General features: G+C 55.9%; 55 protein-coding genes, 1 tRNA gene and 1 pseudogene (1 of these 57 cut by a window edge). 48 read left to right on the top strand and 9 right to left on the bottom strand.

The features are described 5' to 3' along the window. Positions 1–197 precede the first annotated feature (197 nt). From A7Q03_RS04885 to A7Q03_RS04955, 15 genes are all read left to right on the top strand, one after another. Positions 198–2,399, top strand: a complete 2,202-nt coding sequence (locus A7Q03_RS04885; RefSeq protein ID WP_067447869.1) for a UvrD-helicase domain-containing protein — start codon at positions 198–200, stop codon at positions 2,397–2,399. Positions 2,400–2,506: 107 nt separating this feature from the next. Next, entirely contained in the window at positions 2,507–2,968 is a 462-nt protein-coding gene (locus A7Q03_RS04890; protein ID WP_067448200.1) for an HIT family protein, read from the top strand. A 421-nt stretch (positions 2,969–3,389) separates the two neighbouring features. Continuing rightward, the gene (locus tag A7Q03_RS04895; RefSeq protein WP_067447871.1) at positions 3,390–3,995 is read left to right on the top strand and encodes a sigma-70 family RNA polymerase sigma factor; all 606 of its coding nucleotides are present in this window, start codon (positions 3,390–3,392) and stop codon (positions 3,993–3,995) included. A gap of 11 nt (positions 3,996–4,006) precedes the next feature. Continuing rightward, positions 4,007–4,198, top strand: a complete 192-nt coding sequence (locus tag A7Q03_RS04900; RefSeq protein WP_067447873.1) for a zf-HC2 domain-containing protein — start codon at positions 4,007–4,009, stop codon at positions 4,196–4,198. A 114-nt stretch (positions 4,199–4,312) separates the two neighbouring features. Then, positions 4,313–4,388 (top strand) — tRNA-Phe (locus A7Q03_RS04905). A 199-nt stretch (positions 4,389–4,587) separates the two neighbouring features. Further along, on the top strand, positions 4,588–5,781 hold the full coding sequence (locus tag A7Q03_RS04910) for an integrase arm-type DNA-binding domain-containing protein (RefSeq protein WP_067447875.1): 1,194 nt from the start codon (positions 4,588–4,590) through the stop codon (positions 5,779–5,781). Positions 5,782–5,898: 117 nt separating this feature from the next. Next, positions 5,899–6,747, top strand: a complete 849-nt coding sequence (locus A7Q03_RS04915; protein ID WP_156502934.1) for a hypothetical protein — start codon at positions 5,899–5,901, stop codon at positions 6,745–6,747. Between the two features lie 203 nt (positions 6,748–6,950). Further along, the gene (locus A7Q03_RS04920; protein WP_167738627.1) at positions 6,951–7,220 is read left to right on the top strand and encodes an AlpA family transcriptional regulator; all 270 of its coding nucleotides are present in this window, start codon (positions 6,951–6,953) and stop codon (positions 7,218–7,220) included. Next, a complete protein-coding gene (locus tag A7Q03_RS04925; RefSeq protein WP_067447881.1) occupies positions 7,217–7,741 on the top strand; it encodes a hypothetical protein in 525 nt (174 codons plus the stop codon). Before A7Q03_RS04920 ends, A7Q03_RS04925 begins: the two co-directional genes overlap by 4 nt. Positions 7,742–8,066: 325 nt before the next feature. Continuing rightward, positions 8,067–8,261: a hypothetical protein gene (locus A7Q03_RS04930; protein ID WP_067447883.1), complete on the top strand. Its 195-nt coding sequence runs from the start codon at positions 8,067–8,069 to the stop codon at positions 8,259–8,261. Further along, positions 8,258–8,665, top strand: a complete 408-nt coding sequence (locus A7Q03_RS04935) for a hypothetical protein (RefSeq protein WP_067447885.1) — start codon at positions 8,258–8,260, stop codon at positions 8,663–8,665. The genes A7Q03_RS04930 and A7Q03_RS04935 overlap by 4 nt, the downstream gene beginning before the upstream one ends. Further along, positions 8,662–9,057 carry a hypothetical protein gene (locus tag A7Q03_RS04940; protein WP_067447887.1) on the top strand — a complete coding sequence of 132 codons (396 nt, stop codon included), beginning with the start codon at positions 8,662–8,664 and terminating at the stop codon, positions 9,055–9,057. The genes A7Q03_RS04935 and A7Q03_RS04940 overlap by 4 nt, the downstream gene beginning before the upstream one ends. Before the next feature lie 161 nt (positions 9,058–9,218). Beyond that, positions 9,219–10,292, top strand: coding sequence for a toprim domain-containing protein (locus A7Q03_RS04945; protein WP_067448202.1), 1,074 nt, complete (start codon positions 9,219–9,221; stop codon positions 10,290–10,292). 13 nt (positions 10,293–10,305) lie between these two features. Next, positions 10,306–12,270, top strand: a complete 1,965-nt coding sequence (locus tag A7Q03_RS04950; protein ID WP_067447889.1) for a DUF927 domain-containing protein — start codon at positions 10,306–10,308, stop codon at positions 12,268–12,270. A gap of 492 nt (positions 12,271–12,762) precedes the next feature. Continuing rightward, entirely contained in the window at positions 12,763–13,071 is a 309-nt protein-coding gene (locus tag A7Q03_RS04955) for a hypothetical protein (protein ID WP_153705571.1), read from the top strand. Positions 13,072–14,446: 1,375 nt separating this feature from the next. On the opposite strand, the gene rpsI is transcribed toward A7Q03_RS04955, so the two are convergent. The 3 genes and pseudogenes from rpsI to A7Q03_RS04970 form a co-directional block, all read right to left on the bottom strand. Then, the gene (gene rpsI / locus A7Q03_RS04960) at positions 14,447–14,839 is read right to left on the bottom strand and encodes a 30S ribosomal protein S9 (protein ID WP_003822527.1); all 393 of its coding nucleotides are present in this window, start codon (positions 14,837–14,839) and stop codon (positions 14,447–14,449) included. A gap of 12 nt (positions 14,840–14,851) precedes the next feature. Next, positions 14,852–15,280 carry a 50S ribosomal protein L13 gene (gene rplM / locus A7Q03_RS04965; RefSeq protein WP_023887079.1) on the bottom strand — a complete coding sequence of 143 codons (429 nt, stop codon included), beginning with the start codon at positions 15,278–15,280 and terminating at the stop codon, positions 14,852–14,854. A 321-nt stretch (positions 15,281–15,601) separates the two neighbouring features. Continuing rightward, positions 15,602–16,132 (bottom strand): annotated as a pseudogene (locus tag A7Q03_RS04970) (alpha/beta hydrolase). A 274-nt stretch (positions 16,133–16,406) separates the two neighbouring features. Here A7Q03_RS04970 and pseB point away from each other — a divergent pair. From pseB to A7Q03_RS05055, 18 genes are all read left to right on the top strand, one after another. Continuing rightward, complete coding sequence (gene pseB, locus A7Q03_RS04975; protein WP_067441155.1) at positions 16,407–17,405, top strand: UDP-N-acetylglucosamine 4,6-dehydratase (inverting); 999 nt, start codon at positions 16,407–16,409, stop codon at positions 17,403–17,405. Positions 17,406–17,435: 30 nt separating this feature from the next. After that, positions 17,436–17,732, top strand: coding sequence for a hypothetical protein (locus A7Q03_RS04980; protein ID WP_067447893.1), 297 nt, complete (start codon positions 17,436–17,438; stop codon positions 17,730–17,732). Between the two features lie 38 nt (positions 17,733–17,770). Further along, positions 17,771–18,073, top strand: coding sequence for a hypothetical protein (locus A7Q03_RS10120; protein WP_153705570.1), 303 nt, complete (start codon positions 17,771–17,773; stop codon positions 18,071–18,073). Between the two features lie 118 nt (positions 18,074–18,191). Then, a complete protein-coding gene (gene pseC / locus A7Q03_RS04985; protein ID WP_067447895.1) occupies positions 18,192–19,349 on the top strand; it encodes a UDP-4-amino-4,6-dideoxy-N-acetyl-beta-L-altrosamine transaminase in 1,158 nt (385 codons plus the stop codon). A gap of 95 nt (positions 19,350–19,444) precedes the next feature. Next, a complete protein-coding gene (locus A7Q03_RS04990) occupies positions 19,445–19,840 on the top strand; it encodes a hypothetical protein (protein WP_067447897.1) in 396 nt (131 codons plus the stop codon). Positions 19,841–20,005: 165 nt separating this feature from the next. After that, positions 20,006–20,488 (top strand): histidine phosphatase family protein, encoded by a 483-nt coding sequence (locus A7Q03_RS04995; RefSeq protein ID WP_231863744.1) that lies wholly within the window; start codon positions 20,006–20,008, stop codon positions 20,486–20,488. Positions 20,489–20,592: 104 nt separating this feature from the next. After that, a complete protein-coding gene (locus tag A7Q03_RS05000; RefSeq protein WP_067447899.1) occupies positions 20,593–21,318 on the top strand; it encodes a nitroreductase family protein in 726 nt (241 codons plus the stop codon). A 234-nt stretch (positions 21,319–21,552) separates the two neighbouring features. Continuing rightward, positions 21,553–22,320, top strand: a complete 768-nt coding sequence (locus A7Q03_RS05005; protein WP_067447902.1) for a pseudaminic acid cytidylyltransferase — start codon at positions 21,553–21,555, stop codon at positions 22,318–22,320. A 57-nt stretch (positions 22,321–22,377) separates the two neighbouring features. Next, on the top strand, positions 22,378–22,884 hold the full coding sequence (locus A7Q03_RS05010) for a hypothetical protein (protein WP_067528676.1): 507 nt from the start codon (positions 22,378–22,380) through the stop codon (positions 22,882–22,884). 31 nt (positions 22,885–22,915) lie between these two features. Continuing rightward, complete coding sequence (pseG, locus tag A7Q03_RS05015; protein ID WP_067447906.1) at positions 22,916–24,526, top strand: UDP-2,4-diacetamido-2,4,6-trideoxy-beta-L-altropyranose hydrolase; 1,611 nt, start codon at positions 22,916–22,918, stop codon at positions 24,524–24,526. Positions 24,527–24,578: 52 nt separating this feature from the next. Continuing rightward, positions 24,579–25,631 (top strand): pseudaminic acid synthase, encoded by a 1,053-nt coding sequence (pseI, locus tag A7Q03_RS05020; RefSeq protein WP_067447908.1) that lies wholly within the window; start codon positions 24,579–24,581, stop codon positions 25,629–25,631. A gap of 384 nt (positions 25,632–26,015) precedes the next feature. Then, a complete protein-coding gene (locus tag A7Q03_RS05025) occupies positions 26,016–27,215 on the top strand; it encodes an oligosaccharide flippase family protein (RefSeq protein WP_067447910.1) in 1,200 nt (399 codons plus the stop codon). Further along, a complete protein-coding gene (locus A7Q03_RS10375; protein ID WP_067447912.1) occupies positions 27,208–28,293 on the top strand; it encodes a glycosyltransferase family 52 in 1,086 nt (361 codons plus the stop codon). Before A7Q03_RS05025 ends, A7Q03_RS10375 begins: the two co-directional genes overlap by 8 nt. Before the next feature lie 24 nt (positions 28,294–28,317). Next, positions 28,318–29,142 (top strand): beta-1,6-N-acetylglucosaminyltransferase, encoded by an 825-nt coding sequence (locus A7Q03_RS05035; RefSeq protein WP_067447914.1) that lies wholly within the window; start codon positions 28,318–28,320, stop codon positions 29,140–29,142. Further along, positions 29,139–30,002, top strand: coding sequence for a glycosyltransferase (locus A7Q03_RS05040; protein ID WP_067447916.1), 864 nt, complete (start codon positions 29,139–29,141; stop codon positions 30,000–30,002). Before A7Q03_RS05035 ends, A7Q03_RS05040 begins: the two co-directional genes overlap by 4 nt. Before the next feature lie 252 nt (positions 30,003–30,254). Continuing rightward, the gene (locus A7Q03_RS05045) at positions 30,255–31,490 is read left to right on the top strand and encodes a sugar transferase (protein ID WP_082880686.1); all 1,236 of its coding nucleotides are present in this window, start codon (positions 30,255–30,257) and stop codon (positions 31,488–31,490) included. Between the two features lie 97 nt (positions 31,491–31,587). Further along, entirely contained in the window at positions 31,588–32,607 is a 1,020-nt protein-coding gene (galE, locus tag A7Q03_RS05050; protein WP_067447918.1) for a UDP-glucose 4-epimerase GalE, read from the top strand. Between the two features lie 269 nt (positions 32,608–32,876). After that, positions 32,877–33,680, top strand: coding sequence for an outer membrane beta-barrel protein (locus tag A7Q03_RS05055; protein WP_067447920.1), 804 nt, complete (start codon positions 32,877–32,879; stop codon positions 33,678–33,680). 117 nt (positions 33,681–33,797) lie between these two features. Here A7Q03_RS05055 and pta read toward each other — a convergent pair whose 3' ends face one another. The 5 genes from pta to mutS form a co-directional block, all read right to left on the bottom strand. Beyond that, complete coding sequence (gene pta / locus A7Q03_RS05060; RefSeq protein WP_067447922.1) at positions 33,798–35,876, bottom strand: phosphate acetyltransferase; 2,079 nt, start codon at positions 35,874–35,876, stop codon at positions 33,798–33,800. A 208-nt stretch (positions 35,877–36,084) separates the two neighbouring features. Next, positions 36,085–36,645, bottom strand: a complete 561-nt coding sequence (locus tag A7Q03_RS05065; RefSeq protein ID WP_067447924.1) for a hypoxanthine-guanine phosphoribosyltransferase — start codon at positions 36,643–36,645, stop codon at positions 36,085–36,087. A 438-nt stretch (positions 36,646–37,083) separates the two neighbouring features. Next, the gene (locus A7Q03_RS10125) at positions 37,084–37,230 is read right to left on the bottom strand and encodes a hypothetical protein (RefSeq protein ID WP_156502935.1); all 147 of its coding nucleotides are present in this window, start codon (positions 37,228–37,230) and stop codon (positions 37,084–37,086) included. Positions 37,231–37,272: 42 nt separating this feature from the next. After that, positions 37,273–37,563, bottom strand: coding sequence for a hypothetical protein (locus tag A7Q03_RS05070; protein ID WP_067447926.1), 291 nt, complete (start codon positions 37,561–37,563; stop codon positions 37,273–37,275). Between the two features lie 165 nt (positions 37,564–37,728). After that, positions 37,729–40,323 (bottom strand): DNA mismatch repair protein MutS, encoded by a 2,595-nt coding sequence (mutS, locus tag A7Q03_RS05075; RefSeq protein ID WP_067447928.1) that lies wholly within the window; start codon positions 40,321–40,323, stop codon positions 37,729–37,731. A gap of 264 nt (positions 40,324–40,587) precedes the next feature. On the opposite strand from mutS, the gene A7Q03_RS05080 reads away from it, so the two are divergent. The 9 genes from A7Q03_RS05080 to aroA all read left to right on the top strand — a co-directional run bounded on the left by A7Q03_RS05080 (position 40,588) and on the right by aroA (position 51,061). Further along, entirely contained in the window at positions 40,588–41,895 is a 1,308-nt protein-coding gene (locus tag A7Q03_RS05080) for a murein transglycosylase A (RefSeq protein WP_067447930.1), read from the top strand. Between the two features lie 219 nt (positions 41,896–42,114). Further along, the gene (locus A7Q03_RS05085; protein ID WP_067447932.1) at positions 42,115–43,611 is read left to right on the top strand and encodes a hypothetical protein; all 1,497 of its coding nucleotides are present in this window, start codon (positions 42,115–42,117) and stop codon (positions 43,609–43,611) included. 3 nt (positions 43,612–43,614) lie between these two features. After that, positions 43,615–44,742, top strand: coding sequence for a hypothetical protein (locus A7Q03_RS05090; protein WP_067447934.1), 1,128 nt, complete (start codon positions 43,615–43,617; stop codon positions 44,740–44,742). Positions 44,743–44,753: 11 nt separating this feature from the next. Continuing rightward, a complete protein-coding gene (locus tag A7Q03_RS05095; RefSeq protein ID WP_064089950.1) occupies positions 44,754–45,290 on the top strand; it encodes an ATP/GTP-binding protein in 537 nt (178 codons plus the stop codon). 2 nt (positions 45,291–45,292) lie between these two features. Continuing rightward, a complete protein-coding gene (locus A7Q03_RS05100) occupies positions 45,293–45,952 on the top strand; it encodes a roadblock/LC7 domain-containing protein (RefSeq protein ID WP_067441086.1) in 660 nt (219 codons plus the stop codon). A 23-nt stretch (positions 45,953–45,975) separates the two neighbouring features. Continuing rightward, positions 45,976–46,344, top strand: coding sequence for a roadblock/LC7 domain-containing protein (locus tag A7Q03_RS05105; protein ID WP_067441083.1), 369 nt, complete (start codon positions 45,976–45,978; stop codon positions 46,342–46,344). Between the two features lie 127 nt (positions 46,345–46,471). After that, positions 46,472–47,827, top strand: a complete 1,356-nt coding sequence (gene ftsY / locus A7Q03_RS05110) for a signal recognition particle-docking protein FtsY (protein WP_082880687.1) — start codon at positions 46,472–46,474, stop codon at positions 47,825–47,827. A 109-nt stretch (positions 47,828–47,936) separates the two neighbouring features. Continuing rightward, positions 47,937–49,601 (top strand): DNA repair protein RecN, encoded by a 1,665-nt coding sequence (gene recN, locus A7Q03_RS05115; protein WP_067447936.1) that lies wholly within the window; start codon positions 47,937–47,939, stop codon positions 49,599–49,601. Positions 49,602–49,768: 167 nt separating this feature from the next. Next, positions 49,769–51,061 carry a 3-phosphoshikimate 1-carboxyvinyltransferase gene (gene aroA / locus A7Q03_RS05120; protein ID WP_067447938.1) on the top strand — a complete coding sequence of 431 codons (1,293 nt, stop codon included), beginning with the start codon at positions 49,769–49,771 and terminating at the stop codon, positions 51,059–51,061. A gap of 214 nt (positions 51,062–51,275) precedes the next feature. Here aroA and A7Q03_RS05125 read toward each other — a convergent pair whose 3' ends face one another. Then, positions 51,276–52,166, bottom strand: coding sequence for a zinc-binding dehydrogenase (locus A7Q03_RS05125; RefSeq protein ID WP_275689128.1), 891 nt, complete (start codon positions 52,164–52,166; stop codon positions 51,276–51,278). Between the two features lie 263 nt (positions 52,167–52,429). Between A7Q03_RS05125 and A7Q03_RS05130 the strand changes: the two genes are divergently transcribed. From A7Q03_RS05130 to A7Q03_RS10595, 6 genes are all read left to right on the top strand, one after another. Continuing rightward, positions 52,430–53,323: an ABC transporter ATP-binding protein gene (locus A7Q03_RS05130; RefSeq protein WP_067447940.1), complete on the top strand. Its 894-nt coding sequence runs from the start codon at positions 52,430–52,432 to the stop codon at positions 53,321–53,323. A 60-nt stretch (positions 53,324–53,383) separates the two neighbouring features. Further along, positions 53,384–54,631, top strand: coding sequence for an ABC transporter permease (locus tag A7Q03_RS05135; protein WP_067447942.1), 1,248 nt, complete (start codon positions 53,384–53,386; stop codon positions 54,629–54,631). Position 54,632: 1 nt separating this feature from the next. Continuing rightward, complete coding sequence (locus tag A7Q03_RS05140; RefSeq protein WP_067447944.1) at positions 54,633–54,920, top strand: acyl carrier protein; 288 nt, start codon at positions 54,633–54,635, stop codon at positions 54,918–54,920. Positions 54,921–54,985: 65 nt separating this feature from the next. Continuing rightward, complete coding sequence (locus tag A7Q03_RS05145) at positions 54,986–55,462, top strand: hypothetical protein (protein WP_067447946.1); 477 nt, start codon at positions 54,986–54,988, stop codon at positions 55,460–55,462. Between the two features lie 3 nt (positions 55,463–55,465). Next, entirely contained in the window at positions 55,466–56,581 is a 1,116-nt protein-coding gene (locus tag A7Q03_RS05150; RefSeq protein ID WP_082880688.1) for a beta-ketoacyl synthase N-terminal-like domain-containing protein, read from the top strand. Positions 56,582–56,603: 22 nt separating this feature from the next. Beyond that, on the top strand, positions 56,604–57,001 hold the 5' portion of the coding sequence (locus tag A7Q03_RS10595; protein ID WP_153705564.1) for a hypothetical protein. The gene runs 334 nt beyond the window's last position; the window shows 398 of its 732 coding nt (coding positions 1–398); it begins with the start codon at positions 56,604–56,606; its stop codon lies off the right edge, out of view.

Here is a 57,001-nt window from a genome sequence, read left to right on the forward strand (position 1 = left end):
AAACGAACCAGCGCCGATGATAGTGCGGATACCCGTGCGAAAGTAGGACACTGCCAAACACCTATTTACGACACCTGCCTGATGGCGGGTGTTGTGCTTTGTGGGAGTATGATGAAAGGAATGGAAAGAATACTCAGATTAATTAAGAATTTTAACTATATAATCCATCTTTTCTAGTTAGCCCAATACTCCATATCGTGTTCACGCCTATTCCGAAAAACTCCCTACTTTCCGGCTTAAACAATGAGCAACTTTCTGCGGTAACCTGGCCGGCGCAATCTGCTTTGGTGCTGGCTGGTGCCGGCAGTGGTAAAACGAAAGTGCTTACTACCCGCATCGCTTGGCTCTTGCATAGCGCCCAAGCTAGCCTACATTCGGTGATGGCGGTTACTTTCACTAATAAGGCTGCGAAAGAAATGCGTGCCCGGCTCGAAGCCATGTTGCCGCTTAATATTCGCGCTATGTGGCTGGGTACGTTCCATGGCCTGTGCCACCGATTTCTGCGTTTGCATCACAAAGAAGCTGGTTTGCCTGCTGCCTTCCAGATTTTAGATAGCAGTGACCAGCTCGCTCTAGTCAAACGCCTGCTCAAAGCTCTCAACATTTCCGAAGAAATCATCGCCCCGCGTGTCTTACAAGGCTTTATCAACGCGCAAAAAGAAGCAGGTTTGCGTGCTGCTGTGCTACATGCCAACAATCCGTTTGAGCAGCACCTGATTGAATGCTATGCCGAATACGATCGTCTGTGTCGGCAGGAAGGGGTAGCAGATTTTGCTGAACTCATGTTGCGTAGCTATGAAGTGTTGCAAAGTAACGAGATCCTACGTACTCACTACCAAAACCGCTTCAACCACATCTTGGTGGACGAATTCCAAGACACCAACAAACTGCAATACGATTGGCTCAAACTTCTGGCTGGGCAACATGCTGCTGTATTTGCTGTGGGTGACGACGATCAGAGCATCTACCGTTTCCGTGGCGCGCGCGTGGGCAATATGGCCGATTTCATGCGTGAATTTCAGGTAGCCTCTCCTATCAAGCTGGAGCAGAACTACCGTTCGGTGGGCAATATCCTTGCTGCGGCCAATGCCGTGATTGCCCATAACGACGGCCGCTTGGGCAAGAACCTGCGCACTGAAGCCGAGCATGGCGAAAAAATCCGCTTCCTTTCCGCCTTTACCGACGGTGAAGAAGCCGAGTTCGTGGTAGAAGAAATCAAAGCCCTGCACCGGGACGGCATGGATTTGGCACAAACTGCCGTGCTCTACCGCAGCAATGCCCAGTCGCGAATTCTCGAGCAAGCTCTGTTTCGTGCAGGACTGCCCTATAAAATCTACGGCGGCCTGCGCTTTTATGAGCGGCAGGAGATCAAACATGCACTTGCTTATTTGCGGCTGGCGGTTAATCCTGACGACGATAACGCTTTGTTGCGCGTCATCAACGTGCCCGCACGCGGCATTGGCAGCCGTACGGTGGAAAACATTCAAGCCGCTGCTGCGCAGGAAGGCATGCCGCTGTGGCAGGCAGCCTGCCGCGTGGCCGTGAAAAACGGCAAAGTGGCAGCCTTTGTGCGCCTGATTGAAAGCCTGCGTGGCTGCATTGGCCAAGTGGGGCTACCTGAGATTGTGGCCGAGGCCGTGCGCAGCAGCGGTCTGTATGAGTATTACCAAAACCAAAAAGCCGACTATCAAGACCGCTTAAACAACTTGGACGAACTCATTCGTGCGGCCGAAGAATTCCGCCCTGAAGACAGCACGTTTGAAACCTTGCTCGCCGATGCCGCAGAGAGCCCGGCATTCCCCGTGCTTGCCTTTTTGAGCAATGCTGCGCTTGAATCTGGTGAGAACCAGGCCGCCGCCGATGAATCTGCCGTACAGCTGATGACCGTGCACGCCGCCAAAGGGCTGGAATTCGACGCCGTATTCCTCACCGGCATGGAAGAAGGCCGTTTTCCCAGCGAATTAAGCCTGGCCGAACACGGCGGGCTGGAGGAAGAGCGGCGGCTGATGTATGTGGCCATCACCCGCGCCCGGCGGCGGCTCTACATCAGCATGGCGCAACAGCGGATGTTGCACGGCCAAACCCATTTCGGCACCGTATCACGCTTTGTGGAAGAAATTCCGCCCGATTTACTGCGTTTACTCACCCCCGTGCTGAAACCACGCTTCCCCGTGCCCGAAGGCCGGCCTCAACAGAGCAGGGCAGAATGGGCTGCGCCGGTGGCGAAGCAGGATTACGACGGCTTCAGCATCGGCCAAAATGTGCGGCACGCCAAATTCGGCACCGGCGTAATCATCGAAGGTGAGCACAAAGCAGGCAGCGCCCGCCTCACCGTAAACTTCGGCAAGCAGGGCATCAAAGTGCTGGACACCAAGTTTGCCAAACTGGAAGCCGTGTGAGTTTTCAGGTAGCCTTAGGGCTTGAAGCAATTTGCTTAGCAGGCTACCTGAAAAACATCAGCCGCAACGTAGCTGAAAAATTCTTATTGACTATCAAGGAGAACGCCATGTCCGCATACGACAGCAATAATATTTTCGCCAAAATCCTGCGCGGTGAAATTCCCAACCATACGGTGTACGAAGACGAAAAAGTCCTCGCCTTTCTCGACGTGATGCCACAGGCGCGTGGCCATGTGTTGATTGTGCCGAAAACACAGGCTGTGGAGCTGACCGACCTGCCGACGGAATACGCCCAAGCCGTGTTTGCTGCTGCCCAAAAAATCATTACTGCCCAGCGCAAAGTTCTGCAGCGGCACGGCATCGTGCAAATGCAGCTTAACGGCCAAGAAGCAGGCCAGAGCGTGTTCCACTACCATATGCACCTGATTCCCGGGCATTTGTACGAGCTGGCGCAACACGAAGATAAAATGGCCGATCATGCAGAACTGGCCGTGCTGGCCGCCCAACTGCGTGAGGCCGTGGCAAAGTTGTGCTCCTATTCGGCAGCATATCGAAGCGGCGGCAATTAAATCGACTACATGCACAGCAGCATTCACGGCAAACCTGAAAAGTTTCAGGTAACCTTTTGGAAGAATCCAATTGAGTTGCTGAAGTTAGCGGTATAAGACCTTTTAAGAGTTGCCGAATATGGGCGCAGTTCAAGGCGTTTCACCAAACACCTTCTTCTCCTCCCCTTACGGCGTTAGCTCACCTTGTTGTACTACTGTGCTTTCTGCAGCTCGCTGCTTTGCGGGGAGAAAGAATTTGTTTGGCTGTCGCAGCACAGGCATATCATTAGAGGTAGGTAAGCGATTGAGTAGCACATAATGCCCTAAGTGCCCGTGGGAGGTAGTTTTTCAAAGGTCTTAGCATGTCAGAATGGCAGTAGCTAAATCGTCTAATCACAAAGAATGGGCTACTTGAAAGTTTCAGGTAGCCTTCCAAAGCAAAATGAAACCTAACCAAGCAGACCCTAATCACCACCTGGAACAGGTTTGGCAGCAGGCCGATGTTGCCGAACTGCGGCGCAAACTTCTACGTTTTGCCACCCTGCAACTACACGATGCCCAATGGGCGGAAGACGTGGTGCAAGACACCCTGCTGAAAGCTTTTGCTCGCCGGCAGCAGTTTCAAGCTGCCGCACAATGGCAAACGTGGGTGTTTGCTATTTTGCGTAACACCTTATTAGACAGCCTGCGTAGCCGACAAAACCGACTGCAATGGCAAGTGAGCAGCGAAGACGAGCAGTTTCTCGATGCCGTCCGCCGGCAGCAGTTTGACGAGAGCGGCCATTGGATGGACAGCGCCAACCCACAAACATGGGCTTCTCCGGAAGACATCATCCGGCAGCAGGAATTTATGCATACTATGGAATACTGCCTCGAACAATTACCGGACAATACCGCGCGAGTATTTATGCTACGGGAGTTGATGGGGTTGGAAGTGGCTGAAATTTGTCAGCAAACCGGTATTAGCGCTGATAACTGCTACACCATTCTTTACCGCGCCCGTAATGGCCTACGTCGCTGTCTGCAAAGTAATTGGTTAAACGGATAAGGAGGATGCATATGCTGAAATGCCAACAAGCCGCAGAACTGATTTCGCTACAACACGACCGTCCGCTGAGCCTCCTGGAACACTGGCAACTGCGATTGCATCTCCTCGTTTGTTCACCTTGCAAACACTACCGTAAACAGCTGTACACTATTGAGTTGGCAATGGAACATTTGCGGCAGGATCAGGGTAGAGACAAGAGATGAAAGGTACCTGAAAAATATTTGAGAAAATAATATATTCGCTAATTAACAAAAATATTTTCCCGGAAAAGCTTGACTCAGATTGGAATAACTGGTGTAATAATAAGCTGCGAAAGCGGCCAGATAGCTCAGTTGGTAGAGCAACGGATTGAAAATCCGTGTGTCGGCAGTTCGATCCTGCCTCTGGCCACCACTAACCGCATTTTAGCGGTTATTTTTTTGTCTAACGCCTTCTATCTAAATCTACAAGACCCAAGCCCAGCAAGGTTTCTAGCTATGTTTAGGGCTTGTTTGGTATCTACCGCCGTCTATCCGAATTGCATTGAAGCAACAGAATTTTTACGGTATCTTTTACGGTATTTTGAAAATACCGCCGAAAAAATACCGTAAAAATGCCGCTAACCGACCGCCAAATAAAGAATGCCAAGCCTGCCGACAAAGCTTACAAGCTGACTGACGGTAGCGGGCTGTATCTGCAAGTTACCCCTGCGGGCGGCAAATTATGGCGGCTTGATTACGCGATAGCTAATAAGCGAAAAACACTATCAATCGGGAAATATCCCCTTATCTCCCTGCTCGAAGCGCGGGAAGCCGCCGAAAGCGCGCGCCGGCTGCTGGCTGCCGGGCAAGACCCGGGCGAAGCCAAGAAGCAGGCCAAACAAGAGCGCATTGCCGCCCTACAAAACACCTTCCGCAATTTGGCCGCCGAATGGTACGAACACCAGCGCGCCGGCTGGACGGCAGGCCATGCCGCTAAAGTGTGGCGCAGCTTCGAGGTGGATATTTTGCCTGCGCTTGGCAGCCTGCCGATAGCGGAAATCCGTATTAAAGACGTGAAGGCAACCGTTGATGCGGTGGCCGCACGTGGTGCATTGGATACGGCGGCCAGCATATTACAGCGCATCAAAGCCGTATTTAACTACGCTATCCGAACAGAGCGAGCCGAAAACAACCCCGCCGCCGTGCTAACCGGCACAATCAAACTGCCCAAACAAAAACACCAGCCCGCCTTGCCGCAAGCCGAGCTGGTGGAGTTTTACCGCCGTTTGCTGGCCGAAAAAATCCGGCAGCCAACCCGGATAGCCATGCTGCTGATTATGCTGCTGTTTGTGCGGGCAGGGGAATTGAGGCGGGCGGAATGGGAGGAAATCGACTTTGAGGCGGCAGAGTGGCGCATTCCCGCCGAGAAAATGAAGATGAAAGCCCCGCATATCGTGCCGCTGGCCAATTGGTCGCTGGAACTGCTGGCCGAACTGCGGGCGATAACCGGCTACAGCCGCTATTTATTTCCCTCCGTGAGCCATGCCGATAGGTGCATGAGCGAAAACACCCTGTCTTATCTGACAGGTAGGATGGGCTACAGCGGCATAGCCACACCGCACGGCTTCCGCAGCTTGGCTACCGATATTCTGAACGAAAACGGCTGGCCGCCGGACGTTATCGAGCGGCAGTTAGCCCATGTGGAGCAAAACAAAGTGCGCGCCGCTTACCACCGCACGGAATACCTGCCGCAGCGCAAGGAAATGATGCAATGGTATTCGGATTTTTTACGGGAGCGGTACGAGCAAGCCAAACAGGCTACCTGAAAAGTTTACGGCCATACCTAGCCCGCGATTAGCTACCAAGGGCGAAAAGCAGGATGCAGCCCCAAGCCTGCCGGTGTGGCCTCCCTATGCTGTGGGGCAGAAATATGGGGCGTTTTGATGAGCGATACGGTTTCAAATGAACACGGCAGCCAACACCCGCTATTACAGCGTGGCCGCGAGGTAGCATTGCATTTAAGCCCATGCCTGCTGCTGACTAAGCTGGAATGTAAAAGCTGGCTGGAAATGATGACAGTGGCAGAAATCGACAAGATATTAGCCGATATAGATAAAATCATTGCTGCTTTTGATGCAGAGATAGGGAAAGGACGATACAACAAAACGCGGGATGAATACACCGTCCCAGTTTTGCCGGCTGCCCTGTATGGCTGTTACAAAGACAAAAGCCAGCTCCCCAAGGCAGCGGATATTCCGCTGTCAGTCAAAATATGCGGTATGCAGCGCCGGATAATCGGATTAACCCGGCAACATTTGCTGGCTGCCGCCTATCGACGGATAGTGGATGACTACCATCAATGGGAAACGATTACAGATGTGCTGGAAACCGCTTATGAACAAGTGGACGAAAACGGCTACCATGTTTCTGTTTTCTATAATCCGGTAGCCGTATTTGAGCTGATGGCAGACGTATCCGCACTATTGGCCTTGGCTTCCCATGCGGATATAGCAGCAAATGGTGTGATTAATTTCGCTGAATTAGGTGCTAGGGCTTTGGCGAATAAAAGCCGTAAACAGGCGGCTAAGTCCGCTAAGGTGAGGGGAGCAAATAGACAGAAGTTTCAACAGGCTTTTGTGGAGGCTAAACAAGAAAAGCCCAAGTTGTCGGCAAGGCAGTTTGCTATGAGAAATTATGTTGCGTATGGGTATAAAACCCTTGAGGGGGCAATAAAAGCCATAACTGGACAGGAGTTTGAAAAATTCAAGGACAGTATAAATTTGACAAAGTAAGGAAGTAGAGTTAAGGAGTGCAGAAAAATATAGCCGATACCGTACAGGATATATCCTGAGCGGTATCGGCTATATCCTGTACGGTATCGGCTATTCCATAAAAACGGCTGTCTGATTACATTGCCGTGTATTCCATTGTTGCTATCCTAAATGACAATGAATACACGGTTTTTGTTGGAGTTTTTATTTATATGGAGGATTTTATGGCTGATAGTTCTATTTCCATCCGAATGTTGCGCCTGCCCGATGTGATGGCGATTACCGGCTTGAGCCGGGCGGCGATTTATGCCAAGTGCAACCCGAAAGACAAGACGCGGTACGACCCGGATTTCCCGCAGCGGGTGCAGCTGTCCGCCAATGCGGTAGCTTGGCCTTCCGACCGACTGCAAGCGTGGCTGGATAAGCGTATTGCGGCGAGCCATGCCACCCATAACACCAGCGCCGCCGATAAGGGTGGGAAGGGGGCGAGATGAGCAGCCAAGCCGTATTGTTGTGCGACCGGAGCAATCTGACTTTCGCCCTTACGGATAGGGCGGGGCTGCTGGCCGCGTTGGAAGCAGGGCAATGGCCGGCAGATGTGCAAATCCACAGTTACAGCCGCCGCAATGCGCTATATAGCTTGGGTTTGGAAACAGAGAAACGCGCGAAACAGGCGGGAGCGGTGTACCTTGTCCGCTATTTTGACGATGTACCGGCAATGGAAAGCCTGCAAGCAGCCTTGCTGGTGTATGACGTGATAAGCAGCGGGCAGATACCGCCGGATGATGAAATCAGGCGTATTCGAGAGCAATGCGAGCAAGGGCGTATTTTGCCGGTGTGGCTGGAAGGATTGCCGTTTGCAGCGGCCTATCAGGCGATTTCGCCATATACTAACCCGCCGCCGATGGTGGAGCAGGCCGAACGGGCGGCCTTGCGCGGCGAAGATGCCCGGCGCGGCAATCCGCCGCCGCTGTTCGCGGTGGTGCATCTGGGCGAAGCGGAAAAGGCTACCTGAAAACCCCACCGCCCCTTGACAGCACAATTCCACCGGGCAATAATGGCCGCGCCGTTTTCAATCAAACGGCCAGCCGTGAGAAGCTGATACAACCAGGCAAGCAGCCGCCCACCGCGCAAGGTGTTTCCGACACCAGCACGCCAAGCGGTATTTTCATGCTTGCATTCCCCTTGCTTTACCTTTCAGAGGCAGGCGGGGGCAAAGTAAGGCGTAAGCCTTGCCGATACTGGTTGTCGGTTTCTCACCCTTTGCCCTTTGCCCTGCCGCCCCACCGCGTGAGAACGGAAAGGCGGCGTAGAGCCTAACCAGAAAGAGGTAAGCAATCATGACCAAAATCCGACAGGGCTATTCACGCCCGCTTGTTTCTCATCCTATCCGCACGTTTCCCAGCCTGATACAAGCTGCTGCCTTTATCGACCGCCTGACGGCCGCGCGTGCCGACCATTACCGCTTCAATATCCAGCAATCCGCCGCCGACAAATGGACGGTGTGCCGTGTGGTATCGGGAGGTGTGGCATGAATACCGGCAAACTCGACACCAGCCGCATCAATATGGCGCTATATGGCGGCTTGGCCGGCTTGTTGGCCAACCGTGAGTATCTTGCAGCGGAGTATGTGGTTGATTTATCCGATACCGAGCTGGACAACCTGCTCGAGCTGTCGGAAGTGGCCTCCCGGCGCTTGGGCTTTATCTTGGAAACGGTAGGCCGACTGCTGGAACACCATGCCACCCTGCCGGCTTCCCAGCAAGAGCTTGGCGCGGCGGAAAGCGCCCGCCTGTCTAATGCGCTGATGGCGGAATTGGGCGCGGCTTTGCTCTATCTGCACGAGCTGTCCGGTGTGCTGACGGAGCAATACGGCTTCCGCCAAGGATTCCAACAAGCTTTGAACGGCACGCAAAAGCAGGAAGGGGGCAAACGATGAACCCTTTAGCCATTAAGCCGTTGTTTGCCTTTGCCAGCCTTGCCGAAACGGCGGAGGCGATAGCCGCATTGGGTGGCAACCGGCCGGAGGGTGCGCGTATTGGCGTGTTGCGGCAGGGTGAGCGCTGGTGTGTGTATCTGTGGGGCGTATCTGCCGGCACGGTGGCGCTGGACAGGTGCAATCCTGCGGCGCTGGCGGGGCTGCTGGAGTGCGGCAGCTTTACTGAAGCGGCGGAATATGCGGCGGCGCATGAGGCCGGCAATCCCATGATTTTGCAGCTGGCAGGCGGGGCTTGGCTGGTGTCGGGCAATCCGCTGGCCTACCGGCGCAGCCAAACGCCAGCCCGGCAGCCTGCCGCCGCAAGCAACCGGCATAAACACCGCAAGCGATAAATGCGCGGTAAACGGCTTAAATTTGCGTTTATAGCGCGTTTAGGCCGTGCGGCAGTATTGCCCTATCTTTCCATTCTATCCCCTTAATTTCGCAAATCAGGCCGCCTAGCGCACGTTTTGGCACTAGGCAGGGCGGTTTGCAGCCTGAAGAAAGCCAAATCATGAGTTATCCAGACGAAAAACGGCCGCGCTTTTCCCTAGCCGAAGTGAAGGCGGTGGCACGCGGGCGCTGGCCGGCCATCTTGGCGGCCTTGGGCGTGGATGCCCGCTATACCGATACGCGCAAACACCAGCCATGCCCTGCCTGCGGCGGCAAAGACCGCTACCGCTTTACCGACCATAAGCAGGGTGGCGGTTTTATCTGCAACCATTGTGCCCCGGATGGCGGTAGCGGCTTTGATTTGCTGATGCTGGTGTCGGGTTATGACTTCAAGGAAGCGGTGCGGGCGGTGGCCGGGGTGTTGGGCATGGGCGGCGGGCAGCCTGCGCCGGTGTTGGCCAAAGCCGCGCCGCCTGTGCAAGAAGCGGTAAGGGATGAGGCCAAGCGGCAGCGGCTGGCGGCTTTATGGGGCGAATGCGAGCCGTGGAACGGCAGCCGGCTGATTGCGGATTATCTGCATGGGCGCGGTATTCCCTACCCGGAACAGTTGCCGATAAGCGGCGATTTGCGCCTGCATCCGCGTTTGGCCTATTGGCACGTGGGGCGTGTTATCGGGCGTTTCCCCGCTATGGTGGCGGTTTACCGCGATACGGCGGGCAAGCCGTGCGGGTTGCATCAAACCTATCTCACGGTGGCCGCCGGCGGCGAAGTGGCCAAGGCGGCGCTATATGAGCCGCGCAGCCGGCAACGGCTGCCGGCCAAGAAAATGCAGGCGGTGGGCGCGGGCAGCCTGACCGGTGCGGCCATGCGCCTATTCCGCCCGCAAAACGGCCTATTGGGTGTGTGCGAGGGTATCGAGACGGCGATAGCGGCGCGGTATATATCGGGCGTGCCGATGTGGGCTTGCGGTTCGGCGCACGGGCTGAAATCGCTGGTGTTGCCCGATAGCGTGCGGGAGCTGGTCATTATTGCCGATAACGACCCGAATAAAACCGGCATTCAGGCCGCGCGGGCATTGCAGCGTCGATATAGCGGCAAATTGGACAGCATTAGGATTTGGCAGCCGGACGGTATCGGCACGGATGCGCTGGACGTGCTGGCGGCCAATACGGCTAAAGGCTACCTGAAACAATAGAGGCTACCTGAAAATGAGCGACAACAGAGACGACAGAAACGAAACAGGCGAAAACAACGCGGCAAACGGCCGCCAAGGCGCAGCCAAGGGCAATCAGGGCGGCGGCAAGGGTAACGGCCGCTTGAAGCTGGTTAAGGGCGAACGCAGCGATTTGGAGGCATTGGCCGCCATTCGGGACAGCGAGCCGCAGCCGATAGCGCCCTATTACGAAGTGATTTGGCACAATGCCACCTTGTCGGCGGGGGTGTGGTATCACGGCGTGAGTACGGATAAGGACGGCGTGGAACACTTCAAGAAACCGCAAAAGCTGGCAGACCCGTTCGAGATTGTCGGGCGCGGGCAGGATTTCGAGGGCAACGAATACAGAGTAATCGAGTTCAAACGCAACGGCCGTACGGAGCGGCGCGCGCTGCCTATGGATATAGTGGGGCGGCCGGACGGGTGGGGTTTCCTGCGCGGTTTGGGTATCGGCGTGAAGCAAGGCAGTATGTTGATGGGGCTGCTGGCCGACTATATCCAATGGGAAGGCAACGCCGAGGTGTGGCAGGTAGTGAGGCGCGGCGGCTGGTGTGATAAGCATTTCAGCGCCTATGTATTGCCCAGCGGCGAGGTGTTGGGCAGCCCGGAAGGCAAAGTTATCTATATCGGCGACACCAGCAAGCAGGAAGCGTTTCAGTCTGCCGGCAGCGTGGCGCAATGGCAGGCGGAAATCGGGCGTTATTTGGCCGGCAACAGCCGCCCATTGCTGGCTTTGGACATGGTTTTTGCCGCACCCCTGTTGCGGCTGGTTAAGCAGGAAAGCGGCGGTTTCCATTTTTTCGGTAGTTCGTCTATCGGCAAGAGCATATCGGGGCTGATTGCGGTGTCCGCACTTGGCGACCCTTCCCGCCTGAAAGTGCAATGGAAAGGCACTTCGCTAGGTTTTGACAATGAAGCCGCCTCCAATAATGACGGCCTGTTGTTTCTCGATGAAATCAGCGAGGCCGACCCGAAAACCGCCAAAGAGGTAGCTTATTCGGTATTCAATGGGCAATCCAAGCTGCAAGGGGCGGCCAAGGGCGGCAATAGAGGCCGCTTGAGTTGGACGGTGGCGGCCATTTCCACCGGCGAATACGATTTAGAAAATTATTTGCGCGCTGCCGGCTTCGAGCTGAACGCGGGGCAGGCAGTAAGGCTGCCGTCTATCCCGGCGGATGCGGGCAAGGGCTACGGCGCATTTGACGAATTGCACGGCTTCGCTGACGGCAAGAGCTTGGCGGTACATTTGGAGGAAGCGGCCAAAAGCCTGTATGGAACGGTATTTCGCGCTTATGTAGCGGAGCTGGTGCAACGGTTGCACACCGAACCGGAAGCGCTTAAGGGGCGGCTGAAAGCCTTGCAGGGCGAGTTTGAAGCGCAATTACCGCCGGATTTGGCCAGCCAGCCTGCCCGTGCTGCGCGGCGTTTCGTGTTGGCGGCGGCAGCCTTGGAATTGGCAACGGAGTGGGGCATAACCGGGCTTGAAAGGGGGGCGGGCTTTGCTGGTGTTTTATCCTGTTTCGGTGCTTGGTATGAGCGGGACGGCGGCGGCAACCGTGAAGACAGGATAATCCGCAAGAGCGCGCGCGATTTCCTACAGGCTTACGGGCAGAGCAGCAAGTATTTTGTCAATTTGGCGGATGTGGGTATTGGCGGCAATTACCAACCCGATTATGCGGAGTTTTGGGGCTTCGTTGTGCCGGCAAACTATGAAGACGGCAGTACGGGCAAACCGCGTTATTTCCTCACGGATAAGGTGTTTGAAGAATATATCTGCAAGGGCTTTGACCCGCGCAAGGTATGCCAAGTTTTAACGGCGGATGGCTGGATGCGCAAAGACGGCAAGCATAACCGTATCAAGCTGCCGCGTAAGGCGGTGGAACTAAACCTGCTTTGTGTGAAGCGGATGTATTGCTTTGTCGGGGACGTGCCGCCGGATGAGGCGGCAGAGCAAATTTGACGGTGCGCGTCGGGCGGATATGAGCTGGCGAGGCAAGCGTGGGGTGTGTGCATTTTTAACACCAGCTATCACACGCGCGAGAAGAATAAGTGGGGAAGGTGGGGACAGGTTTAATATATGTTAGTTAATCAACATATAAATCAATATGATATATTGAAATGTGCCGCTTAATAAAAAGTGGGGAAGGGGTGGGGACACGGTGGGGAAGGTGGGGAAGCGTTTCAGGTAGCCTGCCCTTTCTGCCGGCTGGTGTCCCCAGCCCCTTCCCCACGTCTGTCCCCACCCCTTCCCCACCCCTTCCCCACCTAAGCGCCTTTGTAATATATTGATTATGTTTGGTTTCCCCACTTTCCCCACTTTCCCCACTTTCCCCACTTTCCCCACCATGTTTTGTATATATAGAAAAAATAAAATCAGGGTGTGTTTTATAAATTCAGGAAAAACAATATGATAGACGGTATCGTTAGCGGTAGGCTGCAATTAAAGCCGAAAATGCTGAAAACCAAACGGGGAACGGACTACCTAATCGCGAAGCTGACGGTGTACGGCTACCGCAGCGGCAACCTGCCGGCTATCGAGCTGAACGCCGACCTAATCGCCTTCGATAGGCGGCTGTGTAGCAGACTGATGGAATGCAATGCCGGGCAGATAGTGAGCATAGCCGGCATTATCCGGCCGGCGGAGCAGGTAGAAATGGGCGGGCGGGAAATCGTGCTGAAGATTACGGCTAAGGCAATGGTGGACGGTTATTTGTATCGGCAGAGCCGGGGTAAGGGAAGGCTGTTTGATTTGATTGGTTGAAACGGTAAAAGGTACTCCGCCACCTGCCAAGAACGCGGGTAATACGGCGCGCAATTTTTGACAAGCGGGGCGGTGTGATGACTTCCTTCCTTGGTTTGGCCTGCAGATAGGCAGGGGGGCATGAAAAGTTTGGAGCGATGCACTTCCTAGACCGCCCGCATTCTCATTCATATTTTTTATCCTGTTTTCAGGCGGGTTTGTTAAAGGGTTTCCGTTAAAATACAGGGATAAATCATTGTTTATTGTTTTAAAAGGGGTTTATTCTGCATAAGCGCCGATTGGGAAATCAGCGTGAACATTGCGGGAAAAGGATTAACCCCTGCTGCCCATTCCTGCCGGCTACCGAACCAACAAAGCAGGCTACCTGCAAAAAATGCGACCCTTACCTGGAAGCGGCCGATGCGCCCGGGCTAACGGCGGCGGGGCTTGTCGGCTACCCCTTGCTACACCCTGCCATATCCCCTACATTAGATAACCACTAAAGCCGATAAAGGATAGCCGTAACCATACAGACCGCCCAACCTGATACCAGCGAATGCGGCCAAGCCATGCGCCTGCCGGCAGACTGGCAGGGTTTCAATGCTGCTGCCTGCGAATTGGTAGATGGGGCATAGAGCGCACCCAAGACAGCCAAGGGCACGATGTATTCGCCGATTGGCAGGAATAGCCGCTATGCGGCGCTGTGCAGCGGTTTGGCTAGAATGGGCGTTGGCTGATAGCCTTAATGTAGGCAGTTGTGTTGTGTTACTGGTTAGGCAGCGTATTTGGTAGAATGGGCAGGATAGCTGCTGAAAATCAAGCTACCTGAAAACCCATGTCTAAAAATGTCTAAAAGTCCAAAAAAAGCCTAGACATTGCAAATCTACGGTATTTTTTACGGTATTTTCGGATTTTTGAAAATTTGTGTCTTTATATTTCAATAAGTTATCTATCCATTTCGATAGAGCCTCTGGCATTTTAGCGGTTATTTTTTTGTCTAACGCCTTTACGGCAATCTCCCAAATCCAAGACCAGCAAGGCTTTCAGTCATGTTTGGAGTTTGTTCAGTATCTATCGCGGATTATCCGGGTGTCATTGAAACGACAGAATTTTTGGGGGTATATTTGGGATATTCTAGAAATACTTTCGAAAAATGCCCCTTATAATGAACCGACAACTAAGTTGATCGTACCAAGTTTAGTTATAACACGGTGGTGAGTATAGGCATACAAATAGGTAAGCGATAAGTGAGCCGGCAGCAAACAAAGAAAGTAGGCATGTGTCACAAACAACGTTTTTCAAGTATCTAAGGCTACCGAGAATTTTCAGGTAGCATTAGATACTTGCATATAAATAAAGAGCCGGGGAAACCGGCTCTTCTGCAATATAAAACGAATTAACGTTTGGAGAACTGTTTGGCGCGCCGTGCTTTGCGCAGACCGAATTTTTTACGCTCCACTTCACGGGCATCGCGAGTAACGAAGCCAGCTTGAGACAGAGCAGATTTCAAACCTGCATCATAGTCGATCAGAGCACGGGTGATGCCGTGACGGATAGCGCCGGATTGGCCGGTTTCACCGCCACCACACACGTTTACCATAATATCGAATGCTTCAGCATTTTCGGTCAGAACCAAAGGCTGGCGCACCACCATGCGGCTGGTTTCACGGGCGAAAAATTCGTCAACGGGGCGACCGTTTACCACAATCTGACCAGAACCTTTTTGCAGGAACACACGGGCTACAGAACTTTTGCGACGGCCAGTGCCGTAGTAGTATTTACCGTTCATAAAATGGTGTCCTTAAATTTCCAATACTTTGGGTTGTTGGGCGGCATGCTGATGTTCGCTGCCAGCGTACACTTTCAGCTTGCGGATCATGGCGTAGCCCAAGGGGCCTTTAGGCAACATGCCTTTAACAGCTTGTTCTAGAGCGCGGCCGGGGAATTTGTCTTGCATTTCCCGGAAAGTGCGCTGGTAGATACCGCCAGGGAAGCCAGAGTGGCGGTAGTAGATTTTGCCTTCATTTTTATCACCGGTAACACGCAGCTTGTCGGCATTAACTACAATGATGTAGTCGCCAGTATCTACGTGCGGGGTGTATTCGGGCTTGTGTTTGCCACGCAAGCGACGGGCGACTTCGGTAGCCACACGACCCAGAACTTTATCTTGGGCATCAATGACATACCATTCGCGCTTCACCTCGTGCGGTTTGGCTGAGAAGGTTTTCATAGCAGAAAAATCCAAATTAATATAAGAAAATCTTAATTTTAAAGATTAAGCGGTTTACTGTCAATGTTTATCCTGAGCGGAAACGGAATTTATGGCGTAATCCCTATACATTGTTGCAGTAAGGCAAGCTAGGGAGGAAGGTTGTATATATGGATTTGGCCGCTGCTGCTTGGCATTGTTTTGCTGGGTGTGAGTTCGGGTAAAGTCAATTTATCTCAATGGATTAGATTTACCCTGTGTTGATCTGATTTGGCGCATGGAAAACGTGACAAGGAGTGTAGAGGCTACCTGAAAACCGTATTGCCCGTAGCGCCAAGGATATTAGTCATCCCACAACATTTCCTGCATCAGCCGCATGCCCCATTGCCAGCCGCCCAAGCGGCGGTTGAGGTGGCCAGGTTGCGGTGCGCGTAACAGCCTGGCTTGCCAGATGGTGGCAGTATCGCTTGCCCAGTTGGTTGGGCACAGCGGATTTTCATCTTGCCCGATTACTAAAGCGGCTTTGCAGTTGGTACGGGTACGTTGTAGGGTATGCCATTCATCATCCATGCAGGCAGATTGCAGGGGAGAAACCAAGATCATACCACGGATGCGTTGCTGGCCGCGCATGCTGTTCTGAAACTACCAAGCCATCACGGCCGGTACGCCTGCGCCATGTGCCACAATCATGGCTTGGCCGGGAATAAGCCGCCATGCTGTGTTGATTTTACTTTGCCATTGGGCAATGCCTTCATCGGCAGCGCAAGATACTTGTTGCACCAGCGGATAACTGCGTGCCCAAATGTCTATCCACATTTCCGGCTCGGCGGCGTCACGCACGAGGAGCAGGGTAAGATCTTGAGCGGCAGACATAGGCGGTAGGGTGGAGTAGGGGAAAGGCATTATTGTAATGTATGGCTATTCCAAAGAGGAGTGAGGAGAGATAAATCCATGCTGTTATTTCTCTTTGGCACAGATGTGAGTTGAGCTTGGCGAGGCTGTGCTGCCACTTTTCAGGTAGCCTGCGGCACGATAGAAGCCACCGAATGCCGGTGCTATAATTTGCCACTTCATATTACGCTGTTTCCATTAAGATGATTTTGCGGTGGAATCAGCTATCCTATTAAGCTAAAACAACAGGTTATCCATGCTTTCTAATTCCACCATCCTCGTCACCGGCGGTACCGGCTCGTTCGGCAACACCTTCGTGCCCATGACCCTGGCCAAATACAATCCCAAAAAAATCATCATATTCTCCCGCGACGAAATGAAGCAGTGGGAAATGGCGAAAAAATTTCAGGGCGACAAACGCGTGCGCTTCTTCATCGGCGACGTGCGCGACAAAGACCGCCTGTACCGCGCGCTCGACGGCGTGGATTACGTCGTCCATGCCGCCGCCACCAAAATCGTCCCCACCGCCGAATACAACCCGTTTGAGTGCGTGAAAACCAACATCAACGGCGCAATGAACCTGATTGACGCCTGCATCGACAAAGGCGTGAAGCGCGTCGTCGCCCTGTCCACCGACAAAGCCAGCAGCCCCGTCAATTTATACGGCGCGACCAAGCTCGCCAGCGACAAACTCTTCGTGGCCGGCAACGCCTATTCCGGCGAACACGGCTGCCGCTTCGCCGTGGTGCGCTACGGCAACGTGATGGGCTCGCGCGGCTCGGTGATACCGTTTTTCCTCACCCAACGCGCACGCGGCACGCTGCCGATTACCGACCCGCGCATGACCCGATTTATGATTTCGCTGGAACAGGGTGTGGAGCTGGTGTGGCACGCGTTTGACGACATGGTGGGCGGCGAAATTTATGTGAAAAAAATCCCGTCCATGAACATTTGCGACTTGGCTGCCGCCGTTGCACCCGAATGCGCGCAGGAAACCGTCGGCATCCGCCCCGGCGAAAAACTGCACGAGCAGATGATTGGCGCGGAAGACTCGTTCCACACTTACGAATATCCCGAACACTTCAAAATCCTGCCCGCTATCAACGGCTGGGATGAAACGCCCGAGCGCATCAAAAACGGCGTGAAAGTGCCCGAAGGCTTCGTGTATGCCAGCAACAACAACACGGAATGGATGACGCGCGAGGAATTGCAGGCGTGGATTGAGGCTAACAAAGAGAAAATCGGCGCGATTTGATAGAGAAGGCTACCTGAAAGGGAAGCTTCAATGAAGTTAAAACTAGTTGAACAATTTTCAGGTAGCCTGAATTTTATGATGGAGACATTAAAGGAGAAAATTATGTATTCAAATCAAAAGAGACTTTTGGCAGCATTGCTAGGAGTAACCGTCCTTTTTGCATGTACATCAATTACGGTTCAACCTGTTAGTGCGGCTGAGGATATTAGGGAAATCTGTATTGAGAATAACCCGCGTGTGCAGGTTAGAGATTTTGTTAGCGTACTGCAAAATCGGTTGGCATATCATAATATTCAGTCGCAAGTTGTAGAAGATAAATCAGCATAAGGTTGTGTTTATTCTATGACTTATACTGCTTTGCGTTCTTGGGACGTAACTACTTACCTATCTCATCTCATGCCGAATTATATCTTTGGAAAGAAGGAAGACAAATTGCGCAAGCAGAATATCATTTGCGTGGCGGTGGCGGTCTGGCATTGACAAAATTTGCTTCTACACAAACCAAAATGGAACCTGTCATTGATCAATTGTTAGGACGAAGTGGTGTAAAACAAGGTGCTCCTACAACAGTTACTCAGCCACGAGTTTCCCCTGTTCCTATGCAGCAGCAACCTCAGCAAATAGAGCAGGAGCAGCCGATGATAAACGAGAATATGGGCAGTAATTAAAACCTAATTTCAGGTAGCCTGCATCTGTAAAGGCTACCTGAAAATAAAATCCCAGCAGCTACGCATCAGAAAAGCCATTTCCACAACAAATCCATCTATCCAACTAAAGGACCCCCTCATGATCCCCTATGGCCGCCAAACCATCTCTGAAGCCGACATAGCCACCGTCGTGCGTGTGCTCCAATCCGACTTTCTCACCCAAGGCCCGCAAGTGCCTGCCTTTGAAGACAGCCTGAAGAATTACTGCGGTGCGCAGCACGCCGTTGCTGTAAACAGCGCCACCTCCGCCCTGCACCTCGCCTGCCTCGCCCTTGGCCTGGGCAAAGGCGACAGCCTGTGGACATCTCCCATCACCTTCACCGCCTCTGCTAACTGCGCCCGCTATTGCGGTGCTGATGTGGATTTTGTAGATATTGATCCGCACACGCTGAATATGCCCCCCGCTGCGCTGGAAGCCAAGCTGAAAGCGGCCAAAGTTTCAGGTAGCCTGCCCAAAATCGTTGTGCCGGTTCACTTTTCGGGTGAACCCTGTGATATGCGGAAAATCCACGCATTATCCAAAGAATACGGCTTCAAAATCATCGAAGATGCCTCCCATGCCGTTGGTGGCAGTTATCAGGGCGGCAAAGTTGGCAACTGCCAATATAGCGACGTCACCGTATTCAGTTTTCACCCCGTCAAAATCATCACCACCGCCGAAGGCGGCGCAGCCCTCACCAACAGCCCAGAGCTTGCCGCTAAACTCGCCCTGCTGCGCAGCCACGGCATCACCCGCAATCCTGAAGAAATGACCCAAGAGCCGGATGGCGCTTGGTATTACCAGCAAATCGACCTCGGCTACAACTACCGCATGACCGAGCTGCAAGCCGCCCTCGGCGTGAGCCAGATGACCCGCATCGACGAATTTGTCGCCCGCCGCCACGAGCTCGCCGCGCGATACGACCGCCTGCTTGCCCATCTGCCGCTCGTCTTGCCGTACCGACATCCAGAAAGCCGCTCCGCCTTGCATCTCTACCCCGTACAAGTCCGCGCCGACAGCGGCAAAACCCGCCGCCAAGTGTTCGACTTTCTGCGGCAAAATGGCATCGGCGCCAACGTGCACTATATTCCCGTCCACACCCAGCCCTACTACCGCCAATACTTCGGCTTCAAACCGGGCGACTTCCCTGCTGCCGAAGCCTACTACGCCGGCACAATCAGCATTCCGCTGTATTTTGATCTGACTGAAGCCGAACAGGATAAAGTGGCAGAAGTGTTGGAACGGGCTTTCAGGTAGCCTTTGGCAGCGAGGGGAGGCAGCCTGAAAACGAGGTTTCCGCAGGAAGATGAGTTTCTGCAAAGCTAAAATTTCTGCTGCCTGAGAGAACAATCATGACAAATAAAGCATTATGGATATTACTGGCCTGCACGGTATTTGCTGCCCGGGCCGAGCCTCTGTCGCCTGAGCAAGAACGTGGTTATGCGCTTATGGTTGCAGCCATGCTCGGGCAGGCACATCAGGCATTGGTGCTGTGCGGCCTGTCGCAGGGAAACGACCCATTTTTTGCCGAGGGCAACCCCATTCAGCAAAACATGGTGATTCATATGAATCGCGTAGCGCCTGACGACAAAGCTTTTCCACAAATGTTTTACCAGACGTATCAAGATGCATTCCGCCGGTCCAATCCCGATTTTTCGCCTGAAAAATGTGGTCATTTGGATGAGGAAGCCGTGAATCGGGAAAAGCAGCGTTTGCTGGATCGGTTTGCTGCACCGTTTGGCAGATAGCAACAGCCGTAAGATATGTGTGTGAGCAAGCTTCCCTCTGCTTGCTGATGAAGAGGTCTTGACGCAGACAAGACTGTTCATGTTCAGGTAGCCTTTATTAAAGTATAAAGGCTACCTGAAAACGAACGTAGTGCACTTCTACACAGCATAACTTCAAGCCGCCCGGTGTTCGTATCCCAAATGTGCCGCACCCGCGAAACCGCCGCGCCCTATTGCCGGCACTACGGCATCGAGCCCGCTGAGTTGCCCTGTTTAAACGAATTTTCCTATCTGCCATTCGATTTGATCGCCAAGCTCAGCCCTAGCGAGCGCCGGCCTATTGCCCAAGCCTATTGGCAGCGCGGCGATGTGAACGAGCGAGTGGGGCAGGGCGCAGACAGCTTTGCCGATTTCGATACACGGCTGGAAGCGTTTTTGCAGCAATGGCACCAGTTGCCCGATGGCAGCTTATTGTTCGGCCACGGGATTTGGATTGCCTTATTGGCCTGGAAACTTTTAGGCTTTCAGGTAGCCTCTCCTGCCGACATGGCTGCCTTCCGTGCTTTTCAAACCGCTCTGCCTATGCCGAATACCGCCGTGTGGACGCTCTCCGGCAGCTGCCGAGAAGATTTGCGGCTGGTGTTTCAAAGCGGCCCGGCGGCAGAGTAAGGCGCCGAATGGTGCAAGGCCACCGCCTGCGCTTGCCAAGGATTAATGCAATCATTTTAGGCATTGTTTAAAATAATGTTTTCAGGCTACCTGAAGGAGTAATCATGACCCTGCAACAAGCCCTCGAACGCCGCCGCTCCGTGCGTCACTACGGCGACGCCCCTATTGATGCCGACACCGTGCGCCAATGCCTGCGCCTTGCCCAGCTGGCCCCCAGTAGCTCCAATATGCAGCTTTACGAGTTCTACCACATCACCGATGCCGCCGTGCTGAAGCAGCTCGCTGCAGCCTGCCTCGGCCAAAAAGCCGCCGCCACCGCGCCGCAGATGGTGGTGTTCGTTACCCGCCAAGACCTGCACCGTAGCCGCGCCCAAGCCGTGCTCGATTTTGAGCGCAGCAACATCCAACGCAACAGCCCGCCGGAAAAACAGGCCAAACGCATTCAGGCGGAAGAAGGCTACCGCAATAAGCTCATGCCCTTTGTTTATGCCTGCTGCTTCGGCCTGCTCGGCGCGTTCCGCAAAATGCTGGCCTGGGGCATCGGCCTGTTCCGCCCGATGATGCGCGATGTGTCTGAGGCCGATATGCGTATCGTGGTGCACAAAAGCTGCGGCTTGGCGGCGCAAACTTTCATGCTTGCCATGGCCGAAGCGGGCTACGACACCTGCCCGATGGAAGGGCTGGACAGCCGCCGCGTGAAACGCATTCTGAACCTGCCGCGCGGCGCGGAAATCAACATGGTTGTTTCCTGCGGTATCCGCAAGGAAGGCCACGGCATTTGGGGCGAACGCTACCGCCTGCCGTTTGACGAGGTGTATCGGCATATTTGAAGCGCTGCACACAAATTTGAGGCTACCTGAAAAGTTTCAGGTAGCCTTTTTGATAAACTGGCGGATTTTATATTTGCCATGCCAAGCCCCGCCCAAACCCTTGTTGTGCCCACCGCAATCCCTGCCTGCGCACATTGAAACCGCTGCGGCCGACTGCCCAAATCAGCTATAATCCCCGCCTTAATAAACCGTATTCGCCACGCCTTCCCAAAGGCTGGCAGAAACCGCTACTCCATGACCCTTTGCATCATTCCAGCCCGCGGCGGCAGCAAACGCATTCCGCGCAAAAACATCAAGCCATTCAACGGCAAGCCGATGATTGCCTATTCCGTCGAAGCGGCGCTGGAGAGCGGCTGCTTTGCGCGTGTGGCGGTGTCGACCGATGATGAAGAAATCGCCGCCGTGGCGCGGCAATACGGCGCGGAAACCCCGTTTGTGCGCCCGCCCGAGCTGGCGGATGATTTCGCCACCACCGGCGCCGTGATGCGTCATGCCGTTGCCACGCTGCTGGCGGAGAGGCTACCTGAAAGTGAGCGCAGCGGGTTGCTGCATGGCAAAAGCGGGCAGCCGGATTGTTCAGCTAGCCTCAAGCCGGCCTTGCCCGAAGTTTGCTGCCTGTATGCCACCGCCCCTTTCGTGCGCCCTGCCGACCTGCAACGCGGGCTGGATACGCTGCGCCGAAGCGGCGGCGATTATGCTTTTTCGGTAACCGATTTCCCCTTTCCTATCCAGCGTGCCCTGCGGCTGGACGGGCAGGGCGGCGTGTCGATGTTTCAGCCGGAAAATTTTGCCGTGCGCTCGCAGGATTTGGAGCACGCTTGGCACGACGCGGGGCAGTTTTATTGGGGCAGCGCCGAAGCCTGGCTGGCGGAAAAGCCGATTTTCAACAGCCGCGCCGCCGCCGTGAAGTTGCCGCGCTACCGCGTGCAGGATATCGATACGCCCGAAGATTGGGCGCGGGCGGAAGTGATGTGGCGCGTGTTGCGGGAGCGGGGGGAGTGATGTTGCCGCATAGCAGTTTGCTGTACTAGTTTTCAGGTAGCCTGAATTAAAGAGACGATGATGTTTAGTAGAGAAAAACGGGTGGTGCAATATACGTTTGGCAGAAATCAGATTTGGATTTATCTGCTTGCTTATGCATGGATTATCGTGATGTGGACCACCTTGCTGCGTTGGCTGAGTGATGGCGAGGCGGAGGGCGTTCGCGCTTGGTTGTATCTAATTGTAGCCAGCGGTTTGCTGCTTGGTTTCCCAATTTTTGTTTGGAGGCGCATCAAAAGCGCTTATAAAATTTGTGCACTGCTTGATAGTAAGCAGCTGGTGTTGAATGTTTTTGTATGGCGCAAACTGTCGTGGCGGACGCAGTATGAGTTTGCTTATAGTGAAATTCAAAACATTTGTTTTTCTGGAGGATTTTCTGGAGAAGGGAAAGTGTGGCTGTTGTTGCGAAACGGTGGGAAAATCTTGCTCAAAAGTAGCCACGATCAGAGTCGTGCCAAAATCTTCGCGCGGCAGCTAGCGGAAAGGTCGGGCTTGCCGTTTGAATTGATAAAAGAAAACGGCTAGATATTTTCAGGTAGCCTGAAAGTTGTAGAACATGAAATTCCTCATCCGCGCAGACGCCTCCCTGCAAATCGGCAGCGGCCACATCATGCGCTGCCTCACGCTGGCGCACGAGCTCTCGCGGCGCGGTCACGAAGTGCGCTTTATCTGCTGCGCGCTGCCCGGCCATTTGGGCGAAACGATTGAGCGCGCGGGCTTCGGCCTGATTTTGCTGCCCGTGCCGCCGCTGGCCGGAAGGCTACCTGAAAATCGTGATGCGCCCGAACAGAACGCAGCAACGCACTCCCAGCCCGCCCACGCGCATTGGCTGCCCGTATCGCAGGCGCAGGATGCCGCCGATTGCGTGCCGCCTATCCGCGCTTTTGCGCCGGATTGGATTATCTGCGACCACTACGCTTTATCCGCCGAGTGGGAGCTGGCCGCCAAGGCTGCTGCAGGCAGCCGCCTGATGGCGATCGACGACTTGGCCGACCGCCCCCACGCCGCCGATTTGCTGCTGGATCAAAACCTCGGCCACACCCCGGCCGATTACGCCGGCTTAGTGCCGCCCGCCTGCCGCCTGCTTACCGGCACGCGCTACGCCCTGCTGCGCGAAGAATTTGCAGCCTGGCGCGAGGCAAGTTTGCAACGCCGCACTGCCCAAGCTGAAACAGGCTACCTGAAGCATATTTTGGTGAATTTGGGCGGCGTGGATAAGGACAACCATACGTTGGCGGTGCTGCAGGCGCTTTCAGGTAGCCTGCCTGCCGCCTGCCGCGTCACCGTGGTGATGGGCAAAACCGCGCCGCACACCGCTGCCGTGCAGGTTTTTGCCGATAGCGCGCCGTATCCTTGCCGCGTGCTGGTGGGTGCCAACAATATGGCCGAGCTGATGGCCGAAGCCGATTTGGCCATCGGTGCGGCGGGCAGCACTTCGTGGGAACGCTGCTGCCTGGGATTGCCCACCATGATGCTGGTGTTGGCAGAAAACCAACGCGGCATCGCAGAAACCTTGCAGCAGGCCGGAGTGGCGAGTGTGGCCAATATGGCAGATTTGCCTGCCAGCTTGGCCCGCCTACTGGCCGAAACGCCTGCCCTGCGGGCAGAGCAAAGCCGCCGTGCCGCCGCGCTGTGCGATGGGCGCGGCGTGCTGCGGGCCGCCAATAATTTGGCCGATTTCGCGCCTGCCGTGCTGCGTCCTGCCGCGCCTGCCGACTGCCGCCGCCTGTTTGAGTGGCGCAATCATCCCGAGGTTCGCCGCTTTATGTTAGATAGCGGAGAAATCGCTTGGGATGGGCATCAGGCATGGTTTGCCCGCCAGCTGGCCAATCCTGAGTTCACCATACTGTTGTATGAAACCGGCGGTACGGCGCAGGGCTATGCCAGCTTCAAACACCTGGGCGGCGGCCGCTGCGAATGGGGCTTCTACCTCGCCCCCGATTGCCCGCGCGGCCAAGGCCATGGCGGCACATTGGGGCAGCTGGCGTTACAATACGCTTTCTACCGCCTGAATATGCGCGAGGTACACGGCCAAGTGTTGCCGCACAATGCCGCCAGCCTGGCTCTGCACCGCCGGCTCGGTTTCCGCCCGGCAGATAAGGCAGCCGGGCAGGAGGCGCAGCAGGCCTTATCATTTGTGCTTCGTGCCGAAGATTTTTTGTATTAAACGCTAAAACGGCAGCCTCCCCATAACAGGCTACCTGAAACCGAAACCACCCATGAAACCCACATTCCAAATCAACGGCCGCCCCATCGGCGCTGTCCACCCGCCCTACATCATTGCCGAGATGTCGGCCAACCATAACGGTAGCCTGCAAACCGCCTTCAACATCATAGAACAGGCCAAGGCTGCCGGTGCCGATGCCGTCAAAATCCAAACCTACACCGCCGACACCATCACGCTACGCAGCAACGCGCCCGAGTTTCAAATCAAAGGCGGCCTGTGGGACGGGCAAACGCTGCACGAGCTGTATCAAAAAGCGCATCTGCCTTGGGAATGGCACAAGCCGCTGTTTGATTTTGCCCGCGAGCAGGGTATCACCATTTTCAGCTCGCCGTTTGACTTTACGGCGGTGGATTTGCTGGAAAGCCTCGATGCCCCGGCTTACAAAATCGCCTCGTTTGAAGCGGTAGATTTGCCGCTGATCCGTTATGTGGCGCAAACCGGCAAGCCGATGATTGTGTCCACCGGCATGGCCGATGCCGAAGAAATCGCCGAAGCCGTGGCCGCCGCGCGTGAAGGCGGCTGCAAGGAATTGGTGTTGCTGCACTGCGTGAGCGGCTACCCCGCACCGGCGGCGGATTACAACCTGCGCACGCTGCCTGATATGGCGCAGCGCTTCGGCGTGCCGGTGGGTTTGTCCGATCACACGCTGGACAACACCACCGCCATCGCCGCTGTGGCGCTCGGTGCGTGCGTGATCGAAAAGCACTTCACGCTAGACAGAAACGGCGGCGGCCCGGACGACAGTTTTTCTTTAGAACCGCAGGATTTGGCTGAATTGTGCCGCAGCAGCCATACCGCCTGGCAGGCGCTGGGGCAGGCCGATTACGGTTTGAAATCGAGCGAGCAGGGCAATATCCAGTTCCGCCGTTCGCTGTATTTTGTGAAGGATATGAAAGCGGGCGACACCATCGGCGCCGACTGCATCCGCAGCGTGCGCCCCGGCTACGGGCTGGCGCCCAAGCATTACGACGCGCTCATCGGCAAACGCCTGCGCCGCGATGTGGCGGCCAATACGGCCACCGATTGGGATTGCGTGGAAGAGTAGAAAAAGTTTCAGGTAGCCTTACGGCAGTGTTAGAGGCTACCTGAAAACTTGAGTACCAACGAAGCTGGGAATCCGCTTTTTGTGAAATCAAACGCAAAATATTAGGAGAAAACGGTTGAGGTTGTGCCCGCAGTCGCCTTTCTTTTGCTTTCTTTGCTTTGGCGAAGCAAAGAAAAGAAAGTGCCCGCGCCGGCATGAGGCGCAAAGGTGAATAGGGAGTGAATAGCGAAGGCTACCTGAAACCCGGCGTTTCCCTTATAGCAGCAGCCAAGATACTTATTTCTGTTATATTGGCAAAAATTCCATATGTTCAAATTTTTATAAGTAGCTTAAAGTTTCAGGTAGCCTCAAGGCGGTATTGAAGGCTACCTGAAAAGTTCCTATATGAAGATTCTAAAAGACAGCCTCATCTACCTCGTCGGCGAAATGCTGGCCAAGGCCATGCCTTTCCTGCTGCTGCCCTATCTCACGCGCAAGCTGGGTACGGCGGGGTTTGGCGAGCTGTCGTATTATCAGGCGGCATTTTCGCTGCTGCTTATCGGTTTTGGCATGAGCCAGGATGGCGCGGTGACGCGGTATTACTATATATACGGCCAGCGCAATCTGCACAGCGTGGTGTATGCCGGCGCGCTGTATACCGCTTTTGCCGCGCTTATCGGCTTGTTGGCGGCGTGGCAGCTGCATTCATTGGCGTTGGCCTCGGTGGTGTGTGCGGCGGCGGCGCAAACGGTGTTGGCCACGCAATTGAGCCTGCGCCAATGCCGCAAACAGGCCTTGGCCTATACGGCCATTCAGTTCGGCAGCAGCCTGTTCACCACCGTGCTCACGGTGTGGCTGCTGGAAATGAGCGCGGATTATCCGGTAGAACGGCGCTTCTTGGCTCTGTTTGCCGGCAATGCGCTGGTGTCGCTGGCGGCTTATCTGCTTTATCGGCGCAGTGCCGGACAGCGGCTGGGGTTTAACCGGCAGCGGGTGTGGCAGGCTTTACGCTATATTTTCGCGCTCGGCCTGCCTTTGGTGATTCATCATGCGGGCAATTATGTGAAAGGGCAGTTCGACCGCGTGGTGATTTATCAGGGCTATTCCGCCGCCACGCTGGGCGTGTATTCGGCGGGCTATCAAACCGCCAGCGTGCTGGGCGTGTTGCTGATGGCGCTGAACAAAGCCACCGTGCCGTATTACTACCAGGCCTTGCGCAGCGGCAAAATCACAGCGGCTACGGTGCGCCGCTGGGCACTGCTCTCGCTCTTGACCGCACCGCTGCCGGCAGTGGTGGCCTGGCTGATGCCGGAGCGGCTGTTTCTGTGGCTGCTCGGGGCGCAGTATGCGGGGGTGCATTACTATATTTGCCTGTTTTTGCTTGGTTTCAGTTTGACTGTGCCCTATTATTTGCAGGTGAATTATTTGTTTTACCACGCGCAAAACCAGCGCATCGCGCTCACTTCGCTGCTCTCGGCGGGCGGCTATCTGCTGGTGTTGTTGCTCACCGCGCGGGTAGGTATCCAATGGGTGCCGCTGGCGATGATTGCCGGCAACGCGCTGATTTTCCCGATATTGTTCCGGCAGGTGAAACCGTATGGCTGATTTGGCGAATTTAATCATCTGCCTCACGCCCCTGCAGGCCTTGATGGCGCAGCGGCTGATGGCGCAGCGCGCAGAGCCGTTCGATTTGCTGATGCTGTGCTACGAAGATGCGGACAATGCTAAGTTTCGGCATTATTTTCAAGTAGCCTCTGCGGGCAGCCGCCATGCCGAATATGCCCTGATTCCGCAAAGCAAATGGCGGCGCGAGCTGGGCTTGCCCCGCCTGCTGCGCGGGCTGGATAAAGAATACGCCACCGCCTTTGCCGCCAGCATCGATAATCCGAACGTGCAATATGTGCTGAACCGCATCCGCTTTGATGCGCTGGAAACCTTCGACGACGGCACGGGCAACCTGATTCCCGGCAGCGTGCTCTACCGCAACAGCAGCAACCGCCAGCGGCAGCTGATGAACCGCCTGCGCGGCATCCGCCTGCAAACCGAAGACCTGCGCCGCCTCTCGCGTCGGCACCACACGCTCTATCCCGGCCAGCCCAATATTGCCGCGCCCACCGTGCCGCTGGATTTGTGGGCGGCAGCCGGGCAAGGGCTACCTGAAAGCGGGGAAGGTGGGCTTCGCCAAAGCGAAGGCAGAGAGGTGCTGAGAAGCGGCAATGGGGCAGTGAATGAGTGTGGCTTAAACGAAAGGCTACCTGAAAAAAATACGGCCGACGCGGCTGCCGCAAACCCTACTCCCGTCCGCACCCGCCGCATCCTGCTCGGCCAGCCGTTGCTGCCCAATACGGCAGATAACGCCGCGCTGGCCGAAAGCCTGCTGCGCCGTTTTGAGATTGGCGAATATTTCCCGCACCCGCGCGAAACCTACCGCGTATCGGGCGCCGAATACATTGCCAGCCCGCTGATTTTTGAAGACTATCTATTGGAAAGCCTGCGCCGCGAGCCTGATACCCGCTTCGAGGTGTACCACCTCGTCAGCACCGCTGCGCTGAATGTGTACGCCTTCCCGCGCACCGCCGTGTATGCCGTGCGCCCTGCAGAAGCCGCCTTTCACACGCCAGGCGTGGCGCGGATTTATGACGTGATGGCGCAGTTGGGCATTCCGATTATCGATATTGAGTGAGTTTCACGATAACTGTTTAGCGTTATGAGCAGCGCCTTTTTAATTTTGTGCCACCGCCCGCCGCTTTATTGGCTGCGGCTGGCCGAGCGCCACCCCAAAATCCGCCTGCTGCTGCACTACGATGCCAAGGCAGATATCGGCGCGTTGCCACCCCTGCCGCCGAATGTGGGCCTGATTCCGCAGCGCGTCAACATCCGCTGGGCGGGCTTCAGCATGGTGGAAGCCACGCTGCACCTGATGCGTGCCGCGCTGGCCGATGCAGACATCCGCTTTGTGCACCTCGTGAGCGGCAACTGCGTGTTGCTGCACGCCCCCGAGCAAATCGAGCGCGAATTTGCCGCACTGCCGCGCGGCAGCCTGTTGCTGGAATGCCATGCCGAGCCGCGCCTGCGCTATCGCGTGCGTTTCAACACGCCGCACGCCGACACCGCCTGGCAGCGCCGCCTGCCCGGCAAGCTGCTCACCAAAGCGTTTCAGGCAGCCGATAAAATCCTGCCTACCACGCAAACGGCCTATGCCGGCAGCCAATGGTTTTCTGCCGACCGTACGGCCTTGGCAGTCCTGCTGAACGCGGCCGATAAGCAGGCCTGCGCCTTCTTCCGCAAGAAGCTTTGCCCGGACGAGCATTTCTTCCAATATTTGGCAAAAAGGCTACCTGAAACGGCGAGCATCAAGCTGTGGCCCAGCAACCACCGCCACATCCGTTTCGCTCCGGGCAGCAACCACCCCGATACGCTGGCTTTGGCCGAACTGCAAGCCTTGCGCCACAGCCCGAATTGGCTGGCACGCAAAGTGGACGACGATACCGCACTGCGCTTTTTAGACGAGACAGAAGGAGCAGCGGCATGAGGGCGCCAGCACAAAGCCAGCTTTCAGGTAGCCTTTTGGTGGAAAGCACGCCGCCGTTTTCCGTGTTGATGTCGCTGTATGCACGTGAGCAGCCGGAATATCTGCGCCAATGTTTGGCCAGCTTGGCCGCACAAACCCTGCCGCCAAACGAAATCGTGCTGGTGTATGACGGCGGGCTACCTGAAAACCTGGAAGCCGTTGTAGCAAGCTTTTCAGCTAGCCTGCCGCTGAAGATTGTGCGGCTGCCGCAAAACGTTGGGCTGGGGCGGGCGCTGAATGCCGGCCTAGAGGCCTGTACACACGAATGGGTGTGCCGCATGGATACAGATGATATCTGCCACCCCGAGCGTTTCGCGCGGCAGCTGGCTTTTGTGGCGGCGCACTCAGAGCTTGACATGTGCGGCAGCCAGATTGACGAGTTTGAGCACACACCGGCCGATGCCGCGCACAGCCGCCGCGTGCCCTGCGAACACGAGGAAATTGTACGCTTTGCCAAAAGCCGCAATCCCATCAACCACATGACGGTGTGCTACCGCAAATCGGCAGTGCTGGCAGCGGGCAATTATCAGCACGCGCCGCTGTATGAGGATTATGATTTGTGGGTGCGCATGCTGCTGCAAGGCTGCCGTTTTGCCAACCTGCCCGAAGTGCTGGTGTATGCGCGCGCGGGCGACGAGATGTATCGGCGGCGCGGCGGCTGGGCGTATGCGAAAAACGAGCTGGCCATGCAATGGCGCTTCTACCGCGCGGGCTTTTTGAGCGCGGCGCAGTCGGCGAAAAACGTGCTGTTGCGATTGCCGGTGCGGCTGCTGCCGAATGGGGTTCGGCAGTGGGTGTATCGAGTGTTGTTGCGGAAGTAGATTTGCTGTGAAGCCGGGCTTTTATTAAGCATAAGTTGGGTTTGGGCAGCTTGCTGAATTTCAGGTAGCCTCTACCATTTTTACTCCATTCGCCATTGCTCCCCGAAAAACCGCGCTCCGTTCGGCTGTGCCAGCAGAGAAAACATAGCCCGAACCATATGCTCATAATGGCCTGTGCTTGGTTTTATAGGGTGTTTAAAATTCCAGGTAGCCTGTATCGACCCAACTGCCAAACGAGAAATAACGGAAATAATGAAAACGATAAAAATGATTCTGCGCTTTGTTGCCGCCGCTTTGGTGATTCTGATTGCGCCGGCGTGGTGGTTTTGGCCGCCGCGCGAGTGGACTCATCCCACGGCCACCAATCTTTCCAGCTACAGCCTGCTCTTGGCCGGCCTGCTGCTCTCCTACGCTTTGAGCCGCAACCTGACGCGTTTCCCCGGCGAGCATTCTAAGCTGTCAGTGATTCCGGTGTCGGCCATCGGGCTGGGGCTGCCGCTGGTGTTTGCCGCCATGCTGCGCCTGCCGTATTCGGTGTATTACCTGGCCGCCGGGTTTGCGCTCACGGTGTTGTATCTGTTTGCCGAAACCTGGCTGGAAAAGCGGCACATCCGCCATCTGTATTATATTGATGTGGAAGGCATGCGCGATTTGCCGCAACTATCAAACATCCGCTGGCACGAGCTTGCCGAGCCTAGGTTACCTGAAACCGGCCGCGTGAACACGGTGGTAACCAATCTGCATGCGCCCGATTTGGGGGCGGATTGGCAGCGTTTCCTGGCCGATTGTACCTTGCGCGGCATTGCGGTTTACAACATCCGCCAGGTGGAGGAATCTCTCACCGGTCGCGTGAAAATCCGGCATATGTATGAAAACGATTTAGGCTCGCTGCTGCCCAGCCCGGCCTATATGGCGATTAAGCAGGCGCTGGAAGCCTTGATGGTGGTGGCCAGCCTGCCGCTCACCCTGCCGCTGATGCTGGCCACCGCGCTGGCCATCCGGCTGGAAAGCCCTGGACCGGTGCTGTTTGTGCAAAACCGCGTGGGCCGTGGCGGGCGCGAGTTTAAAATTTATAAATTCCGCAGCATGGTGTGCGATTCGGAAAAACACGGCGCGCAACTGGCGCAGGAAGGCGACACGCGAATCACCCGCACCGGCCGCTTCATCCGCAAAACCCGGCTGGACGAGCTGCCGCAGTTTTGGAACATCATCAAAGGCGACATGGCGCTCATCGGCCCGCGCCCCGAGCAGAAAGCCTTTGTGCAGCAGTTTGAGCAAAGCATCCCCTTCTACGGCTACCGCCACATCGTGCGCCCCGGCCTTTCCGGCTGGGCACAGGTGATGCAGGGCTATGCCGGCAACACAGACGAAACCCAAGTGAAAATCGAGCACGATTTCTACTACATCAAGCACTTTTCCTTCGCGCTGGATGTGCTGATTCTGTTTAAAACCCTGAAAACGATCATCACTGGCTTCGGTGCAAGATAAGTTTCAGGTAGCCTTTTGCCAGCCTAAAGGCTACCTGAAAACCAATGCGGCGGGCTTTTGTGAAGCTAAAATATCATCCAAAACAAAAAGGAAACCCATGTCCACTATCCTCGTTACCGGCGGCGCCGGTTTCATCGGCTCGCACACCGTGGTCGAGCTCATCCAAGCCGGCCATCTCCCCGTGATTATCGATAACCTCTGCAATGCCTCGCCCCAAGTTATCGGCCGCATCGCCGAAATCACCGGCCACACCCCCGCCTTTTATCAGGGCGACATCCGTGACCGCGAATTGTTGCGCCGCATTTTTGCCGAACACCCCATCCAATCCGTGATCCATTTCGCCGCCCTCAAAGCCGTGGGCGAGAGCGTGAAAAAACCGCTGGAGTATTACAGCAACAACGTTTCAGGTAGCCTCATCCTGCTGGAAGAAATGCAGTGCGCGGGCGTGAAAAGCATCGTGTTCAGTTCCTCCGCCACCGTGTACGGCGACCCGGACACCGTGCCGATTACCGAAACCGCCCCCCTCGGCCAAGCCACCAATCCCTATGGCGCGTCCAAGCAGATGATGGAGCGCATGATGGCCGACCTCCACACGGCCGACCCTGCTTGGAGCGTGATTCTGCTGCGCTATTTCAACCCCATCGGCGCGCATCCCAGCGGCCGCATCGGCGAGCAGCCCAACGGCATTCCGAACAACCTGCTGCCCTACGTTTGCCAAGTGGCCGCAGGCAAACTGGCTGAGCTTTCCGTGTTCGGCGACGACTACCCCACCCCCGACGGCACCGGCGTGCGCGACTACATCCACGTTGTCGATCTGGCGCTCGGCCACGTGGCCGCCCTCGATAAAAAAAGCCGCGAAGCAGGCGTGCACATCTACAACCTCGGCACCGGCAAGGGCTCGTCCGTGCTGGAAATCGTCCGCGCCTTCGAAGCCGCCTCGGGCAAAAAAATCCCCTATGCCGTCAAACCCCGCCGCGCGGGCGACATCGCCGAATGCTACGCTGACCCTGCCCGTGCCGCCGCCGAATTGGGCTGGCATGCCGAGCGCAGCCTGAACGACATGATGCGCGACTCTTGGCGCTGGCAAAGTGGCAATCCGAACGGGTATGGAGATTAATGGCGGAAAGGCTACCTGAAAAGAATAATGTGCTAATTTTTCTAAATTTCAAAGCCCTATCTTGTTATGCTGCATGGTGGCAAACCTAATGGGTATCGGAAAGAGAACTGTTTGTTTATTCAGAGTTGAAACTTAATTGGGTCAGGATTATCATGCTCGCCGGAATATTGCTTCCTCAAAGCATTAAACTGATTTTGTCAGCAGTATTCCGCCGTTGGATGCGGTAAACCGCCGCCACGGCATTCTTTCCATCCACACCGGAGAAAATTATGCAGAAAACCCTAATTGCCTTGGCCGTGTTGGCCTTGTCTGCCGCTGTTCAGGCCGCCCCCACAGATGAGGGTGTGCCGCTGCATCCCATCAAAGACGGCCGCTACACCGTAACCACCGGTTACGCACACGAAAATGCCAAAATCGATCAACTTAAATATTCCGGCAACGGCGTTACCCTGCAAGGCCGCGCCGATATTCCGCTAGCTCAGCAACACGCTATTCGTGCCGAATTGGGCTATCAATACCTCGATTCCGATGCGAAAGCCAATGGCGAAAAAATCATCAACGGTGCCAAAACTAATAACGTAGATGTGTATGCCGGTTATTTGTTCTCTCCCTCCGGCTTCAAAAACGGCGGTCTGCGCGTGGGGGGTGGTTTGGGCTATAGCCACGGCAAAATAGATGTGCACAGCCACCGAATCGATCCCGACGACGATGCTGTCGATATCAGTGCCAACAACCTGTATCTGAAAGCCCAGGTGGAATACGAGCAGCAACTGGGCAGCAGCTGGAGCATTACCCCGTGGACCGAAGCCCAAGTCAGCCTACACCGCCGTGTGGAAGAACAATATACACAGATTGAGTATGCCAGTGACGGTAAATACAAACAAAACAACTACAGCCTCGGATTGGGTGTAGATGTGAACAAACAGCTGGGCGAAAGCACTAGCCTCACCTTCGGCCCCTATTACCGTTACACGCGGGATAAAGCCACCAACTTTACCCACGAAGGTGAAAATATCGAGGTGCAGAAAACCAACCGCCACAGCTTCGGCATCCGGGGCGGTGTGCGTTTCTAATAGTTGTATTTGTCTGCAATGCAAAGGCTACCTGAAAACGAGCTCGCGAGTTTCTGCGAGGCTAAAGTTTTCAGGTAGCCTTTTACCTGATGTCTAAATCCCAACAGGGCGGGCGGTTTATTTACCCATCTGCACGGCCTGGATGGCAGTGAGGGCGATGGTGTAGACGATATCGTCCACCAATGCGCCGCGCGAGAGGTCGTTTACCGGTTTGCGCAGGCCTTGCAGCATGGGGCCGATGCTCAATACGTTGGCGCTGCGCTGTACGGCTTTGTAGGTGGTGTTGCCGGTGTTCAGGTCGGGGAAGACGAACACGTTGGCTTGGCCGGCTACTTTGCTGTCGGGCGCTTTTTGGCGACCTACGCTGGGCACGCTGGCGGCGTCGTATTGCAGCGGGCCGTCGATGAGCAGGTCGGGGCGTTTTTCCTGCGCCAAGCGGGTGGCTTCTTTCACTTTTTCCACATCGGCGCCGCTGCCGGAGGTGCCGGTGGAGTAAGAAATCATGGCCACTTTGGGGTCGATGCCGAAGGCTTTGGCGGATTCGGCCGATTGGATGGCGATGTCGGCCAGCTCTTCGGCGGTGGGCTCGGGGTTCACGGCGCAGTCGCCATACACGAACACCTGCTCGGGCATCAGCATGAAGAACACGCTGGACACTAGGCTGGCGCCGGGGGCGGTTTTAATCAGCTGCAGGGCGGGGCGGATGGTGTTGGCGGTGGTGTGTACCGCGCCGGACACCAAGCCATCCACGTCGTTTTGCTGCAGCATCATGGTGCCGAGCACTACGCTGTCTTCCAGCGCCTGGCTCGCTAAGCCGGGGGTGAGGCCTTTGTTTTTGCGCAGTTCTACCATCGGGGCAACGTATTGCTCGCGGATGGTGTCGGGATCGATGATTTCCAAGCCTTCAGGCAGGGTGATGCCGCGGTTGGCGGCCACTTCGCGCACGGCTTCTGGTTTGGCCAGTAGCACGCAGCGGGCGATACCTTTGCTTTGGCAGATGGCGGCGGCTTCCACAGTGCGCGGTTCGTCGCCTTCCGGCAGTACGATGCGTCGGTTGGCGGCGCGCGCTTGCTCCATCATGCGGAAGCGGAAGGTGGGTGGTGACATCAGTAGTTGGCGCGGCTGGCCGATGTGGCGGCAGAGTTCTTCCACATCAACGTGTTTGGCCACGAATTCCACCATGGTTTCCATGCGCTCGGTGTCGTCGGCGGGAATGGTTTGGTCTTGATGGGCCAGCGCGTAGGCGGTGGCGAAGGTGTCGTGTTCGGTGAGTAGCACCGGCACGTTTTGGCTCAGCGCAGGGCTGATGATGCCTTGCACGGCGGGCGAAGGCGCGGTGCCGCAGGTGAGCAGCAGGCCGGCCACCGGCACGCCGCTGAGGATTTTCAGCGAGGCAGCCATCAGGATGTCTTCACGGTCGCCGGGGGTAATCACCAGTGCGCCGGAAGTGATGCGGTGGTGCATGTGGGCGGCGTTTTGCGCGGCCACCACGATTTCTTTGGTGCGGTTGCCCAAATGCTCTTTTCCGGCAATCACTTGGGTGTTCAGGTAGCCTGCAATGTCGGCCACGCGGCGCAGCGATTGTTCGGGCGCAAAAGGCAGCACGCCCATGCAGGGGATGCCGCCGCGCACTTTGGCAGACACTTCGGCGGCGAAGGCTTTGCTGTCGTTGCCGTTGTAGCGGTTGATGATGAAGCCGGCCACATCGGTATGGCTGTTGGCGTATTCCTGCGCGGCTAGATTGATTTGGTCGGCCACCTGTTCGGCGCTGTGGTTGCCGGCAGTAGCTACCAGGATCACGTTGGCGTTGAGCGCGGCGGCGATTTGCGCGTTTTTGTTGGCGAGGAAACCGAGTTCGCTGTCGGGCACCACGCCTTCAATAATAGCTACATCGTGCTCGGCGGCGGTAACCTGGTCGAAATCGGATACCATCAGCTCGATCAAATCGTCATCACGCCCGGCGCCCACCAATTCTTCTACTTTAGAGAGCGGCTGCGGGCGCGGCGGGTTGAGATGGAACAGTTTGTTGGCAAACACGATGGCGGCTTCGGTGTCGCCGGCGGGAGTGGGTTTGTGCGATACCGGTTTGTAGTACACCGGGCGGCGGCCGCTGCGTTGCAGGGCGCGCAGCAGGCCGAGCGAGATGCTGGTGAGTCCGGTTTTGGTGCCGATAGGCACGAGGAGGAAGTTTGGCATAGGGCTTCTTTCTTGGTAAAGGGTTAATCAATCAGCGTAAAGCAGCCGAATCAATAAGACGGCCGGCAGACGTTTGCCTGTGCTGGTTTTTCGCAGGCCGCATTGTTGCACTATTAACCAGGGGCGGCAAGCGATGGGATTGGGTTTGTTTGGGTAAGGCTACCTGAAAGTGATTCGGTGCCTCAGGTAGCCTTAAGTTTGGGTTTGGCTATTTATTGGCCAGGGCGTAGATGGCGCCGAGGTTGCGCCACATGCCACCGGCATCCATGCCGTAGCCGAACACATAGCGGTCGGGCACGTGGATACCTACATAATCGGCAGTGATGGGTTTAGGGCGGTTGATGTTTTTATTGGCGAATACGGCGGTGTAGCAGGAGGCGGCGCCCATTTCCAGTACTTGTTTGTGGATGGCGGCCATGGTGTGGCCTTCGTCTAGGATGTCGTCGAGCACGAGAACGTGTCGGCCTTCCACGCTGTTTTGCGGGGCACGCAGCCAGTTGAGCTGCACGCTGCCGCTTAGTTCGCTGCCGTAACGGGAAACGTGTACGTAGTCGAAATCGAGCGGGAAGCGCAAGAGGGGCAGGAGCTGGCCGGTGAAAACGACGGCACCGCCCATCACGGGTAGGAGCAGGGGGTATTGCTCGGCCAAGTCGGCGGTAATTTCTTCGGCCATGCGCTCCAGGGCAGCTCGGCAGGCGGCTTCGTCGAACAGGAGGTCGGCTTCTTCCAGTATGGTGCTGGCTTGCCAGAATCGTTGTTTGATGGTCATGTGGGATGTCCTTGCGCTTGGGTTTGGATTGGGGCTATCTGAAAAATGCGTTGCGAACACGCCTTAAGAGGCGAATTTGGAAATGGTGATTTCTATGTTGCGGCCTTTGCGCTCAAAAGGGGTGGCACGGGTGCAGGGGGTGGCGGGGTCGTTGTAGAAGAATCTGACCAGTACACGGTTCGGGGCGGTTGGTTGATGATGAGTTTGATCGGGTAGGCTTCGTTTTGGCCGTTGCCGTTGTAGTTAAAGAGGTTTTGGCTGTCATGGGGGGATGTCTTTGGGGTTGTTGGTATGGTGGCCGCTGCTTATGTGTGGCAGGAAGGTAGTGGGATTATAACGCTAATGGGTGCTGAGGTTAGTGTGTGGTAGTGTTAATGAAAAGGCTACCTGAAAACCGCGTAAGGGGTTTAGGTAGCCTTTGATAATGTATGGCGTGGATTATTTGTCGAGTCGGCGAGTTTCCACGATGCGACCGTCGGCCACCATCCGGGGTAGTTCGTCGCGTTTGATTTGGATGCGCTCGGATTCGTCCCAAGTGATGTTGGAGAGGTTGCCGTTCAGGTCTTGTTTGGCGCCTTCTGGCACTTCCCAAGCAGCATCTTCGGTGATAACGATGATGTGGTTGGACTACACTTCCACCACTTTCATCAGGCCGTAGGCTACGGACTGCTCTTTGCCGTTTCGGCCAAAGCCTTGGTCGGAAAACGCGCTGATTTTAGCGGCGTAGAGGTCGCCCACTTTGGGGTCGGCTAGTACGGAATCGAGAGCAGGGGCGGTAGCAGCGGGTTGTGCGACGCTGGCAGCAACGGGCTGTGTGCTGCTGGTGTCGGTTGATTGAGCCGGGGCAGAGCTGTTGGTTTGACCGCCGCAGGCTGCCAATACGGAAATGAGGGCTAAGGCAAGTAAGCGTTGTTTCATGATTGGGAGGGTCCTTAATGGATAATTGAATTTATGGCTTTCGTGTCCGAAAGCAGGTGTATTATCGCTGTTTTACAGAAACGCTGTTTTACAGAAAATAGACAAATTATTACGCTTTTAGGCAGCACTTTGTGGCAAGGTCACCTGAAATTGATACATGCATTTTCAGGTAGCCTCCTGCGCGGCAGCAGCCTGTTTTTGCAGTTGATACAGCAGGTCGAGGGCTTGGCGTGGAGTGAGTTCGTCGGGATGCAGCGCAGCGATTTCTTGCAGTAGGGGATGGGCGGCAGGTGGGATGGGCTCGGCTGGGCTGTGTTCGGGCGCAGCTTCTTCGGGCAGGTTGAACATGTCCATCTGTGGGCGGTGGGCGGCGGCTTGGGCTTCGAGCTGTTCGAGGTGTTTCTGCGCGGCTTTGAGGGCGGGGGCGGGCAGGCCGGCGAGTTTGGCCACGGCGATGCCGTAGCTTTTTTCGGCCGGGCCGGGCTCGATGTGGTGCAGGAAGACGATGTCTTGCCCTTCTTCCAGGGCGGAGAGGTGCATATTGACGGCGGCGCTGTGCTGCTCGGGCAGGCGGGTGAGCTCAAAATAGTGGGTGGCAAACAGGCTGAAGGATTGGTTTTTTTGGATTAAATGTTCGGCCACGGCTTGGGCGAGGGCGAGGCCGTCGAAGGTGGAGGTACCGCGGCCGACTTCGTCCATGAGCACTAGGGATTGCTCGGTGGCGTGGCGCAGGATGTAGGCGGTTTCGCTCATTTCCACCATGAAGGTGGAGCGGTTGGCGGCGAGGTCGTCGGAGGCGCCGATGCGGGTGAAAATTTGGTCGATTTGGCCGATGCGGGCGGCTTCGGCGGGCACGAAGCTGCCGGTGTGGGCAAGCAAAACGATGTGGGCGACTTGGCGCATATAGGTGGATTTGCCGCCCATATTGGGGCCGGTGAGCAGCATGAGGCGGTGTTTGTGGTCGAGGCGGGTGTGGTTGGGGGTGAAGTGCGGCACTTGGCCTTCAACCACGGGATGGCGGCCGTTGTCGATTTCGATGCCGGGATAGTCGGTAAACTGGGGGGCGTGGTAATCGTGTTCGGCGGCAAAGTGGGCAAAGCAGCAGAGGACGTCCAGCGCGGCGGCGGCCTTGGCGGTACGCTGCAGCAGGGGCAGTTGCTGCTGGAGTTCTTGCAACAGGCTGTCGTAGAGGCGTTTTTCGAGGGATAGGGCGCGATCTTGGGCGTTGAGCACTTTGTCTTCGAAGGTTTTGAGCTCGGGGGTAATGAAGCGTTCGGCGTTTTTCAGGGTTTGGCGGCGCTGGTAGTCGGCGGGGGCTTCGGCGGCTTGGATTTTGGAAAGCTCGATGTAGAAGCCGTGCACGCGATTGTATTCGACTTTGAGGGTGGAGAGGCCGGTGCGCTCGCGTTCGCGCGCTTCGAGTTCGAGCAGGAAGTCGCTGCCGTGGTTTTGGATGCGGCGCAACTCGTCGAGCTCGGCGGAAAAGCCGTGGTTGATTACGCCGCCGTCACGCAGCCACACGGCGGGCTCGGGCAGGATAGCGGCTTGTAACTTCTCGGCAATATCGGCACCTTGCGGGAAGATGTCGGCCAGGGTGTTGAGTAGGCTGCTTTCAGGTAGCCTGAGTTGGGTGAGGGTGAATAAGCTGTCGCGCAGGCCGGAGAGGTCGCGCGGGCGGGCGGAGCCTACGGCGATGCGGGCGGCGATGCGTTCGATGTCGGCGATGGTTTTCAGGTAGCCTTGCAGGGAGGAATAATCGTTTTGCAGGGCGGATACGGCTTCTTGGCGGGCGCGGATGTGTTCGCGGTTGCGCAGGGGGTTGTGCAGCCATTGGGCGAGCAGGCGGCTGCCCATGTTGCCGGCGCAGCGGTCGAGGGTGGAAAAGAGGGTGGGCTCTTTTTTGCCGGACAGGGTGGCGGTGATTTCGAGGTTGCGGCGGGTGGCGGCATCCATGCCGATGTATTGCTGTTCGGTTTCGAGGCTGAGGTTGTCGAGGTGGCGCGGCAGGCGGGATTGGGTGTGGCGGATGTAGTTGAGCAGGGCGCCGGCGGCGCCGATGGCGGGGTCGTGTTCGCCGGCTTGGAGGCCGAAGCCGAGCAGGTCTTGGCAGCCGAAGTAGTCGGTGAGCAGGGTGTGGGCGCTGTCGGGGGCGAATTGCCAGTCGTGTAGGCGGGTGGGGTTGCAGTTTTCAGGTAGCCTCAGTTTGGCGGCGGCTTGGTCGGGCAGCAATACTTCGGCGGCCTGCAAGCGTGCGAGTTCGTCGGGCAGTTGGGCTGGGGTGATGATTTTGGCTTTGAATTCGCCGCTTTGCAGGGAGGCCCAGGCGAGGCCGACCGGTTGCTTGGCCTTGCCGTTCCAAGCCACGGCGGCGATGCGGTTGGTTTCTTTGTCTTCCAACAGGGCGGCATCGGTGAGCGTGCCGGGGGTAATGATGCGCACCACTTCGCGCGCCACGGGGCCTTTATTGGCGCCCACTTCGCCCACTTGCTCGCAAATAGCCACGCTGCGGCCGAGTTTGACCAATTTGGCCAAGTATTGCTCGGCCGCATGATGCGGCACGCCGGCCATTTTGATGGGTTCGCCGTTGATTTGGCCGCGGGTGGTGAGGGTGATGTCGAGCAGGCGGGCGGCTTCTTCGGCGTCGGTGAAGAAGAGCTCGTAGAAGTCGCCCATGCGGTAGAACAGCAGTTTGTCGGTATGCTGGGCTTGGATCTCGAGATACTGCTGCATCATGGGGGATACGGCGCTTTTGCGGCTCATGAAAGGCTACCTGAAAAATGGAAAGGCGAAAAACAGTATTGTAGCCGATGCGGCAGCGGGCGAAATGTTTGTACTTGTAAAATGATTTGCCCGGCGGCTTGGGTGGGTGGTTAAATTCTGCCAGTTTGCGCCTGCGGCCGCCGTAAACGGGCAGGAGTTGGCTAGAATGCATCGGAAACGGTGCGGGACGGGCTGCAATGTTTATATATTATTTATCGATTTCTTTCAGTGGTATAAATTCAACTTCATGGAATGAAAACTGAAATGGCAGGAAAATTTCTTTCTTCTCGTAACGGCTGGCTGTTGCTGTCGGCATTGTTGCTGGGCGGCTGTTTTTTTCATAGCCGGCCCAAGCCCTCTGGCAGTGGTATCAGCGGTATGCCGGCTTTGCCGCCCGGCCAGCGTTATGCGGAAGGCTATCAGCACCGGGTTTCAGGTAGCCCGGCAGGGTATAAGGCGGTATCGTTTGCGGCGTTGCCGCAGTGGCCGCAGCAGGATTTTGCGGCTAGCCTGAATGCGTTTCGCAAAAGCTGTACTGCTTTGAAGAACAAGCCGCAATGGCAGAATGTGTGTGCTCAGGCTGACAGGGTGGGCAGTCAGTCTGCGGCGGCCAGGCAGTTTTTCGAGCAATATTTCACGCCGTGGGAAGTGAGCCACAATGGGCAGTTGGGCGGCACGATAACCGGCTACTACGAGCCTGTGTTGCACGGCAGCGCACGGCAAACGGTACAGGCACGCTTCCCGATTTATGGCTTACCCGCTGATTTGGTTACTGTGCCGTTGGCTGGTGCGCCGCAATCAGGAACGGTGCGTATCCATCTCACCGGTCGCAATAGTGGCCAAATTGCCGCCAATGGTGAATACACGGCTAATCTGGCTGATTTCCCTGGTCGTGAGAAAAGCCGATCTTTGAAAGGGCGGGTTTCAGGTAGCCGTTTTGTGCCGTATTACACCCGTGCCCAAATTAATGCTGGTGCGGTAAACGGTAGTGCGCCAGTGTTGGCTTATGCCGATGATCCGGTTGAGTTGTTTTTCCTGCATATCCAAGGCTCCGGCCGAATCCGTACGCCAGACGGGCGCTATATCCGCCTGGGGTTTGCCGATAAAAACGATCATCCCTATATTTCTATCGGCCGCTATATGGCCAATAAAGGTTATTTGCCGTTAGCGCAAACCAGTATGCCGAAAATCCGCGATTGGTTGCGTGCACATCCGGATAAACTGGCTGAGGTGTTGGGTCAAAACCCCAGTTATGTGTTTTTCCGCCAACTACCGGATGGCAATGACGGGCCGATTGGTTCATTGGGTGTGCCATTGAGCGGCGGTTATTCCGGCGCGGTGGATAAACGCTTCATCACTTTGGGCGCACCACTGTTTCTGGCCACTGCGCATCCTGAAACCGGCCATGCGCTCAACCGCCTGATTATGGCGCAAGACACCGGCAGTGCCATCAACGGCGCGGTGCGGGTGGACTTTTTTTGGGGGTATGGCGATGAGGCAGGAAGGGTGGCCGGCCGCATGAAGCAGACAGGCTATGTTTGGCTGTTGTTGCCCAACGGGGTGTTGCTGTGAAAATTGCCTATCAGTTACTGCCTGCTGGGAGGAGAATAAAGATACGCTGTTGGTGCGTAACTCCTCTTTTTGGTGGCGGTTTTCGTGAATCCGTTTGAATAGAACGTGTAAATTAATATATACTTTAGGCTGAATTTTCAACATTTGTATTTGGAAAGACGTAATAAGAGAAGTAGGATGAATATTTTCATTCAATTATGTTTAGGGAGGGTGGGATAAATGGATCTGATGATTCTGATTCCGCTATTGGTGGTTTTAGCCGGCTTGATTTTTGTTCAACGCCGCCAGAAACAGCAGGCAAAAGCCGCTGTTGATGAAGAGAAAAAAGGCAGAAGTAAGCGTGCTGCCGCTAGGGTGGCCAGCAAGAAATCGGCTCCAGCGGCAGATCGACAGTCTGTAGCCGCTTCGTTATCCGAGCCTGAAGAGGTTGAAGTGAGCGAAGACTGGGGTTGGGAAGCTGTACCTGATGTGGAAGTGGAAGAGGCTGCCAATGTGTCGCAGGAAGTGGATGCCCTGACGGAATATAAAGTCTATAAGCAATTCGGTTACCACGAAAAAGCTGCCGAATCGCTGTCTCAATATCTAACTTCTGGCTCGGTAGTCGTGAGCGATGGTATGCGCAGCTCTTTAGTTAATGAGCTGGTGCAGCTGTGGCTGGATGCTAAAAAGCCGGATGAATTGGCTGAAACTTTGCGCCAGTTCGGCAATCTGCTCACTAAAGCGCAAACCGAGGACTACATCAAACAAGGTTTGGCAGTTGATAAAAACAACCTTAGTCTGCGCGTGTTGGCTGAAGAATTACTAGGCTGGGGTATACAGCAGACCTCTGCTGAAATCGGCGAACGCATCGGGCTGGATATGCCGGCACAAACCAAGCAGAAAAGCCGCCGTGTAGCCGTAGAAGCCGAGAGCGAGCAGAAAGTGGCCAATTCAGCATTGGCCGAGTCCCGCAAAGAGCTGGTTACCAATTCCAAATATACCGGTGCTATTCTTGTACATGATGAAGAAAAAGCTGCTCTGATGGGCTTTATGAAGCCTGAATCTGGCTATCGCCTGATGAAGGACAGGCTTGCCTACGATACGGCAGTTAGCTATGCCAATAAGGCCATCCGCCAGGCCAACAAACCGGCTGCGTTGATTATTGATGCGCTGAGTTTGGACTATAAAAATCAAAATATTGACCGTTTTGCCCAACATCTTTGGCAGCTTTATTACACCTTGGGTCAGTATGGCCGCCAAGTGAAGGAAAGAATGCTGGGCTGGGGTCTCAACCTGGGCGAACACACCATCTTCACTCAGTTGGAATCCAATCCGAATGAGGTTCAACTGCGCGAAATCGGGACTGCCAACGGTTTCTTGGATCGTGGCACCAGTACTCAAAAAGCGCACCGTAAACCCCTTATTAAAACACGTACTGATGATGTCAGTATGAAACAGACCCCGGCAGAAAAAGTGTTGCGTGATGTCGAATCATTACTGATGTATGGCCAGTTAGATGAAGCAATGAATTTGCTGGAAGAATCCATCTTGGAGTACCCCAGCGAATCACAGTTGTATATTACATTGTTTGATATTTGCGAACGTGCAGAAGAATGGGAGCGCCTGGAACAGGTATTGCATAAGATACGTGCCAATATCCAGCATCCGCCAGAGGAGGTAGTATTGGCAATGAGCCAATTACTACAAAAAATCAACTACGGTTCTGTTCGGACATGATAAATGACTAATAACGCAATCCCCCAAGTGAAGACGGTTCACATCATGTTGTTGGGCATGGATGAGCGCCAATATGCGATGTTCCGTATGGCATTCAAAATGCATGGTATTACTAATTATGAACTGGTTACAGTGGAGCAGGGTATTCAGCCAGATATGGTATTGGCCGATGCCGATACTGATGTGGAGATTTGGAAAGATGCAAAAAACCAGTTTCCCGATGCGAAGGTGGTGTATTTTTCCAGCTTGCCGCCTCCGGTAACCGCTCCTTATCTGGCCAAGCCGATTAAGTTCGATACTCTGTTTTTGAACTTAAAAAACCTGCAACAGGGTAACGGCATTTGGGTAGCCAGTAGTAGTAGCCGATCGGAGCATGCTCCTAGGCTGGCAACACAGGAAACCGAGCAAGCTTCGTCTGTACGATCTCATTCGGCTAGTATCACCATCGAACATTTCGATGAAGACAACGGTTTGTTGGGCGAAGTACGCAAAGCAGCCAAGCAGGATGTCAATGTGGCGGTAATGCACAACGGCAAACCTATGTTGCTGGTGTTCCCGTCCATTCAGAAAGTGTTGTTGGTAACCGATTCTGAAACACTCAAATCTTTGTGTGAACAGAAATTTGTTGATTTGCAAACGCGAGCGATTACTGAAGAGAACTTGAAAGCCAAGGCCAAGCTTTCCATTACTGCTTGCTTATGGCAGTTGGCTATTTGGACAAGTAATGGCCGCTTTCCCAAAGTAATCAACAAAAGCACAGTATTCAAAGTTCGCAACTGGCCAAACCTGACTCGTTTGGCACCGCTTGCCGAATCAATGCGCCTATCCGCCTTCTTAACCAAGGCTTCAGGTAGCCTGACTATTCTGCACAAGCTGATGCTTATCGATAACAAAGATTTAGCTGATTATCTTACTGCGGTCTATGTTACCGATCATCTGATTGTGGAATCGGCCGGGCAGGCTGAGACTCAGACTGCTGGAGCAGGGCAAGCTAGAGTTGCTGCACAAACGCAAACTATACAGCGTCCGGAGAGAGTTCATACTAGAGCGCATGAAGAAGATAGCGACGAAGAAGTACCGAAACAGCGCGGGCTGCTGCAACGTTTGATGAATAAAATTATTGGCCGATAAAGGAATATAACATGGCAGAGAATAAGATTATTTTTACAGGTCCGGTCGGCGTAGGGAAAACTACCGCTATTGCTGCGCTGTCAGATGACCCACCAATTAAGACTGATGCCCGTGCATCTGATATGACTACCTCCATGAAAAGCCACACCACCGTGGCCATGGACTACGGTGTGATTCACTTAGATGAGAATACCAAGGTGCATTTGTACGGCACGCCCGGGCAGGAACGTTTTGATTTCATGTGGGACATTTTGAGCCAAGGCAGTATGGGCTTGGTGTTGCTGTTGGATAATACCCGTTCCAATCCTTTGAAAGACCTGAAATTCTTCTTGGATTCGTTTAGTGATTTGCTCAAAACCGCACCTGTGGTTGTGGGTGTAACCAAGATGGATTTGAAAGCCACGCCCGGTATCGAGGTGTATCAGAAATACCTGCTGCAATACGGCATGAACGTGCCGGTATTTGAAATTGATGCGCGGAATGAAAACGATGTGAAACAGCTGGTTACTGCGATGCTGTATTCAATTGATCCTGGTTTAGAGGTATAAAAATGGATTCGACACTACTTTTGCAGCCTAATCTATACCCACGAGTAACTCCCGCTGGCGCATACTATGCGGTTTCCAATAAAGGCCAAAGCGCTAGCCGTACTCTGCTGGGCGGTATTCTGCAGGCTGGCGAGCAGGAAACTGTTGGCCGGGAAAATTTATTGCGTTGGGCGCAAACCAACGATATTGATGCCGCACTCAACTTGTTGTACCGCATGCAGCGTTTGGAATTTTTGTATGGCGAAGACGAGCCAGACAAAAAAACCGATTTGCTCAGCGGCACCGGCCTGCCCAATATCCTGACACACCTCTCTGATGTGCAGAAGGCATTATTGGTAGATCAAGACGGTTTCTATTTTTCCAGCTCCGGTTTCAACCACGAAGCTGCTGAAGAAATCGCAGTGTTGGCCAGTGAAGCCGTTCGCTTGTATGAACAGCATAGCCTCTTGATTAAGAACAACCTGAATATCTACCACAATGCGGTGGGCATTTGTGATCCGTCAGGCCAGAGTGAGCTGACTTTCTTCCCGCTGTATATCGGTGATTTGAAATTTATCCTGGTTACCGGCGGTGTACCGCAGCTGCATAAAGATGAATTTGTATCTTTAGTGCGGGCGCTGTATCAAATCGTTGATTCTGCTAACCAGATTGAAGCACTCTAATTAAATTATTGGGAAAACACAATATGCAACAACAATTAGTTTCTTCTGTATTGAGCGATTTAAACAGCTCGTCTGTTGATATTACCGCTTCCGCTGTTATTTCCAGTGACGGCTTGCCGGTTGCCTCTATGCTCCAGGCCAATATTGACCCGGATCGTGTGGGTGCTATGTCTGCCGCGTTGCTGGCCTTGGGCAACCGTACTACCAAAGAGCTACTATGTGGCGAATTGGAGCAGGTGATTGTGAAAGGCACCGATGGCTACATCCTGCTGATTCAAGCCGGTGAAGACACTGTATTGGTAGTAACTGCCCGAGAAAGTGCCAAACTAGGTTTGATCTTGCTCGACGCCCGCCGTGCCGCACGCAGCATTGTAGATTTGGAAAGCAGCTAAACGCCTATCCGACACGCAATGAGTGCCGCACGCCAGGCTACCTGAAAATACAGCCAATCTGTTTCAGGTAGCCTTTGTTCCATTGCTGGTTAGTAAACCGGTTTGTTTATGGAGTATAACCAACCAGATGGTATTTGGATTTTTTAGAAAGCGCAAAGCGCAACCCACAGCCCCGCAACAGGAAGCCGAGTTGGTACAGGCGGTTGAAGAAGTAGTGCAAGCCGAAGAGGTTGCGACGCAATCTGCATCAGAAACAGCAGAGCAAGCCGCTGCCCCGACATTTGCTGCTGAAATTTCTGTTGCCGAATCGAAATCGACTGACTTGCCCAACAAAACATTGGTGCATGAAACTGCAGCTACAGAGGTAGCGAATGCTGAAGCACCGCTCGTGCAACTGGAAGTCTTGGCTGAACAATCCATTGCCACGGCTGAAGAAGTTGCTTCGATCGATGAATATGCCTCTGATGAGCAGTCAACCAACGAACTAGCATTCAATGAACAGGAAGCCGCTGAACTGGCTGCTTCATCAATTGCAGAAGCAATCACTACCGAACCTTCGCCTGAACAGTCCGCCTCGCTCAGCTGGGCCGACCGACTCAGACAAGGCTTGAGCAAATCGCGCCAGCAAATGGCCAAGTCGCTGGCCGGTGCGTTTGGCGGCGGCAAGATAGACGAAGACCTGTATGAAGAGCTGGAAACCGTGCTGCTCACCAGTGATATGGGCATTGAAGCCACCGAGCATCTGATGGAAGAAGTGCGCCAGCGTGTGAGCCTGCGCGGCCTGAAAGACGGTGAAGAACTGCGCGGTGCATTGAAAGAGGCCATCTACGAGCTGATTAAACCGCTGGAACAGCCACTGACCTTGCCCGCAGACAAACGGCCGTTTGTGATTATGCTCGCCGGCATTAACGGCGCGGGCAAAACCACTTCTATCGGCAAGCTGGCCAAATATTTTCAAGGGCAGGGCAAAAGCGTGCTGCTGGCTGCCGGCGACACTTTCCGCGCCGCTGCCCGCGAGCAGCTGGCCGAATGGGGCGAGCGCAACGGCGTTACCGTGATTTCCCAAGCTTCCGGCGATTCTGCCGCCGTCTGTTTCGATGCCGTGGAAGCCGCCAAGGCGCGCGGTATCGACATCGTGCTGGCCGACACCGCCGGCCGCCTGCCTACGCAAACCCATTTGATGGAAGAAATCAAAAAAGTGAAGCGCGTGTTGCAGAAATCCATGCCCGACGTGCCGCACGAAATCGTGGTGGTGCTGGATGCCAATATCGGGCAGAACGCCGTGAACCAAGTGATTGCCTTCGATGACGCGCTGGGTCTCACCGGCCTCATCGTGACCAAGCTCGACGGCACGGCCAAAGGCGGCGTATTGGCCGCACTCGCCAGCCGCCGCCCCGTGCCGGTGCGCTTTATCGGCGTGGGCGAGGGCATCGACGACTTGCGCCCGTTTAACGCCCGCGAGTTTGTAGACGCACTACTGTAATTCCAAGATACACAGCAAAAGGCTACCTGAAAAACCGTTTTCAGGTAGCCTCTCGGTTTTCAGGTAGCCTGTTATATAATCCGCCTCACTCTTCCCTTTCGAGAACACCATGCTGCTTGCCCTCTCTTTGCGCGATTTTGTAATTGTTGAGCAACTCCATTTGGATTTCCAGCCTGGCTTTACCGTGCTCACCGGCGAAACCGGTGCCGGTAAATCCATTACGCTCGATGCGCTCAGCCTGTTGCTCGGCGACAAGGCCGACTACAGCCAAATCCGCCACGGCTGCCCCGAAGCGCAGCTTTCCGCCCTGTTTGATTTGAGCGACCTGCCCGCATTGCGCGCCGAACTCTGCGAACAAGGCCTGCTCGGCGCAGACGAGGTCGAGCTTTCCATCCGCCGCACCATCGACAGCAAAGGCCGTAGCCGCAGCTTCATTAACAATCAGGCTGTCACCCTGGCCCAACTGCGCCAAATCGGCAGCCGCCTGGTGGACATCCACGGCCAAAGTGCACACCACTCGCTCAACAGCGAAGCCGTGCAGCGCGATCTGCTGGACGCTTTTGCCGGCAGCAAACCTTTGGCCGAACAAGTGCAAGCCGCTTATCGGCAATGGCGGCAGGTGCAGGAGGATTTGGCCACCGCCGAGGCTGAGGGCGAGCGTTTGGCCGAAGAGCGCGAACGGCTGGCCTGGCAGGTGGGCGAAATGGAAAAACTCGCCCCGGTGGAAGGCGAATGGGCGCAGCTTTCGCAAAGCTACGACAGCCTAGCGCATGCTGCTGAGCTGTTGCAGGCTGCCGAAGAAGTGGCTGCTCACATCGACGGCGACAACGGCCTGCACAGCCTGGCCGGGCGCTGCCGACGCCAGCTGGAAAGCCTCTCCGGCATCGAACCGCGTTTTGCCGAAAGCCTGGAAATGCTGGATAGCATCGAAGCCGAGCTGAGCGAAATCAGCAGCCACATGCACAGCGTGGCCGCCCGTGCCGAAATCAACCCCGCCGAATTGGCCGCGCAGGAAGAGCGCATGGCCGAACTGATGTCTGCCGCCCGCCGCCACCGTATCGAGCCAGAAGAGCTGCCTGCCCGCCTGGCACAGCTGCAGCAGGATTTGGCCGATTCCGAAGCCGCCGCCGACATCGAAGCATTGCGCGAACAAGTGCGCCTGGCCGAAGCCGCCTACCAGCAGCCCGCACGCGAGCTGTCTGCCCAAAGGCAGCAGGCCGCCGCCAAACTGGCCGAAGAAACCACCGAGCATATGCAGCAGCTTTCCATGCGCGGCGCACGTTTCCACATCGAGCTCATTCCGTGCGAAGCGCAGGCATACGGGCTGGAGCAGGTGCAGTTTCAGGTAGCCGCCAACCAAGGCAGCCCCTTGCGGCCGTTGAACAAAGTCGCTTCCGGCGGCGAACTGGCCCGCATCAGCCTGGCTCTGCAGGTAACCGCCAGCCAATACACCCAGATTCCCACCCTGATTTTTGACGAAGTAGACAGCGGCATCGGCGGCGGCGTGGCCGAAACCGTCGGCCGCGCCCTGCGCACGTTGGGGCGGCAGCACCAAGTGCTCGCTGTTACCCACCTGCCGCAAGTGGCCGCCTGCGGCGTGCAGCATTGGCAGGTGAGCAAACACAGCGGCGGCGGCCAAACCGTGAGCACCATCCGTGAGCTCGAAGGCAGTGCGCGCGTTGAAGAAATCGCCCGTATGCTCGGCGGCGAAACCCTCACCGACACCACCCGCCGCCATGCCGCCGAAATGCTGGAAATGGCGGCAGCAGAGTAGGGCGGTGGTTTCAGGTAGCCTGTAGGCCAAGCAAGAGGCTACCTGAAAACCGCCAAAATTTCAGGTAGCCCGCAAACACGAAAGGCTACCTGAAAGCAGCCATTCCACTATAAAACCCGCTGCCTGTTTGCAGCCAGTTTCCCTCCCTATCCCAAGCCCATCCCATCATGACCGATTCCCTCTATCTACCCGCCGCCCGCCTGCGCCCTGCCGCCATCACGCTGCCCGGCTCCAAAAGCATCAGCAACCGCACCCTGCTGTTGGCCGCCCTGTCCGACAACGCCTGCCGCATTGAAAACCTGCTCGACGCCGACGACACCCGCCACATGCTCGCCGCGCTGCAAAGCCTCGGCGTCCGCATCGAACATCATGGCGGCGGCAGCTATACCGTGCACGGCTGCGGCGGCCGTTTCCCGCAGCGGCAGGCCGATTTGTTCCTCGGCAACGCCGGCACCGCTTTCCGCCCACTTACCGCCGCCCTGGCCTTGCTTGGCGGCGATTACCGCCTGCACGGCGTGGCGCGGATGCACGAGCGCCCCATCGGCGATTTGGTCGATGCCCTGCGCCAAGCTGGGGCAACAATCCGCTACGAAGGCCGGGAAGGCTATCCGCCGCTGCACATCAACGAACGGCAGGCCGGCGGCCAGGGCCGCATTACCGTGCGCGGCAACGTGTCCAGCCAATTCCTCACCGCCCTCCTGATGTCCTTGCCGCTCACCGGGCAGGAGCACGAAATCGAAGTGCAGGGCGAGCTGATTTCCCAACCCTATATCGACATCACGCTCAAACTGATGGCGCAATTCGGCGTTCAGGTAGCCCACGACAGCCACCGCCTGTTCAGGCTACCTGAAAACGCCCGCTACCACGCCCCGGCCACCCTCCATGTGGAAGGCGATGCCTCCGGCGCGTCCTATTTCCTCGCCGCCGGCCTGCTTGCCGCCGCCCCCGTGCGCGTGTACGGCATCGGGCGGCACAGCATCCAGGGCGATACCGCGTTTGCTGCCGAGCTGGAAAAAATCGGCGCCGCCGTGGAATGGGGTGAAAATTATATTCAGGTAGCCCGCCGCCCCGGCCAGCGCATCAGCCCCTTTGATTTGGATGCCAACCACATCCCTGATGCGGCAATGACTCTGGCCGTGGTGGCGCTTGCCTCCGGCGCGCGTTGCAGCCTGCGCAACATCGGCTCGTGGCGCGTGAAAGAAACCGACCGCATCGCCGCCATGGCCACCGAACTGCGCAAACTCGGCGCACGGGTGGAAGAGGAAGCCGAAGCCATCCACATCAACCCGCCGCCCCGCCTGGCCGCCAACGCCAGCATCGACACCTATGACGACCACCGCATGGCCATGTGCTTCTCGCTGGTTTCCCTGCTCGGCATGCCCGTGTGTATCAATGATCCACAATGCGTGAGCAAAACCTTTCCTGATTATTTCCAATTGTTTGGATCCATGTGGGCGTAAGGGCTATTTGAGATTCCGCAGGGTATATTTAATGCCTGCACGCCACTGCACCGAAGGCTACCTGAAATCCATTTTTCAGGTAGCCTTTCATACAAAACCGCCCGCAAGTTTCCCTGTGGGCGGCTGTTCGGTTTAAGCCAACTGTGCGCTTAGTTCGGAGACACCAAAATCTTCACTTGGCTCTTCTCTTTCACTAGGGCTTCAAAGCCTTCGCTCACGATGTCTTGCGGCTTGATGCGTTTGGTAACCAGCTTGTTTTCGGGAAGTAGCCTTGTTCCATCAGTTGCAATACGGCGGGGAAAATGTCGCGGTAGGCGATGATGCCTTTCACAGTTTTTTCCTTAATCACGATTTCGTTCGGGTGGATGGAGGCTTCGTTTTCCCAAATGCTCACGATCACGCATTTGCCGTCGTTTTCCACGGCTTCGATGGCCTGTTTCAGCACGGGAGCCACGCCGGTTACCTCAAACGACACGTTTACGTCGTCATCGTTTTCGGCTTTGATGTGTTCTACCACATTCACTTTGGAGGGGTTGATCACCACGGCACCCAGTTTGCGAGCTTTGGCTTGGCGTTCGGGAGAAAGCTCAATGGCGTAGATGGTGGTAGCACCAGCAGCACGCAGGGCTTCGATGGTGGGCAGGCCGATGGGGCCGCAGTCGAATACGGCAGCGGTGTTGCCGGCTTTGAGTTTGCTCTGGCGCACGGCATACAGGGCCACGGCGGCGGGCTCGGTGAGCGCGCCTTGTTCATAGTCGATGCTGTCGGGCAATTTGTGGCACAATTCGCCGTCTACCACGCAGTAGCTGGTGAAGCCGCCGTCGGCAGCCAGGCCAACGAAGCCGAGATTTTTATCGAGGTTGTATTTGCCTTTGAGTCCGTCTTTGTCCAAAATCGGCCCAACGGTTATGCAGTCACCTACTTTCACATTGGTTACGCCTGTTCCCACTTCCACGATTTCGCTGGCAAATTCGTGGTCGGGCGTGAGCGGGCCTTTGCGGCTGGAATAGGGGTGCTCTTTCTCTACCAGGATAAAGATAGGGCCGTTGAGGTATTCGTGCAGGTCGCTGCCGCAGATGCCGGTGTATTTCACAGCGATTTTCACTTATGACGGGCGTGTGATTTCGGGAACGGCTACGTCTTCCACGTGGATGTCACGGCGACCGTACCATCTTGCAGTTTTCATTGTACTCATATCAGTATCATTATTAGGTTGAGTTAAGAACGAGGATCGATTTTAGAAATTTTGGGCGGCAGTTTCGAGCAGACTTAGGCTATTATTCTGATATTATTTTTCAGGTAGTTGAATAAAATGGACAGTTTCTGGCAACTTTGTTAAGAATTTAAAATGTTAAGAATTTAAAATTTATGATTGAAATACAGGAAATTACCTATCGCTATCCGCAGGCGCAGGAAAATGCGCTCAACGGCGTGAGTCTGCCGATAGTCGAAGGGGCTGCACTGGGCTTGCTCGGCCCTAACGGTGCGGGTAAAACCACGCTGATGTCGCTTTTGGCCGGGCTTTTGCCGGTGCAGGGCGGGCAGATTTTGTTTGACGGCGTGCTGCTGGGCAGGTTGCCGGCCAAAGAGCGGCAGCGTATTTCGCTGGTGCCGCAGGATTTTGCCTTTTATCCCTTGCTCTCGGTGTGGGACAATATGCGCTTTTTTGCCGCGCTGTATGCCGTGCGCGACGAAGGCTACCTGAAAACCCTGCTGGAGCAGGCCGGCCTGGCCGAACACCGCGCCAAGCTGGCCAAACACCTCTCCGGCGGCCTGAAGCGGCGCTTAAACTTCGCCATCGGCCTCATCAACCGCCCCAAGCTGATTTTTTTGGACGAAATCACCGTAGGCATCGACCCCGAATCGCGCCGCTTTATTTTGGATAGCGTGGCCGCGCTCACGCAGCAAGGCATCACGGTGGTGTACACCTCGCATTATTTGCAGGAAATCGAGCTGTTGTGCCGCGATATTGCGCTGCTGCACGGCGGACGGCTGGTGTATCACGGCGGCCTGCATGAGGTGCTGCGCCAAGGCGGGCAACCTGGCCTGGCCTTGCGCACCGTGCCGCCGCTGCCCGATGCCGAGCTGGCCGCGTTGCAAGGCCGCTGTGCCGCCGACGGCACGTTGCATTTCGATACCGATACGCCCGCCGAACTGCTGGCTGCACTGCAAAATAAAGGCTACGCCGCCGAAGCCTGCCGTTTCGGCTTTGCCTCGCTGGAAAGCTTTTATTTGGACTTCTTGGCCAAGCAGGCTACCTGAAAACCATAAAACGAATATGACCAAGCCCATGCAAGCATCCCATCCCACAAGGCCGGCCTCATGTTAGCCGCCGCCATTGCAAAAGAACTCAAGCTGCTCAGCCGCGATCTGCACGGCGTGGCCGTGCTGTTTGTAATGCCGATTCTGTTTATGCTGATTATGTCGGCCGCCTTGAGCAGTAGTCGGGAAAACCTCAATCCCGATGCGCAAATCGTGCTGCTCGGCAAACCCGACAGCCAGCTTAACCAACAGTTTCTGCAAGCCCTGCAAAACGAGAAGCTGAAAGTGCAGCTGGCCGATAAAAGCCGCCTGGCCGATTTTCAGGTAGCCTTACAGCGCGGCGAGGCCGATTTGCTGCTGCTCAATCCAAACGATGAAACCACCCCGCTGGAAAAAGAACAGCCCCTGCGCCTGTGGCTCCAGCCCGATGCCGACCGCGGCTGGCTGCTCGGCATCAAAGGCCTGATGCGCCAGCACTACACCCAGGCACGCCTGGCGCAGTATTTCGATGGCAACGAAATCGTGTTGGACAACAACAAAAACCCCGCCGTGCGCCGTATTCAAGATCAAGTGAACAAAGAATTGGACAGTAAGTTCGGCCAAGTCGAAACTTATCTCGGGCGCGAAATGTGGCAGGAAACGTATCTGAACCGGCAGGGCGAGGCGGTGGAGCAGCCCAATTCCGTGCAGCACAGCGTGCCCGCCTGGCTGATTTTCGGTATGTTTTTCATTATGATACCGCTCTCCAACGTGATGGCGATGGAGCGGCAGACCAACACGCTCACCCGCCTGAACATGGCGCGTGCCCCCGCTTGGAAACTCTTGGCTGCCAAGCTGATTCCCTACTTCTTAATCAACCAGTTGCAGTTTGCTGGCATGATTGCGCTGGGCGCATGGGTGCTGCCCCTGCTCGGCATGCCTGCCTTTGCGCTGGCCGGAGGCTGGGCTGGCTATGCCGCCGTATCCTGCGCCGTGAGCCTGGCCGCGCTGGGCTACGGGCTTTTGGTGAGCGTGCTGGCCAAAACCACCGAACACGCCGTGGTGCTGGGTGGTGGCGGCATCATCATCATGGCCGCACTGGGCGGCGTGATGGTGCCGGTGCACATCATGCCTGCGCTGATGCAGCAGCTCTCCCAGCTCTCGCCGATGGGCTGGGGGTTGGCCGCCTTCCAGAAGCTGCTGTTAAACCATTACACCCTGGCACAAATCATTCCACAGCTGCTGCGCCTGGCCGGCTTCGGCCTGGCCGCCCTTGCCGCTGCCGCCGCGCTCTACCGCCGCCAACTCAAAACCCAAGCGAGATTTTAACGTGAACACGCCCGATTTAAGCTCCCCCGCGCTGGAGCAGGCCTTGAAAAGCCTGATTGTGCGCGAAACCGAAAAACAAGACGACGTGGACATGGCCGCCTTTGCCGACGACTCCCCGCTGTTCGGCCCGGAAAGCCCGGTCGGCCTCGATTCGCTCGATGCGCTGCAAATCACCGTCGCTCTGCAAGCCCGTTACGGCGTGCGCCTCAACGGCGACCGCATGGTGCGCAAACACATGATGAACGTGCGCGATTTGGCCGCCTTTATTCGCGAACAGCATGGCGCATAAAGGCTACCTGAAAAACCGTTCTGCCCGCTTTCAGGTAGCCTTTGCCGTATCGCTAAGCACAACGCATGAATCCGAAAATCGCCCAACTCCAACAACGCAACGCCCAAGCCCGCCTGCAGCAGCGCTACGCCTTTTTAAATATTGCCGACATCCAATCCACAGATGGCGACATTGCCCGTCGGTTTATCGACAGCGGCATCTACCGCACCGTCCGCCCGGCTGCCGCCATCTTCCCGTTTCATCAAAACGGCATCATCGACCACCCGCTCCGCCAAGCCCAACACCAAGCCGCCCGTGCCGAAATGGTGCGCCGGATACGCGCCTTGCTTGCCGATAAAGCTTGGATAAGCCTAGAAGAAAACGGCTTCGGCTTCTGGGCGCGCATTTCCCTGCCCGCCTTGCAGGCCGCTTTGGATCATTGGTTTGAACAACATGACGATTTCGGGCTGTATCTTGAAAACGGCTATGTGCTGGCCATCCATGAGGCGGAGTATGAATGGGAATTGCTGGAAACGCCGGGCAGACCACTTGAGGCTACCTGAAAAATGAACACCATAAACACTCCATCCCGAGCCGCCTATTTGTGCGGCAGCAGTTATTGGTGCGCACAAGGGCAGGGCAGCCGCCCGTTCGGGCTACCTGAAACACCCTTCCTACCGCCCGCCCGCCGTACCGCACACGGCCTGGGGCGGCCGCGCGAGCTGCCGTATTTTGCCGCCTTCCCCGCCGCTCCGGCCACGCTGGCGCAGCTGTGCGGCTGGATTGAGGCTCAAATCCGCCAAACCGCTACGGCAGCTGGCTGGGATGCAGACAACCTGGCCGGCATTCCCGTGTTTATCGGTTCCACCTCCTATGTGATGTCCGACCGCGAAGCTGCGCCGGCTGCCAGCCCAGAAGAAGAACACTACACCTTGTGCGAAATCGGAGGCTACCTGAAAACCCGTTTCCGCAGCCCCAACGTATTCAGCTTCGCCACCTCTTGCACCGCCGCCGCCCAAGCCCTGCTTGCTGCTGCCAGCAGCATCGAAAACGGCTTGGCCGAACGCGCTATCGTGGTCGGTTTTGAAAGCTTCAATCGGCTCACCTTCGAGCATTTCTATGCCATGAATCTGCTCGACACCGAGCCGGGCAGGCTGCCGTTTCTCGATGCCGGCGGGCTGGTGTTGGGTGAAGGTATGGCCGCGCTGGCACTCTCTGCCCAACCGCACAACGATTACGCCTGCCGCCTGCACGGTTTCACCGCGCAAACCGACCACCTTAACCTCACCGCCTCTTCCACCGAACCGCTGCACAGCCTGCTTGCCGAATGTCTTCGCCGTGCCGGGATGGTCGCGCCGGATTTGTGCGGCGTGAAAACCCACGGCAGCGGCGGCCTGAGCGATGAAGTAGAAATGCAGGTGCGCCGCCAAATCTGGCCGCATACTCCGGCCATGCTGTTCAAACCCTACACCGGCCACACCCTCGGCGCGAGTGCCTCCTTGGAAACCGCCCTGCTGCACGCCGCCTTGCAACAAGGCCGCCTGCCGCCCCTGCCCATATCCTCCCCCGATTTCCCTTTGCCCACACTGCACGGCCAGCCGCTGCCAAACGGCAGCTATCTGAACTATTTCCTTGGCTTCGGCGGCAGCCATTGTGCCTGGGTGTTGGATTGGCAGGGTTAAGGCTACCTGAAAAGTATATTTGATGATGTCGAATCCATTGCACCCAGGCCAAACACTGGCCTACCTCCAAGCCAGCGCCCGCTTTATTGCCGAACCGCAGCAGCCTGATGCCGAGCTGCGCCGCCTTTTGCGCGAGCAATACGGTATTGATGCCCGCCGCCTGAGCCGTTTCACCCTGCTCGCCCTGCTCGGCGCCTTGCCGCTGTGCCAAGGGCTACCTGAAAACCCTGCCATTTATCTCGCCTCGCCGTTCAGCTCTCCCTCCCGCATGGCCGCGATGCAGCAAAAACTTACCGCCTGCCAGCCCTCGCCACTCGACTTCATGGCCAATCTTCACAACGCCACCACTTTCCAGCTGGCGCAAATCCTCGGCAGCAGCGGCAACAGCGTGTTTCTCGCCGCCGATGCCGACGATTACCT

The organism is Eikenella sp. NML99-0057 (genome assembly GCF_001648535.1).
Taxonomy (GTDB): domain Bacteria; phylum Pseudomonadota; class Gammaproteobacteria; order Burkholderiales; family Neisseriaceae; genus Eikenella; species Eikenella exigua.

What these genes read in the sequence shown, in the direction of transcription:
- A7Q03_RS04890 (WP_067448200.1), top strand. Translation starts at nt 2,507, where the DNA reads ATGTCCGCATACGACAGCAATAATATTTTCGCCAAAATCCTGCGCGGT.
- A7Q03_RS04895 (WP_067447871.1), top strand. Translation starts at nt 3,390, where the DNA reads ATGAAACCTAACCAAGCAGACCCTAATCACCACCTGGAACAGGTTTGG.
- A7Q03_RS04900 (WP_067447873.1), top strand. Translation starts at nt 4,007, where the DNA reads ATGCTGAAATGCCAACAAGCCGCAGAACTGATTTCGCTACAACACGAC.
- A7Q03_RS04910 (WP_067447875.1), top strand. Translation starts at nt 4,588, where the DNA reads ATGCCGCTAACCGACCGCCAAATAAAGAATGCCAAGCCTGCCGACAAA.
- A7Q03_RS04915 (WP_156502934.1), top strand. Translation starts at nt 5,899, where the DNA reads ATGAGCGATACGGTTTCAAATGAACACGGCAGCCAACACCCGCTATTA.
- A7Q03_RS04920 (WP_167738627.1), top strand. Translation starts at nt 6,951, where the DNA reads ATGGCTGATAGTTCTATTTCCATCCGAATGTTGCGCCTGCCCGATGTG.
- A7Q03_RS04925 (WP_067447881.1), top strand. Translation starts at nt 7,217, where the DNA reads ATGAGCAGCCAAGCCGTATTGTTGTGCGACCGGAGCAATCTGACTTTC.
- A7Q03_RS04930 (WP_067447883.1), top strand. Translation starts at nt 8,067, where the DNA reads ATGACCAAAATCCGACAGGGCTATTCACGCCCGCTTGTTTCTCATCCT.
- A7Q03_RS04935 (WP_067447885.1), top strand. Translation starts at nt 8,258, where the DNA reads ATGAATACCGGCAAACTCGACACCAGCCGCATCAATATGGCGCTATAT.
- A7Q03_RS04940 (WP_067447887.1), top strand. Translation starts at nt 8,662, where the DNA reads ATGAACCCTTTAGCCATTAAGCCGTTGTTTGCCTTTGCCAGCCTTGCC.
- A7Q03_RS04945 (WP_067448202.1), top strand. Translation starts at nt 9,219, where the DNA reads ATGAGTTATCCAGACGAAAAACGGCCGCGCTTTTCCCTAGCCGAAGTG.
- A7Q03_RS04950 (WP_067447889.1), top strand. Translation starts at nt 10,306, where the DNA reads ATGAGCGACAACAGAGACGACAGAAACGAAACAGGCGAAAACAACGCG.
- A7Q03_RS04955 (WP_153705571.1), top strand. Translation starts at nt 12,763, where the DNA reads ATGCTGAAAACCAAACGGGGAACGGACTACCTAATCGCGAAGCTGACG.
- rpsI (WP_003822527.1), bottom strand. Translation starts at nt 14,839, where the DNA reads ATGAACGGTAAATACTACTACGGCACTGGCCGTCGCAAAAGTTCTGTA.
- rplM (WP_023887079.1), bottom strand. Translation starts at nt 15,280, where the DNA reads ATGAAAACCTTCTCAGCCAAACCGCACGAGGTGAAGCGCGAATGGTAT.
- pseB (WP_067441155.1), top strand. Translation starts at nt 16,407, where the DNA reads ATGCTTTCTAATTCCACCATCCTCGTCACCGGCGGTACCGGCTCGTTC.
- A7Q03_RS04980 (WP_067447893.1), top strand. Translation starts at nt 17,436, where the DNA reads ATGAAGTTAAAACTAGTTGAACAATTTTCAGGTAGCCTGAATTTTATG.
- pseC (WP_067447895.1), top strand. Translation starts at nt 18,192, where the DNA reads ATGATCCCCTATGGCCGCCAAACCATCTCTGAAGCCGACATAGCCACC.
- A7Q03_RS04990 (WP_067447897.1), top strand. Translation starts at nt 19,445, where the DNA reads ATGACAAATAAAGCATTATGGATATTACTGGCCTGCACGGTATTTGCT.
- A7Q03_RS05000 (WP_067447899.1), top strand. Translation starts at nt 20,593, where the DNA reads ATGACCCTGCAACAAGCCCTCGAACGCCGCCGCTCCGTGCGTCACTAC.
- A7Q03_RS05005 (WP_067447902.1), top strand. Translation starts at nt 21,553, where the DNA reads ATGACCCTTTGCATCATTCCAGCCCGCGGCGGCAGCAAACGCATTCCG.
- A7Q03_RS05010 (WP_067528676.1), top strand. Translation starts at nt 22,378, where the DNA reads ATGATGTTTAGTAGAGAAAAACGGGTGGTGCAATATACGTTTGGCAGA.
- pseG (WP_067447906.1), top strand. Translation starts at nt 22,916, where the DNA reads ATGAAATTCCTCATCCGCGCAGACGCCTCCCTGCAAATCGGCAGCGGC.
- pseI (WP_067447908.1), top strand. Translation starts at nt 24,579, where the DNA reads ATGAAACCCACATTCCAAATCAACGGCCGCCCCATCGGCGCTGTCCAC.
- A7Q03_RS05025 (WP_067447910.1), top strand. Translation starts at nt 26,016, where the DNA reads ATGAAGATTCTAAAAGACAGCCTCATCTACCTCGTCGGCGAAATGCTG.
- A7Q03_RS10375 (WP_067447912.1), top strand. Translation starts at nt 27,208, where the DNA reads ATGGCTGATTTGGCGAATTTAATCATCTGCCTCACGCCCCTGCAGGCC.
- A7Q03_RS05035 (WP_067447914.1), top strand. Translation starts at nt 28,318, where the DNA reads ATGAGCAGCGCCTTTTTAATTTTGTGCCACCGCCCGCCGCTTTATTGG.
- A7Q03_RS05040 (WP_067447916.1), top strand. Translation starts at nt 29,139, where the DNA reads ATGAGGGCGCCAGCACAAAGCCAGCTTTCAGGTAGCCTTTTGGTGGAA.
- A7Q03_RS05045 (WP_082880686.1), top strand. Translation starts at nt 30,255, where the DNA reads ATGAAAACGATAAAAATGATTCTGCGCTTTGTTGCCGCCGCTTTGGTG.
- galE (WP_067447918.1), top strand. Translation starts at nt 31,588, where the DNA reads ATGTCCACTATCCTCGTTACCGGCGGCGCCGGTTTCATCGGCTCGCAC.
- A7Q03_RS05055 (WP_067447920.1), top strand. Translation starts at nt 32,877, where the DNA reads ATGCAGAAAACCCTAATTGCCTTGGCCGTGTTGGCCTTGTCTGCCGCT.
- pta (WP_067447922.1), bottom strand. Translation starts at nt 35,876, where the DNA reads ATGCCAAACTTCCTCCTCGTGCCTATCGGCACCAAAACCGGACTCACC.
- A7Q03_RS05065 (WP_067447924.1), bottom strand. Translation starts at nt 36,645, where the DNA reads ATGACCATCAAACAACGATTCTGGCAAGCCAGCACCATACTGGAAGAA.
- A7Q03_RS05070 (WP_067447926.1), bottom strand. Translation starts at nt 37,563, where the DNA reads ATGAAACAACGCTTACTTGCCTTAGCCCTCATTTCCGTATTGGCAGCC.
- mutS (WP_067447928.1), bottom strand. Translation starts at nt 40,323, where the DNA reads ATGAGCCGCAAAAGCGCCGTATCCCCCATGATGCAGCAGTATCTCGAG.
- A7Q03_RS05080 (WP_067447930.1), top strand. Translation starts at nt 40,588, where the DNA reads ATGGCAGGAAAATTTCTTTCTTCTCGTAACGGCTGGCTGTTGCTGTCG.
- A7Q03_RS05085 (WP_067447932.1), top strand. Translation starts at nt 42,115, where the DNA reads ATGGATCTGATGATTCTGATTCCGCTATTGGTGGTTTTAGCCGGCTTG.
- A7Q03_RS05090 (WP_067447934.1), top strand. Translation starts at nt 43,615, where the DNA reads ATGACTAATAACGCAATCCCCCAAGTGAAGACGGTTCACATCATGTTG.
- A7Q03_RS05095 (WP_064089950.1), top strand. Translation starts at nt 44,754, where the DNA reads ATGGCAGAGAATAAGATTATTTTTACAGGTCCGGTCGGCGTAGGGAAA.
- A7Q03_RS05100 (WP_067441086.1), top strand. Translation starts at nt 45,293, where the DNA reads ATGGATTCGACACTACTTTTGCAGCCTAATCTATACCCACGAGTAACT.
- A7Q03_RS05105 (WP_067441083.1), top strand. Translation starts at nt 45,976, where the DNA reads ATGCAACAACAATTAGTTTCTTCTGTATTGAGCGATTTAAACAGCTCG.
- ftsY (WP_082880687.1), top strand. Translation starts at nt 46,472, where the DNA reads ATGGTATTTGGATTTTTTAGAAAGCGCAAAGCGCAACCCACAGCCCCG.
- recN (WP_067447936.1), top strand. Translation starts at nt 47,937, where the DNA reads ATGCTGCTTGCCCTCTCTTTGCGCGATTTTGTAATTGTTGAGCAACTC.
- aroA (WP_067447938.1), top strand. Translation starts at nt 49,769, where the DNA reads ATGACCGATTCCCTCTATCTACCCGCCGCCCGCCTGCGCCCTGCCGCC.
- A7Q03_RS05130 (WP_067447940.1), top strand. Translation starts at nt 52,430, where the DNA reads ATGATTGAAATACAGGAAATTACCTATCGCTATCCGCAGGCGCAGGAA.
- A7Q03_RS05135 (WP_067447942.1), top strand. Translation starts at nt 53,384, where the DNA reads ATGTTAGCCGCCGCCATTGCAAAAGAACTCAAGCTGCTCAGCCGCGAT.
- A7Q03_RS05145 (WP_067447946.1), top strand. Translation starts at nt 54,986, where the DNA reads ATGAATCCGAAAATCGCCCAACTCCAACAACGCAACGCCCAAGCCCGC.
- A7Q03_RS05150 (WP_082880688.1), top strand. Translation starts at nt 55,466, where the DNA reads ATGAACACCATAAACACTCCATCCCGAGCCGCCTATTTGTGCGGCAGC.